This is a genomic window from Massilia sp. ST3, from assembly GCF_018119405.1.
Classification (GTDB): domain Bacteria; phylum Pseudomonadota; class Gammaproteobacteria; order Burkholderiales; family Burkholderiaceae_D; genus Telluria.
This window is the reverse complement of record NZ_JAGPWC010000026.1, coordinates 1-54,924: the sequence shown is the minus strand read 5'-3', so window position 1 is coordinate 54,924 and position 54,924 is coordinate 1. Positions and strand designations below refer to the sequence as shown.

The following is a 54,924-nucleotide window of genomic DNA, read 5'->3' as shown; positions in this document are numbered from 1 at the left end:
GGAAGGCGTGGTGAAGGCGGGCGAGGACTGGGTCTACAGCGAGTTCGCCGAGCAGCCGCCGGAGGCAGCGGCGCCGGCCGAACCCGCCACGCTTCCGGACTGAGTCGCTAGGACCCGGCGGCGGGGTCGTGGCCGGCGCGCGGGGCCGCCGCGCCCAGGATGCGGTCCAGGGCTTCGATGTCGATCGGCTTGACGAAGTGGTGGTCGAAGCCGGCCGCGTAGGCGCGCTCGATATCCTCGGCCTGGCCGTAGCCGGTCAGGGCCACCAGCACGGAATGGGCGGCGGGGCCGGCGCGCAGGCGGCGCGCCAGTTCGTAGCCGTCCATGCCGGGCAGGCCGATGTCCAGGATGTACACGGCGAAGGACTCCGCCGCGCTGCGTTCGAGGGCGGCGTGCGCGTCCGCCACCATCGCGACGCTGTGTCCCTTGGCTTCGAGCAGGGTGGCCAGCGCGCGCGCGGCATCGAGGTTGTCGTCGACGATCATCAGGCGCACGGGCGCCGCCGGCCTGGACGCCTCGGGCGCGGCGTCGCCGTTCGGACCGGTGTCCGCCGCGTGCAGGGGCAGGAACAGCGTGAACCGCGCGCCCTTGCCCAGCCCCTCGCTGTGCGCTTCCACGCGGCCGCCGTGCAGGGCCATGATGCTGCGCACCAGCGCCAGGCCGAGCCCCAGCCCGCCCTGGGCGCGCTCCGAGCTGCGCTTGGCCTGGCGGAACAGGTCGAACACATGCGGCAGCAGCTCGCGGTCGATGCCCATGCCGTTGTCCGTCACCTCGATCACCGCTTCGCCGCCGCGCAGCTGCGCAGCCAGCGTGATGGCGCCGCTCGCGGGCGTGTACTTGGCCGCGTTGTTCAGCAGGTTGCTGATCACCTGGATCAGGCGCACGCGGTCGCCGCGGATGCGGGCGTGCGGGCAGTGCACCTGGATGTCCAGCGCATGGCCGCGGGACTGGATCAGGGGCTGGGCCTGCTCGACGGCGCTGGCCACGATCGGCCCGATCTCGACCTCGTCCTGCTCGATCGCGACCAGGCCGCGGGTTACGCGCGAGACGTCGAGCAGGTCGTTGATCAGCGACTTGAGGTGGTCGACCTGGCGCACGATGACTTCGCCGGCGCGACGCACGGCGCGCTCGTTATGGATCTGCAGTCCGAGCGTCTGGGCCGCGGCGGAGATCGGCGCCAGCGGATTGCGCAGCTCGTGCGCCAGCATCGCCAGGAACTCGTCCTTGGCATGGTTCTGGTTTTCCGCCTCGCGCCGCGCATCGCGCTCGCTGGCGAGCAGGGTTTCGCGCTCGCGTTCCAGGGCCTGGCGCGCCTCGTTCTGGTGCGCCAGCTCGACCCCGGCGTCGCGCAGGGCGCGCTGCAGCAAGTCGGCTTCCAGCACGCCGGAGCCGACCGGCGTGGGAATGCCTCCGGTCTCGAGCGTCTTCGCCGCCGCCAGGGTCAGCTGGTAGGAGCCCGTGATGCGCCGCGCGAACAGCACGATGCCGGCCCCGGCGCAGCCCAGGGCGACCAGCAGCACCAGGGCCGCGAACCAGGTCGCGTTGCGCGCCGGGCTGTTGATCTCGTCGCGCGGCGCCGCGATCGCCACCGTCCAGGCGGCGCGCGAAGTGTGGGTGAAGCTGTTGTAGGCCATGAAGCCGTCGCGCGTGCGGTTCACGATGCGGCCGCTGAACTGGCGCTGCGCGGCCTCGAGCAGCTCGGGACGTACGCGCGTGCCGACGAACTCGTGTTCGCGCGTGCTGCGCGCGATGCTGACGCCGTCGGCGCCGAACAGGCCCACCACCCAGGTGGCGGGCAGGTCCTTGCGCTGCAGGAGACCGGTGAAGTGGGTGTTGTGGAAGGTCTGCGAGATCAGGAAGGCGCGGCCGCTTGCGGTAACGATGGGGATGTGGACCGACACCACCCGCGACTTGCCCGCCCGTCCTTCGCGCAGGTTGGAGACGCTCGGCTTGCGGCGCGCGATCGCGTCCAGCACCCAGGGGTTGGGGCCGTCGTCGGCCGGCTGGCCGAAGGGGTGGTGGGTATGCAGCAGCATGCGCCCGCCGGCGTCGTAGAGCACGCCCCAGGAGTCCGGCGAGGTGATGGTCTTGCGCATCAGCGCATACAGGGTGCGGAAATCCTCGCTGTTCATCGCCTCGGTCTGGGAGATGACGCGCAGGGCGCCTTCGGCGCTGGCCAGCTCCTGGTCGATCGACAGCGCGACCGAGCGCGTTTTCTCGGCCACCGCCTGCAGGCGCGCTTCCTTCTCGTCCTCGAGCAGCATGGACAGGCCCCACGCGGACATGGCGAGGAAAGGAACGAGGACGATCAGGATGATCGCAGTGAGGTAGCTACGCGTTTTCATCAGGGGAAAGGGCTGCCCGCACTTCGCCGCATCCGGATGGTTGCGTACGCGAAACCGGGCAATTCTAGCAGGATGGGGGCCGCAAGGCTTGCACCGCAGGCCGGGCGGGAACGGCGCTTCAGGCCAGCAGCGCCACCGCCTTGACCTGGGCCCAGACCCGGGCGCCGGGCGCGATCGCGAGCTCGCGGCGCGAGCGTTCGCTGATGCGCGCCAGCAGAGCCGTCTCTCCGCTCCGCAGGCGCACCAGTACCTGGCCTGCGGGACCGGCGCATGCTACTTCGCGCACCTCGGCCGGCAGGATGTTGGCGATGCTGGTGGCGCGCGGCCGTTCCAGCGCAAGGCTGACGTCGCGCGCCTGGATGCGGCAGCGCACCCGGCTGCCGGGCGCGCCGACGCCTCCGCGCCGCGCCGCGTACAGCGTCCCGCCCGGGAAGGACAGGCGCGCCATGCCGTCCTCGTCCTGGCCTTCGAGCACGGCCTCGACCACCACGCCGGCATCCTCGTCGAAGGCGCCCGCCAGGTCGATGCGGGCCAGCAGTTCGCCCAGCGGGCCGCTGGCGGTCACGCGGCCGGCGTCCAGCAGCACCAGGTAGTCGGCCAGGCGCGCCACCTCGTCCGCCGCATGGCTGACGTAGATGATGGGCAGGGCCAGCTCGTCGTGCAGGCGTTCGAGGTAGGGAAGGATCTCGAGCTTGCGCTTGAGGTCGAGCGCGGCCAGCGGTTCGTCCATCAGGAGCAGGCGCGGCGCGGCGAGCAGGGTGCGCGCGATCGCCACCCTCTGGCGCTCGCCGCCGGAGAGGCGCGCGGGGTCCTGGCCGAGCAGGGGCGCGATGCCGAGCAGTTCGGCGATGGCGTCCAGCGAGGGCTGGCGGTTCGCGGCGCGGCGCTCCATCCGCCCGGCGCGCCGCTGCCCGAACTCCAGGTTGCCGCGCACGCTCAGGTGCGGGAACAGGCTGGCTTCCTGGAACACATAGCCGACCGCGCGCTGCCAGGTGGGCACGAAGACGCCCTTTGACTCGTCCTGCCAGACCTCGTCCCCGAGCGCCATGGCGCCGCCCGGCGCGCGCTCGAGGCCCGCGATGGCGCGCAGCAGGGTGGTCTTGCCCGAGCCGGAATGGCCGAACAGGGCGCTCACGCCCTGCGCGGGCAAGCTCAGGTCGACGTCGAGCGCGAAGCTTCCGCGGTCGATGTGGAAGCGGGCGTGGATGCTCACCGGCGCACCCCGCGCATCGATTGCGGATACAGGGTGTACAGGGCCAGCAGCACCAGGAAGCTGAACACCAGCATGCCGCCCGCCAGCCAGTGGGCCTGGGCATACTCCATTGCCTCGACGTGGTCGTAGATCTGCACCGAGACCACGCGCGTGCGGTCCGGGATGTTCCCGCCGATCATCAGCACCACGCCGAACTCGCCGATGGTGTGGGCGAAGCCGAGGATGGCGCCGGTCACGAAACCGGGCCGGGCCAGCGGCATCACCACCGACCAGAAGGTATCCCAGGGGCCGGCGCGCAGGGTGGCCGCCACCTCCAGCGGACGCTCGCCGATGGCCTCGAAGGCGTTCTGCAGCGGCTGCACCACGAAGGGCATCGAGTACAGCACCGAGGCGATCACCAGGCCGGGGAAGGTAAAAGCCAGGGTGCCCAGGCCGAACAGGCCGCCGAGCCGGCCCAGCGGGCCGTCGGGACCCATCGCCAGCAGCAGGTAGAAGCCCAGCACGGTGGGCGGCAGCACCAGGGGCAGGGCGACGACGGCGACCACCGCGTTCTTCAGGCGCGAGCGGGTGCGCGCCAGCCACCAGGCCAGCGGCGTGCCGAGCAGCAGCAGCAAGAGGGTGACCAGGGTGGCCAGCTTCAGTGTCAGCCAGACCGCGGCGAGATCGGCAGCCTGCATCAGGTCTCGTAGCCGTAGGAGCGGATCAGGGCCTGCACCTCGGCCGAGCGCAGGTAGGCGAGCAGCGCCCTGGCGGCCGGGTTGGCGCGGCCCTTGGCGAGCAGCACCGCGTCCTGGCGGATCGGTTCGTGCAGGCGGGCGGGCACGATCCACCCGGAGCCGGCCGTGAACCTGCCGTCGCGCCAGACCTGGGACAGGGCGACGAAGCCGAGTTCCGCGTTGCCGGTGCTGGCGAACTGGTAGGCCTGGGCGATGCTTTCGCCCTGGACGATGCGCGGCTGGACGGCCGCGCGCAGGCCGAGCCGGTCGAGCACCGTGATCGCCGCGGCGCCGTAGGGCGCGGTCTTGGGATTGGCGATGGCCAGGTGGCGGAAGTCCGGCGACTCGAGCACCTCGCCGCGCCCGTCCACCAGCTTGGCCTGCGCCGACCACAGCACCAGGCGGCCGACGGCGTAGGTGTAGCGGGTGCCGGCCACCGCCTGGCCTTCGTTTTCCAGCCTGGCCGGGGTCTCGTCGTCTGCCGCCAGCAGCACTTCGAAGGGCGCGCCGTTGCGCACCTGGGCGTAGAACTTGCCGGTGGCGCCAAAGGCCAGCAGGGCCTTGTGGCCGGTGTCCTGTTCGAACCGGGCGGCGATGGCCTGCATCGGCGCGGTGAAGTTCGCCGCAACCGCGACCTGAACTTCGCCGGCGTGGGCGGCCAGGGTGCAGGCGAAACCGGCGAGCAGGCAGGCAAGGTGTTTCATGGATTCGAAGCTGGGCTGGACGCGATCGTGAATGGCATAGGCGGCAGTGTATAACGGATGGGCCGGAAACGCGTCGTCCCCGCGCAGGCGGGGACCCAAGCTTGCGAGCGTTTCGATGACGCCGGCAGAACTTGGGTCCCCGCCTGCGCGGGGACGACGGTGGTGCCAATAGGCTTACTTGTCAGTGACGGTGAACTCGCCGAAGCTCTTGAGCTGTTCGCCCACGGCCTTGGCGTCGCCCACCACGACGATCGACTGGTTCTCCGGCGCGAAGTACTTCTTCGACACGGTGCGCACCTGTTCCGGCGTGACCTTCTGGATCAGCGGCACGTACTGGCCGAGGAACTCGGCCGGCAGGCCCACCAGCCAGTTCGCGGCCAGGGTGGTCGCAACGCCGCGCTGCAGCTGGTTGGTCAGCAGGTAGCCGCCCGCCATGTAGCGCTTGTTCATGTCCATTTCCTTGGCCGGGACCAGCTCGGCGCCGATGCGCTTGTACTCGCTGAAGTATTCGTTCAGCGACGCCGCCGTCACCTCGTTGCGTACTTCGGCGCCGCCCACGATCGCGCCGCCGGCGCGGTTCATGCGCGCGCCCGCCGAGGCGCCGTAGGTATAGCCCTTTTCCTCGCGCAGGTTGGTGTTGATGCGGCTCGAGAAGCCGCCGCCCAGGATGGTGCTGGCCAGGCGCAGCGGGATCTGGTCCTCGGCGCTGGCAGCGATGCCCGGGCTGCCCAGACGCAGCGCCGACTGCACGCTGCCGTCGCGCTGCACCAGCACGCGGGCCGGCTTGGCCGTCACCGGCGCGGCGGCCGTCTCTGGCAGCGCCGCGCCGCTCGCCTTCCAGTCGCCGAAGGCCTGCTGCGCAAGTTTCATGGCTTCGGCGTCGGTGATGCGGCCGGCCACGACCAGGAGGGCGCGGTCCGGGCGGAAGCGCTTGGCGTGTTCGGCGCGCAGCATCTCCTGGTTCACCGCATTGATCGACTCCACGGTCGGCGTGGTGCGGGCGTAGGGATGGTCGCCGTACACGGCCTTGTTGATGGCGCGCTCGGCGCGGAAGGCCGGCTGGGTCTCGGACACGCGCAGCGACTGCAGCGCATTGGCCTTGGCCAGCTGGATCTCGCCTTCGGGGAAAGACGGAGTACGCGCCACTTCCGCCAGCAGCTGCATCATCGCGCCGGCGTGCGAGGTGAGGGCGTTGGCCTGGATCACGATGCCGTCCGAGGCCGGGCTGGCGCCGACTTCGCCGCCCATGCCCTGGGCCGCTTCGGCGATGGCGCGCGAATCGCGCTTGGCGGTGCCTTCGTTGAGCATGCTGGCCAGCATGCCGGCGAAGGCCTGGTTGGCGGGCGCGTCGGCGGCATAGCCGGCGCCGCGGATCGCCAGCACGTAGTCCACGCGCGGCAGGCCCTTGCGCGGCACGACCCAGACGGTCAGGCCGTTGGCCAGGGTTTTCTTGGTGATCTTCGGCACCGGGATCGGCTTGTCGGCGCCGTAGGCCGGCATGTCCGACTTGGCGGCCGCCGGTGCGGCGGTTTCGGCGAATGCGGCCTCCGGCGCGAAGGCGAGCGAGACGGCCAAGGAGATGGAAAGCACAGGCATCAGTTTCTTCATGATGCGCTCCTTATTTCGAGGCGCCGGCAGGCGCAGGGGTGGCTGGGGCGGTGGTTTGACCTGCTGCGGCCACCATGGCGGCCGGCTTGCGGTCGATGACGGTCCGGTTGGTCGGGACGATGTAGGTACGCACCGCGCGCTGGATGTCGCTTGATGTGACGCCTTCGATCCAGCCCGGGATCTTGTTGACCACGTTGGCGTCGCCCCACAGGGTCTGCAGCTTGGCCAGGGTGTCGGCGCGGTTGATGAAGCTTTCCAGCTTGTTGTTCCAGTCGGCGATCATGCGGGTCTTGACGCGCTTGAGGGTGGCGTCGTCCACGCCCTTCTCGGCGACCTTGGCGATTTCCTCGTCCATGGCCTTGAGCAGGGCATCGGCGCTGCTGTTCGGCTTGTACAGCGCGAACACGGTCAGCAGGGTCGGACCGTCGTATTCCCATGGGCTGGTCAGGCCGAACAGGGTGTCGACGTTGAGGGCGATTTCGCGGCCCTTCACCAGGCCCTGGTAGAACAGCGAAGCGTCGCCGCCGGCCAGCAGCTCGGCCAGCACGGCGATCGCCGCCTGATCCTTGCTGCCGCGCTCGGGCACCTTCCACGCGGCGGCGATCGCCGGCACCTGGGCCAGGGCGTCGCTCTGCACCACGCGCTTCTCGGCGGTGTTCAGCGGCTCGCTGAAGTCGCCCGGTTTCGGGGTCGGGCGGGCCGCGATCTTGCCGAAGTATTTCTCGGCCAGGGCGAAGCCCTGCTGCGGCGTGATGTCGCCGGCGATCGCCAGCACCGCGTTGTTGGGGCCATAGTAGTCGCGGTGGAAGGCGCGCACGTCTTCCAGGTTGGCGTTTTCCAGGTCTTCGAAGCTGCCGTAGCCATCGTGGTTGTTCTCCCATTTCTGGAAGGCCTGCTGGCTGATGTCGATCCACATGAAGCCGCCGTAGGGCTGGTTCTTCACGTTCACGCGGATCTCTTCCTTGACCACGTCCTGCTGGTTCTTCAGGGTCGCCGCGTTGAAATCGAGGGTCTTCATCCGGTCCGCTTCCAGCCACAGGATCGGCTCCAGCGCCGATGCCGGCGCGGTCTCGATGTAGTTGGTGAAGTCAGGACGGGTCGAGCCGTTGTTGCGGCCGCCGCCGGCGGTGATGGTGGTGTCGAACACGCCCTTCGGCGCGTTCGGCGTGCCCTGGAACATCAGGTGTTCGAACAGGTGGGCGAAGCCGGTGCGGTTCTTCGGCTCGAGGCGCATGCCCACATGATAAACCACCGAGACGCCGACCGTCGGCGAGCTGCGGTCTTCCGAGACGATGACGGTCAGGCCGTTATCGAGTTTCTTGACGTTGACCGGAAGCGTCCACTGGTCCGACTTGGCGGCGAACGCCGACAGCGAAACGGTGAGCCCGGCCAGCAAAACAGGTAATTGGCGCATGCGCATGGGTGACCTCGAAAATGAACTCTGAAAAGTGAGCTTTTTTGATGACAGCTTTGCGTGCCGTCAAGGTCCGCATCTTAGCGCAATGTCATGTCAATAAGTAATCTTTTTATTGCGCCAGCTCATGTGTTGTCGAAGTTTGCGCGAGGGACATCCGTCCGCCGGATCTGCGCTCTGTTCCGCGTTTTGTGCAGTTCGTCGCATCTGCCCGCAGCGGGGTGGGGGACCACGATATAGTTGCAACATGCTAAGGTATGCTGCCTGGAATGCCACGAGCGTCCCGGGGCCGGACAAGACTAGAAAGGATGTTGGATGAATCACCTGATCAAGCAGGGCGTGGCGCTGGCCACCCTGTGCGCCGCCTATGGTTTCGCGGGCGTGGCGAGCGCCGCGCCGGAAGTGGCCACGGAGACCCGCCCGATCGATGCGCGCGTAGTGCGCGTCAAGCTGGACGGGGTGGTCGACATGAAGATCCGCCAGGGCAGCAACGCCACCCTGGTGCTGACCGGCGATCCGCGCCTGCTGGGCAAGACCACGACGCTGCAGAGCGGCGACACCTTGAATATCGATACCGAGACGCGCGGCGTGAGCCTGAACATCGGCCGTGGCTCGGGCCTGCGCGCCGAGCTGGTACTGCCGAGCCTGCGCGAGGTGTCGTCCGAAAGCGTCGGCTCCACCGAAGTCAGCGGCTTCTCCGGTGAAGAACTCGAACTCACCCTCGATGGGGCCGGCTCGATGAATGTATCATCGAACTACCGCGTGATATCGGCCAACCTGGGCGGCGTGGGCAGCATGCGCGTGCACGGGATCAATAGCGAAAGCATCGACCTGAACCTGCGCGGCGCCGGCTTCGTCACCCTGTCGGGACGCAGCAAGCTGCTCAAGGCGGAGCTCGGCGGGCTGGGCGGCCTGGATGCCCAGCAATGTGCGGCGGAAACCGTGAACCTGGAGCTGTCCGGCCTGGGCAATGCCACCGTGAATGCGCAGGGCAACGCCAACCTGACCTTGTCGGGCATGGGCTCGGTGACGGTCTACGGCAAGCCGCAGAACCGCAAGGTCGAGGTCGAGGGGCTGGGCAAGGTGAGCTGGAAGTAAACAAGAACAACATAACGGGAGTCCTGAGACCAGGACCAAGGGTACGTAGAGATCCTGACTCCATGCACGAGACATGAAAAAAATAATCGTAGCGTTCGCAGTCGCGTTCGGCCTGCACCTGAGTGCCCAGGCCGGTTTCGCGGAAGGGGCGAGCGCGTATAACGCCCGCAACTACGCGCTGGCGCTGAAGGAGATCAGTCCGCTTGCCAAAGCCGGCAACGCGGACGCCCAGCATTTGCTGGGCCTGATGTATTACATGGGACGCGGCGTCGCGCGCGACTACAAGCAGGCTTTCTCCTGGCACCACAAGGCCGCGCTGCAAGGCAAGGCCGACGCGCAGTACGTGGTGGGCGCCATGTACTACACCGGCAATTCCGTGCCGCAGGACCAGAAGCATGCCGTCACCTGGTTCCGGCGGGCGGCGGAGCAGGGACATGCCGAGGCCCAGCATGCGCTGGGGCTGATGTACCGCTACCACCAGGCCGGCATGCCGCAGGACATGGTGCTGGCCTATATGCTGTGGAACCTGGCGGCGGCCAGCGGCAACCGCAACGCGGTCGACCAGCGCGCCGCGATCTCGCGCCAGATGACGCAGGAGCAGATCGAGGAGGCGCAGTCGCTGTCGCGCACCTGGCGGCCGGGGACGCCGTTGCCGACGGCGTCGCGGACGGGGGACGGGTCCTGAGGCGGCAAGAGCCGCCGGCGGCAGCGGCCGATGGCCGCGTGTTGAGCTAGCGTCCTATCCCGATGCCGATGCCGACGCCCGAGCCACCCCAGCGGCCCCAGCTGCCGAAGATGGACGTCGAGACGCCCTCGTACCTGCCGTCCTTCGCGGCCAGCTGAAGCACGCAGTTTCTCCAGGGGTCGGAATTCGCGGCGTAGCCGAGCTGGACGCAGGCCGGCCCGAACTCGGCCATCATGCGGTCCATCTCAGCTTGTTGCTTTAGTGCCTTTTCTTGCGGTGTCATACACCCGAGCAAGCAAAATGCGCTTGCTGCCGTCAGCATCATGGCGCGCATAGCGTTCTCCTTAAGCAAGTGATCAGCCAGGCGCACGCCTGGCCTTGTTGCAGCGATCATACCTCTCAATGGATTTCGCCTTCGTCTCCTGCCGTGCCGCGGTGGCCGGCGCCGGCTTCAGGACTTGTACTTCACGCCGCAGCCATACGGACGCGTGACGGCCTGCTTGACCTCCTCGCCCTTCAGCACGGACTCCATCGCAGTCTTGAACAGCGGCTCGGCCCTGGCGATGTCGTCGACCTTGGCCGAGGGGATGCTGTCGATCCCGCCCGCGTAGCGCAGCACCCCCTTGGTATCGATCACGTACATATGCGGCGTGGTGCGCGCATCGTAGGCCTTGCCGATGCCGCCTTGCGGGTCGAGCAGGACCGCGGCCGGGGCGGCCTTGCGGCTGGCGGTCAATTCGTCGGCCCTGGCGCCGTCGACACTTCCCTGCTCGCCAGGGGCCGAGGAAATCACGCTCAGCCACACCACGCCCGCCTGCCTGGCCTGCTGCTGCAGGTTCTGCATGTTCGACGAGCCGTAGTGCTTCTTCACGTAGGGGCACTCATGGTTGGTCCATTCCAGCACCACGACCTTGCCCTTGAGATCGGCCAGCTTGTGCTGCTTCCCCTTGCTGTCGACCGCCGTGAAATCCGGCGCCGGCTGCCCGACCGCGGGCGCCGCCATGGCCGGCAGGGCAGGAAGACCCGCGCCGAGCAGAGTGGTGGCCAGGATGGCGGTGCGCAGCGCGGCGCGGCGTGAAAGACGGTTCATGTGATCCCCTTTATCGAAGTGAATGGTGGAAAAACCCGGACTACTGCGTGAGCGTTTGCGTTACGATCGACTCGGTCAGGACCGGCGGCAGCACCACTGCGTCCTTTCCGGCCGGATAAAACACATAGAAGGGCAGGCCGTCGCGCTGGAAGGAGCGCAGGAAGGCCGTGATCGCGGGATCGCGATTGGTCCAGTCGCCCTTCATGTAGACCACCTGGCGCGCCCGCATCGCGTCCTTCACGGCGGCTGTCGACAGGGTCGTGCGTTCGTTGACCAGGCAGGTAATGCACCAGGCGGCGGTCATGTTGACGAAGACCGGCTTGCCTTCGGCGCGCAGGCTGGCGAGCCGCTCGGCGCTGTAGGCTTCGAACTGTGCGGACTGCCGGGACGGCGCAGCCTGCGGCGCCGCATCCTGCAAGCCCGGCGCCAGGGCGGCCAGCGCGGCCACGCCGGCCAGCGCCGCGCCGCGTGGCCACCACGGCTTGCCGGCGCCTTGCTGGCCCAGCCCCACCAGCCAGGCCGCCAGGCCGACCAGCACGCTGCCGGCCAGCGCCAGGCGCAGGCCGGATTCGCCCGCCTGCTGGGCCAGCACCCACAGCAGCCAGGCCGCCGTCGCATACATCGGGAAGGCCATCGCCTGGCGCAGCCTCAGCATCCACATGCCTGGCCGGGGCAGGCGCCGGGCCACTGCAGGGAACAGGCCCAGCAGCAGGAAGGGCAGGGCCAGGCCGAGGCCCATCATCGCGAACACCAGCAGGCTGACGCCGGCCGGCGCCGCCAGCGCCGAACCGATCGCCGCGCCCATGAAGGGAGCGGTGCAGGGCGTCGCCACCACCACGGCCAGCAAGCCGGTGAAGAAGCTGCCGGCGTGTCCCTTGCGGTCCGCCAGCTGCTGGCCGGCGCCGGCCAGCGATCCGCCGACCTCGAACACGCCGGACAGGTTCAGTCCGATCGCCAGCATCAGCCAGCACATCGCGGCCACGAACAGGGGCGACTGGAACTGGAAGCCCCAGCCGACTGCCTGCCCACCCGCGCGCACCGCCAGCAGGGCCAGGGCCAGGGCCATGAAGGCGGCCAGGACCCCCAGGGTATAGAACACGCCGGACAGGCGCACGGCGCGGCGGTCGCCGCCGGACATGCCGGCCACGGCCGTGGCCTTGATCGCCAGCACGGGGAAGACGCAAGGCATCAGGTTCAGGATCACGCCGCCGAGAAAGGCGAAGGCGGCCATCTGCCAGAGCGGCAGGGCGGAAGCGGGCGGCGCCTGCGGTCCCGATTCCGTGTCCGGACCTGCAGCCGATCCTGCGGCCGGCTGCATCGCGAACCAGCGCTTCTGGCCACCGCCATCGGTCACCATCAGGACGCCCGCCGCCGCGCCGGGGGCAGGACTCTGGCCCTTGGGCAAGGTCAAACTCAGGGCGTCCTGCTTGACCTCGAGGGACTGGGCGGCGGCGTGGTCGACCACGCCCCAGGTATCGGGGAAGTACAGGGCGGCGCGCACGGTTTGCGCGGAAATGCCGGGGCCGCTGATGCGCAATTGCAGACCCGATGTCCCGGCGCCCAGCGCGGCCTTCCATGGCGCCGGCTGCGGCTTGCGCGCATCGGCAATGCCGAAGGCGGCAAGAATGGCCGCCTTTGCCGGGCGCGCGGCCGCCTCGACCGGCAGGACCAGGCGGAAGCTGCCGTCCTCCGGAATGCATTCCTTTTCGCAGACCACCCAGTCGGCGTTCGCCGCGATGACGACCTGGCTGCCGGGCCGCGCATCGCGCGGGATGGACAGGCGCATGGGGAAGACGATCTCGTTCTCGTAACCGTAGCTGGCCACCGGACCGACGAGGAAGCGGTCGGGACCCGGCCAGTCGATGGGGCCGACGTCGACCCCGGGCGGGGTCTCGAAGGCGATGTTCGGCGGCGAACCCGCGTCGCCCGGATTCTTCCAGTAGGTATGCCAGTGCGGCGCCAGGCGCTGGCGCAGGCCTACGCGCAGGGTCTGTCCCGGGCTGACGGCGGCATGGTCGCTGACCAGGGACACCGTGGCGCGCGGGCTTTGCCGCAGATTGCTCTCCTCGGCCGCGGCCGGCGCCGACTTGAGGACGGCAAGCATGAGTGCCATGGCCAATGCTTGCCAGAACTTACGGGCGGGCGGGACAAGGTAGCGCATGCGGAGACGGATCCTCAGGTTGGCAGGCGATCGGATCCAGTGTACGCGCAGTATTGTTGACAGATCAAACAGTATGTTGCTGTATTTACATCTCAAGAGCGCGCACCAGTGGTCCCAGCGACGCAGTGGCCCCGCGTGCCGTACAATTGCGCTTTTTTCAATATGGAGCCAGCCATGCGCGCCATCGAAATCACCCAGCCTGGCAAGCCGGAGGTCCTCCAGCTGTGCGAGCGTCCGCTGCCCCAGCTCAAGGGAGGCGAAGTCCTGATCAAGGTGCACGCCGCCGGCATCAACCGCCCGGACGTGCTGCAGCGCCTGGGCCACTACCCGGTGCCGCCAGGCGCCTCCGATTTGCCGGGCCTGGAGGTGGCCGGCGAGATCGTCGATGGCGAGCTGGGCGACAGCGGTTTCAGGAAAGGCGACCTGGTCTGCGCGCTGGTGCAGGGTGGCGGCTATGCCGAATACTGCACGGCGCCGCTCGAGCAGTGCCTGCCGCTGCCGCCGGGCTTGAGCCCGCTGGAAGCGGCCACCTTGCCGGAAACCTTCTTCACCGTCTGGAGCAACGTCTTCGACCGCGCCCGCCTGGCCGAGGGCGAGACCCTGCTGGTGCAGGGCGGCGGCTCGGGCATCGGGGTGACGGCCATCCAGCTGGCCACCGCCCTGGGCCACCGCGTGTTCGCGACGGCCGGCTCGGACGACAAGTGCCGCGCCTGCGAGCAACTCGGCGCCGAGCGCGGCATCAATTACCGGTCCGAAGACTTTGCTGCCGTGGTCAAGGAACTCACGGCTGGGCGCGGTGTCGACGTGATACTCGACATGGTGGCCGGCGACTACGTGGCGCGTGAAATCGATTGCCTGGCCGACGACGGCCGCATCGTCGTGATCGCGCTGCTGGGCGGCGCCAAGGCCAATGTGGACATGGGGCAGGTGCTGCGCCGCCGCCTGACGATCACCGGCTCGACCCTGCGTCCGCGCCCGGTGGCCTTCAAGGCGGCGATCGCGCGCGCGCTGCGCGAACGGGTCTGGCCGCTGTTCGGCGAAGGCAAGCTCAAGCCGGTGATCTACCGCAGCTTCCCGCTCGAGCAGGCCGCCGAGGCCCATGCGCTGATGGAGTCGAGCGCCCACGTCGGCAAGATTGTCTTGCAAGTGTTGTAAGGCCGCACTTGCATTTGGGTGGCGGTGCAGGGCCGGGCTTACCAGCTCAGCCATTGTTTGACCGCCATATGATCGACCGCTAAAATAGCGGGTTATTTGACTGTGGGGTAGTATGCGTCCCAAACTCGTCGTAGGTAACTGGAAGATGAACGGCAGCCGCGAAGCGAACGCCGCGCTGCTCACCGGTATTCTCGCAGGCCTCGAAGGCAGCGCCGCCGCATGCGCGGTCTGCGTGCCGTCTCCCTATCTCTTCCAGTGCGAACAACTGCTTCAGGGCAGCAAGCTCGCCTGGGGCGCCCAGGACGTCTCGACCCAGCCGGGCGGCGCCTTCACCGGAGAGGTGGCGGCGTCGATGCTGCTCGATTTCCATTGCCGCTATGTGATCGTCGGCCACTCCGAGCGCCGCGCCTACCATGGCGAGTCGAACGCGCTGGTGGCGCGCAAGGCGCAGGCGGCGCTGGACGCCGGCCTGACCCCGATCGTCTGCGTCGGCGAGACCCTGGGCGAGCGCGAGGCAGGGGAGACCAATGCCGTGGTCGGCGCCCAGCTGGACGCCGTGCTGGAACTGCTGGGCAAGGACGCGATCGCCAAGATCGTCGTCGCCTACGAGCCGGTCTGGGCGATCGGCACCGGCAAGACCGCGACCCCGGCCATGGCGCAGGAAGTCCATGCCCAGTTGCGCACCCAGCTGCGTGCCTGCAACGCCGTGGCGGCGGAATCCATCGCCATCCTTTACGGCGGCAGCATGAAGCCGGACAATGCCGCAGACCTGATGGCCCAGGCCGACATCGACGGCGGCCTGATCGGCGGCGCCGCCCTGAAGGCGGAAGATTTCCTGGCAATCATCCGCGCAGCCAGCTAAGTACCCGATGCACCGAATTTGAAACGCCGTAGTAGAAGTTAAACCTGTCCTTGGAAATGGAATTGCAATGAACACCTTGTTCAATCTGATTATTGTCGTGCAGGTCATCTCGGCCCTGGCCATCATCGGCCTGGTGCTGGTCCAGCACGGCAAGGGCGCCGACATGGGCGCGGCCTTCGGCTCGGGCGCCTCCGGCAGCCTGTTCGGCGCCTCGGGCTCGTCGAACTTCCTGTCGAAGTCGACCGCCGTGGCCGCCGCCGTGTTCTTCGCCTCGACCCTGGCCCTGGCCTACAACAGCAACAGCCGCAGCACCGGTCCGGACGAAGGCGTGATGGGCCGCGTGACCGTGCCGTCGAGCCAGGCGCCTGCCACCGGCGTGCCGGCGAATGCGGGCGCGAATGTGCCGGCGACCGCGCCGGCCCCGGCTGCACCGGCCGCTCCGGCTGCCGATGTGCCGAGCCTGCCGGCGAACCAGGCTGCTCCGGCGGCTCCGGCTACGAAGTAATCGGTAGGGTGGACGGCTTTGCCGTCCACGCGGTGATAGACGGCGTCTGCTTTGCGCGCACGGGCCGGCAAACGTGATTTGAGCGCGTGGACGGGAGACCCGTCCACCCTACGAAGATGAGCCGTGCCATTCCCCGCAAGCGGTAGCGAAGCGCCCAAACCATCATGTCAGCTCGACATTGGTTTGGTGAATAAAAGGCTGGCGTGCGCGCCAGTTTGCAAATAGCGGTAGAATGCGGCCTCGCGGGAGATCCTCCCCGCGCAAGGCACGCGGCGATGAATGGCCGGCACCGGCCCTCGACTGTGGTGACTGCTCCGGCATGCGAATGACGGGCATCTTCCAAAAGTTGAGAAATTGCGAAATATCCTTGTAGTAGCGCAATTTGTGCATTGAAAAAATGTAGTAAAGCAGGGTAAAATACTGGTCTCCAGCCGACGTGGTGAAATTGGTAGACACGCTATCTTGAGGGGGTAGTGGCGCAAGCTGTGCGAGTTCGAGTCTCGCCGTCGGCACCAAGATATGAAGAGCCAGCAAGGGCGATGAGCAACCGCTCTCCTGCCTGAGCTGGCTTTTTTGCGAGGATCAGTCGTACGATCCTGGTGGCAACCATCGAGGACTCAGAAACACCTTATCACTTAGGTGATTCGAGTCGTCCAGCCAGGTTCGCGCGACTCGGCGCTGCATCCCCCGCAGTGTTTCATTAACCGATCGTTCAAATAGGCTTCATCGTGAACCTCGAAAATTATTTCCCCGTTCTTCTCTTTATCCTGATTGGCGTTGGCGTCGGTGTCGCCCCGCAGGTGCTCGGCCGTCTGCTCGGTCCGCACCGTCCCGATGCCGCCAAGCTGTCCCCGTATGAATGCGGCTTCGAAGCCTTCGAAGACGCGCGCATGAAGTTCGACGTCCGGTACTACCTGGTCGCGATCCTGTTTATTTTGTTTGATCTGGAAACGGCATTCTTCTTCCCATGGGGCGTCTCGATGCGCGAACTGGGCTGGACCGGTTTCGTCACGATGATGGTGTTCATCGCCGAATTCGTCGTCGGTTTCTGGTACATCTGGAAGAAAGGTGCCCTTGATTGGGAATAAGCCATGGCAATTGAAGGCGTATTAAACGAAGGTTTCATTACCACCACAGCCGATAAGCTGATCAACTGGGCGCGCACGGGATCGATGTTCCCGATGACGTTCGGCCTGGCATGCTGCGCGGTCGAGATGATGCATGTGGGCGCTGCCCGCTACGATCTCGACCGCTTTGGCATTGTGTTCCGCCCATCGCCGCGCCAGTCGGACGTCATGATCGTCGCCGGCACGCTGTGCAACAAGATGGCTCCCGCACTGCGCAAGGTCTACGACCAGATGGCCGAGCCGCGCTGGGTCATCTCGATGGGTTCCTGCGCCAACGGCGGCGGCTACTACCACTACTCGTACTCGGTGGTGCGCGGCTGCGACCGCATCGTCCCCGTCGACGTCTACGTGCCGGGCTGTCCGCCGACCGCGGAAGCGCTCCTGTACGGCATCATGCAGCTGCAAAACAAGATCAAGCGCACCAATACCATCGCGCGCTAAAAACAGCGATTTACCATGACGACAAAACTCGAAACCCTCGAACTCGCCCTGAAAAATGCACTGGGCGAGGGCGCCGCAATCAGTTCGGCGCTGGGTGAAGTGACTGTGGTGGTCAAGGCCGCCGACTACATCAAGTCGATGCAGGCCCTGCGCGACGACCCGAGCCTGCGCTTCGAAGAACTGATCGACCTGTGCGGCGTCGACTACTCGCAATACGGCGAGGGCACCTGGGACGGCCTGCGCTTCGCGGTCGTGACCCACCTGCTCTCGATCGAACACAACTGGCGCGTGCGCGTGCGCGTGTTCTGCCCGGACGACGACATGCCGCTGGTGGAATCGGTCACCGGCATCTGGCGCGCCGCCAACTGGTACGAGCGCGAAGCCTTCGACCTGTACGGCATCCTGTTCGACGGCCACGGCGACCTGCGCCGCATCCTGACCGACTACGGCTTCATCGGCCACCCGTTCCGCAAGGACTTCCCGATCTCGGGCTATGTCGAGATGCGCTACGACCCTGAACAGAAACGCGTGATCTACCAACCCGTGACGATCGAGCCGCGCGAGAACATCCCGCGCGTGATCCGCGAAGAAACCTACGGGACGAAATAATGGCTGAGCTTAAGAATTACACCCTGAACTTTGGTCCGCAGCACCCGGCAGCGCACGGGGTGCTGCGCCTGGTGCTGGAACTCGACGGCGAAGTGATCCAGCGCGCCGACCCGCACATCGGCCTGCTGCACCGCGCGACCGAGAAGCTGGCGGAAACCCGCACCTACCTGCAGTCGGTTCCCTACATGGACCGCCTGGACTACGTCTCGATGATGTGCAACGAGCACGGCTACGTGCTGGCGGTCGAAAAGCTGCTGGGCATCGAAGCGCCGCTGCGCGCGCAGTACATCCGCGTGATGTTCGACGAGATCACCCGTATCCTGAACCACCTGATGTGGCTGGGCGCGCACGCGCTCGACATCGGCGCCATGGGTCCCTTCCTGTACGCCTTCCGCGACCGTGAAGACCTGTTCGACGTCTACGAGGCGGTGTCGGGCGCGCGCATGCACGCGGCCTACTACCGCCCGGGCGGCGTCTACCGCGACCTGCCGGACCGCATGCCGCAGCACCGCGAATCGCCGATCCGCTCGAAGAAGGCGATCGACGAACTGAACCGCGATCGCCAAGGTTCGGTGCTCGACTTCATCGATGCGTTCACCAAGCGTTTCGACGGCTATGTCGACGAATACGAGACCCTGCTGACCGATAACCGCATCTGGAAGCAGCGCACGGTCGGCATCGGCGTGGTCTCGCCGGAAGACGCGAAAGCCATGGGCTTCACCGGCGCCATGCTGCGCGGCTCGGGCATCGCCTGGGACCTGCGCAAGCAGCAGCCGTATGCCGTCTACGACAAGATGGACTTCGACATCCCGGTCGGCACCAACGGCGACTCCTACGACCGCTACCTGGTGCGCATCGAAGAGATGCGCCAGTCGAACCGCATCATCAAGCAGTGCGTGAAGTGGCTGGCCGCGAACCAGGGCCCGGTGATGATCGACAACAACAAGATCGCACCGCCGAGCCGCATGGACATGAAGTCCAACATGGAATCGCTGATCCACCACTTCAAGCTGTTCACCGAAGGCTTCCACGTGCCGGAAGGCGAGGCCTATGCGGCGGTCGAGCACCCGAAGGGCGAGTTCGGCATCTACATCGTTTCGGACGGTGCCAACAAGCCCTACCGCCTGAAGATCCGTACCCCGGACTATGCCCACCTGCAGAGCCTGGACGAAATGGCGCGCGGCCACATGATCGCCGACGCCGTCACCATCATCGGCACGCAGGACATCGTGTTCGGCAGTATCGACAGGTAAGAAGGACGCAAGATTATGCTATCGCAGGAAACCTACAAGAAGATCGATCGTGAGCTGGCCAAGTACCCAGCCGATCAACGCCAGTCGGCCGTGATGGCCTCGCTGGCCCACGCCCAGGTCGAACTGGGCTGGCTGTCGCCCGAGACCATGCAGGAAATCGCCGACTACATCGGCATGCCGGCCATCGCCGTGCAGGAAGTGGCGACCTTCTACAACATGTACAACATCAAGCCGGTCGGCAAGCACAAGATCACCGTGTGCACCAACCTGCCATGCGCGCTGTCGGGCGGCGAACGCGCCGGCCAGCGCCTGAAGGACAAGCTGGGCATCGATTACCGCGACACCACCGCTGACGGCCAGTTCACCCTGATCGAAGGCGAGTGCATGGGCGCGTGCGGCGACGCACCGGTCATGCTGGTGAATAACCATCGCATGTGCTCGTTCATGAGCGACGAGAAGATCGACGCCCTGGTAGAGGAACTCAAGAAATGACCAGCCTGCACGACCGTCACATCAATCCCCTGATCCTGAAGGATCTGAACGGCGACAACTGGCGCCTGGCCGACTACGTCAAGCGTGGCGGCTATTCGGCGCTGCGCCGCATCATCGAAGAGAAGATCGCGCCGGAAGCCATCATCGCCGACCTGAAGACCTCCGGCCTGCGCGGCCGCGGCGGTGCGGGCTTCCCGACCGGCCTGAAGTGGAGCTTCATGCCGCGCCAGTTCCCGGGCCAGAAATACCTCGTCTGCAATACCGACGAAGGCGAACCGGGCACGTTCAAGGACCGCGACATCATCCGCTACAACCCGCACGCGCTGATCGAAGGCATGGCCATCGGCGCCTACGCGATGGGCATCACCGTGGGCTACAACTACATCCACGGCGAGATCTTCCAGGAATACCTGCGCTTCGAGGAAGCGCTGGAAGAGGCGCGCGCCGCCGGCTTCCTGGGCGACAAGATCATGGGTTCGGAATTCTCGTTCCAGCTACACGCCCACCACGGCTACGGCGCCTACATCTGCGGCGAAGAAACCGCGCTGCTCGAGTCGCTCGAAGGCAAGAAGGGCCAGCCGCGCTTCAAGCCGCCGTTCCCGGCCTCGTTCGGCCTGTACGGCAAGCCGACCACGATCAACAACACCGAGACCTTCGCGGCCGTTCCCTTCATCCTGAACATGGGTGCCGAGAACTACATGGGCCTCGGCAAGCCGAACAACGGCGGCACCAAGATCTTCTCGATCTCGGGCGACGTCGAGCGTCCAGGCAACTACGAAGTCCCGCTGGGCACCCCGTTCGCCAAGCTGATGGAGCTGGCCGGCGGCATGCGCGGCGGCAAGAAGATCAAGGCGGTCATTCCAGGCGGTTCCTCGGCCCCGGTGATCCGCGGCGAAGTCATGATGGACACCGACCTCGACTACGATTCGATCGCCAAGGCCGGCTCGATGCTGGGCTCGGGCGCCGTGATCGTCATGGACGAGACCCGCTGCATGGTCAAGTCCCTGCTGCGCCTCTCGTATTTCTATTACGAAGAGTCCTGCGGCCAGTGCACCCCGTGCCGTGAAGGCACCGGCTGGATGTACCGCATGGTCCACCGCATCGAGCACGGCAAGGGCCGTCCGGAAGACATGGACCTGCTGAACAACATCGCCTTCAACATCAAGGGCCGCACCATCTGCGCCCTGGGCGACGCCGCGGCGATGCCGGTCGAAGCGATGATCAAGAACTTCCGCGAGGAATTCGAATATCACATCGAGCACAAGCACTGCCTCGTGCCCGCATACCTTTAAACCAGGTCAGGTAACGATCAAATGGTTGAAATTGAATTAGACGGCAAGAAAGTCGAAGTCGCACCAGGTTCCATGGTGATGGACGCCGCAAACAAACTCGGGACCTATATCCCGCACTTCTGCTATCACAAGAAATTGTCGATCGCAGCGAACTGCCGCATGTGCCTGGTCGAAGTGGAGAAGGCGCCGAAGCCGATGCCTGCCTGCGCGACCCCGGTCTCGCCGGGCATGATCGTGCGCACCCACAGCGACAAGGCGGTGCAGGCGCAGAAGTCGGTGATGGAGTTCCTCCTCATTAACCACCCGCTGGATTGCCCGATCTGCGACCAGGGCGGCGAATGCCAGCTGCAAGACCTGGCCGTCGGCTACGGCAAGAGCGGCTCGCGCTACGAAGAAGAGAAGCGCGTGGTGGCCCCGAAAGAGGCCGGCCCGCTGATCTCGATGGAAGAGATGTCGCGCTGCATCCAGTGCACCCGTTGCGTGCGCTTCGGCCAGGAAGTGGCCGGCGTGATGGAGTTCGGCATGGTCGGCCGCGGCGAGCATTCGGAAATCACCACCTTCGTCGGCAAGACCGTCGACTCCGAAGTGTCGGGCAACATGATCGACCTGTGCCCGGTCGGCGCGCTGACCTCCAAGCCGTTCCGCTACACCGCGCGTCCGTGGGAACTGCAGCGCCGCAAGTCGGTCTCGCCGCACGATTCGCTGGGCTCGAACCTGATCGTCCAGGTCAAGGGCGGCAAGGTCATGCGCGTGCTGCCGCTGGAAAACGAAGCCATCAACGAATGCTGGATCTCGGACAAGGACCGCTTCTCGTACGAGGCGCTGGACAATGCCGACCGCCTGGTCAACCCGATGATCAAGCAGGGCGGCGTATGGCAGGAAACCGACTGGCAGACCGCGCTGGAATACGTGGCCCACGGCCTGCGTAACATCCGCCACGAGCACGGCGCCGACAGCATCGCCGCCGTCGCCACCGCCAGCTCGACCCTGGAAGAGCTTTACCTGCTGAACAAGGCCGTGCGCGGCATCGGTTCGGACAACATCGACTTCCGCCTGCGCCAGAGCGACTTCGCCCTGACCGGCCAGGTCACCCCGTGGCTGGGCATGCCGATCGCCGCACTGAGCAAGCTCAAGCGCGCCCTGGTCATCGGCTCGAACCTGCGCCAGGACCATCCGCTGGTCGCCACCCGCCTGCGCGCCGCCACCAAGGCCGGCGCCAAGCTGTCGCTGGTGGGCGCGTCGGACACCGACCTCCTGATGCCGGTCGCGAACAAGCTGATCGCCGGTCCGGCCGACTGGCTGGCGGCCCTGTCCGAAGTGGTCGTGGCGGTTGCCGCGGCCAAGGGCGTGGCTGCACCAGCCGGCTTTGACGGCATCGAAGCCGGCAACGCCGCCAAGGGCATCGCCGCCTCGCTGGTCGTCTCCGGCGACATCGAGCTGCCGGGCGCCGTCCTGCTGGGCAATGCCGCGGGCAACCACCCGCAAGCCTCGAAGATCCACGCCGCGGCGCAATGGATTGCCGAAGCGACCGGCTGCAGCTTCGGCTACCTGGTCGAAGGCGCCAACACCGTGGGCGGCTACCTGGTGGGCGCGACTTCCGGCAAGAACGAAGCCGTGTTCGCAGCGCCGAAGAAAGCCTACGTGCTGCTGCACGCCGAGCCGGAACTGGATGCGGCCAACCCGCAGCAGGCCCTGGCAAGCCTGCAGGGCGCCGAGATGGTCGTGGTCATGTCGCCGTTCAAGCACGGCATGGACTACGCCGACGTGCTGCTGCCGGTCTCGCCGTTCACCGAGACCGCCGGCACCTTCGTGAACTGCGAAGGCCGCGCACAGAGCTTCAACGGCACCGTTCGTCCGCTGGGCGAGACCCGTCCGGCCTGGAAAGTGCTGCGCGTGCTGGGCAACCTGCTGGGCCTGACCGGCTTCGACTACGAGACCTCGGAAGCGATCCGCGACGAAGCGCTGGGCAAGGGCAACACCGACCTGTCCGCCAAGCTGGGCAACGCCGCCAGGCTGGCGCCTAGCGCCGGCACCTACGCCGGCGCCGGCCAGCTCGAGCGCGTCACCGACGTGCCGGTCTACTTCACCGACGCGCTGGCGCGCCGTTCCGAGCCGCTGCAGCGCACCGCAGCCTCGAACGCCGCGCTGGTCACGCTGTCGAAAGCCGTCGCCGAACAGATCGGCGTGAAGGCGGGCGACACCGTCAAGGTAACCCAGGGTTCCGGCAGCGCCGTCCTGGTGGCCGACGTGGATGCACGCCTGCCGTCGAACGCCGTGCGCGTCGCCGCCGGCCACCGCGCGGTCGCCACGCTGGGCGCCATGTTCGGTGCTATCCAAGTTGAAAAAGCAGGGGAGGGCAAGTAATGGCAACGCCCGGTTATATCGATAGTTTCTATGAATTTGGCGCTGCCAGCCCGATCGCGCCCGTGTGGCCGCTGATCTGGACCGTCCTGAAAATCGTGGTGGTGCTGCTGCCGCTGATGGGCCTGGTCGCCTACCTGACCCTGTGGGAGCGCAAGCTGATCGGCTGGATCCAGATCCGCGTGGGCCCGAACCGCGTAGGTCCGGGCGGCCTGCTGCAGCCGATCGCCGACGCGCTCAAGCTGCTGCTCAAGGAAATCGTCATCCCGACGAAAGCCACCCGCAGCCTGTTCGTGATCGGTCCGATCATGACCATCATGCCGGCCCTGGCCGCCTGGTCGGTCGTGCCTTTCGGCCCGCAAGCGGCGCTGGCCAACGTCAACGCCGGCTTGCTGCTGCTGCTCGCGATCACCTCGATGGAAGTCTACGGCATCATCATCGCCGGCTGGGCCTCGAACTCGAAGTACTCCTTCATGGGTGCGATGCGCGCCTCGGCCCAGATGATTTCCTACGAAATCCCGATGGGCTTCGTGATGGTCGTGGTGCTGATGGTGTCGGGCAGCCTGAACTTCTCGGACATCGTGGCCGGGCAGGGCGTGGGCATGTTCGCCGACATGGGCGTGACTTTCCTGTCGTGGAACTGGCTGCCGCTGCTGCCGCTGTTCGTCATCTACTTCGTGTCCGGCCTGGCCGAATGCAACCGCCACCCGTTCGACGTGGTGGAAGGCGAGTCGGAGATCGTCGCCGGCCACATGGTCGAGTACTCGGGCATGTCCTACGCGATGTTCATGCTGGCCGAATACGCCAACATGATCCTGATCGCGACCCTGGCCTCGATCATGTTCCTGGGCGGCTGGCAAGCGCCGTTCGGCTTCCTGGAATTCGGCCCGGTCGGCGGCTTCTTCTGGCTGTTCGCGAAGATGTTCGCGCTGGTCTCGATGATGATCTGGGTCCGCGGCACCTTCCCGCGCTACCGCTATGACCAGATCATGCGCCTGGGCTGGAAAGTCTTCATCCCGCTGACCCTGATCTGGCTCGTCCTGGTGGCTGCCGTGATGCAGACGCCCTGGAACATTTGGAAGTAAGGAAGCAGAAATCAAATGAATCGAGTTAAAGAAATCCTCGGCAGCCTGATGCTGTCCGAACTCTTCAAGGGCCTGGCCCTGACCGGCAAGTACGCGCTGTCGCGCAAGATCACGGTCCAGTACCCGGAAGAGAAGACCCCGATGTCGAACCGCTTCCGGGGCCTGCACGCCCTGCGCCGCTACCCCAACGGGGAAGAGCGCTGCATCGCCTGCAAACTGTGCGAAGCGGTCTGCCCGGCAATGGCGATCACGATCGAATCGGCGCAGCGCGACGACGGCACCCGCCGCACCACGCGCTACGACATCGACCTCACCAAGTGCATCTTCTGCGGCTTCTGCGAAGAGTCCTGCCCGGTCGACTCGATCGTGGAAACCCACGTGCTGGAATACCACGGCGAAAAGCGCGGCGATCTCTACTACACCAAAGAGATGCTGCTGGCCGTGGGCGACCGCTACGAAGCCGATATCGCCGCCGCCCGCGAGGCGGACGCGCGCTATCGCTAATGCACGCTAACAATAAGAGGCTCCTGGGTTAGTCATGGAATTTACAACTGCTTTGTTCTACGTGTTCGCGGCCGTGATGGTGCTGGCCAGCCTGCGCGTCATCACCGCCAAGAACCCGGTCCACGCCGCGCTGTTCCTGGTGCTCGCGTTCTTCAACGCCGCCGGCATCTGGCTGCTGCTGAAGGCCGAGTTCCTCGCCATCGTGCTGGTGCTGGTCTATGTCGGCGCCGTCATGGTGCTGTTCCTCTTCGTCGTCATGATGCTCGACATTAATATCGACCGCATGCGCGAAGGCTTCTGGGGTCACCTGCCGCTCGCTTCCGGCATCGGTGCCCTGATCGTGCTCGAGATGGCAGCCGTCCTGTGGCGCGGTTTCCTCGACTTCGAGCAGTCGCCAGCCGCGGCTGCCGCCAACATCGGCGGCACCAAGGAACTGGGCCTCTTGATCTACACCAAGTACATCTACGGCTTCGAGATCGCCGCCGTGATCCTGCTGGTGGCGATCATCGCCGCAGTCGCCCTGACCCTGCGCAAGCGCAAGGACACCAAAGCAATCGACCCGGGCCTCGCGGTTCGCGTCAAGCGTAACGACCGCCTGCGCATCGTCAAGGTGGAAGCGGTCAACCAGCGCGCCATCGATGCTGCCAACGCCGAGAAGGCCGCCGCTGCCGCCGCCGCTGCTGCACCCAAGGAGGCACAATGACTTTGTCGCTCGCACACTACCTGGTCCTGGGCGCGATCCTGTTCGCGATCTCGGTGATCGGTATTTTCCTGAACCGGAAGAACATCATCATCCTGCTGATGGCCATCGAACTGATGCTGCTGGCGGTGAACCTCAACTTCGTCGCGTTCTCCCATTACCTGGGCGACGCGGCGGGGCAGATCTTCGTGTTCTTCATCCTGACCGTCGCGGCCGCCGAATCGGCGATCGGCCTGGCGATCCTGGTGGTCCTGTTCCGTAACCTGGACACGATCAACGTGGAAGACCTCGACAGCCTGAAGGGCTGACGGTCTCGCTTGATAAACAATAACGAATAAGGTTCAACATGGCGGGGCAAATTCTCAACCCTAATCTCTTACTGGCGGTGCCCCTGGCGCCGCTCGCGGGCTCGGCGATCGCCGGCCTGCTGGGCACCAAGTTCTTCGGCAACGTGGTCGGCCGCAAGGTGTCGCATACCGCGACCATCCTCGGCGTGGCGATCGCGCTGGTCATCTCCGTGATGACCCTGATGGACGTGCTGGACGGCGCGACCTTCAACGGCGATATCTACACCTGGATGACGGTCGGCACGCTCAAGATGGCGGTCGGCTTCCAGATCGATACGCTGTCGGCGATGATGATGTGCGTGGTGACCTCGGTGTCGCTGATGGTCCACATCTACACGATCGGCTACATGGCCGAGGACGAAGGCTACAACCGCTTCTTCTCGTACATCTCGCTGTTCACCTTCTCGATGCTGATGCTGGTCATGTCCAACAACTTCCTCCAGCTGTTCTTCGGCTGGGAAGCGGTGGGCCTGGTCTCGTATCTCCTGATCGGCTTCTGGTACACCCGTCCGACCGCGATCTTCGCGAACATGAAGGCCTTCCTGGTCAACCGCGTGGGCGACTTCGGCTTCATCCTGGGCATCGGCCTCCTGCTGGCGGCCTCGGGCACCATGCAGTACAACGAAGTCTTCGCGCAAGCCGACAAGCTGGCCGGCATGACCGTGCCTGGCCTGGGTTGGCCGCTCCTGACCGCCGCCTGCATCTGCCTGTTCATCGGCGCGATGGGTAAATCGGCGCAGTTCCCGCTGCACGTCTGGCTGCCGGACTCGATGGAAGGCCCGACCCCGATCTCGGCGCTGATCCACGCCGCGACCATGGTTACCGCCGGCATCTTCATGGTGTCGCGCATGTCGCCGCTGTTCGAGCTGTCGGACGCCGCGCTGTCCTTCGTGATCGTGATCGGCGCCATCACCGCGCTGTTCATGGGCTTCCTGGGCATCATCCAGAACGACATCAAGCGCGTTGTGGCTTATTCCACGCTTTCTCAGCTGGGCTACATGACCGTCGCGCTGGGCGCCTCGGCCTACTCGGTAGCCGTGTTCCACCTGATGACCCACGCCTTCTTCAAGGCGCTGCTGTTCCTAGGCGCGGGTTCGGTCATCATCGGCATGCACCACGACCAGGACATGCGCAACATGGGCGGCCTGCGCAAGTACATGCCGATCACCTGGATCACCTCGCTGCTCGGCTCGCTGGCCCTGATCGGCACCCCGTTCTTCGCCGGTTTCTACTCGAAGGACTCGATCATCGAAGCGGTGCACGCCTCGAACATCCCGGGCGCGGGCTTCGCCTACTTCGCGGTGCTGGCCGGGGTCTTCGTGACCGCCTTCTACTCGTTCCGCATGTACTTCATGGTCTTCCATGGCGAATCGCGCTGGAACAATCCGCAGCCGCACAGCGAAGGCCACGACTCGGATGCGCACCATGAAGAAGACGAGCATGGCGACGACCATCACCACCACGGCCTGCAGCCGGGCGACAAGCCGCACGAGTCGCCGTGGGTCGTGACCCTGCCGCTGGTCCTGCTGGCGATCCCGTCGGTCATCATCGGCTACATCGCGATCGGCCCGATGCTGCATGGCGACTTCTTCAACAACGTGATCTTCGTCGGCGAGAACCACCCGGCGATGGAAACCCTGCGCGAAGAGTTCCACGGCGCCGCCGGCATGGCGATCCATGGCCTGCAGACCGCACCGTTCTGGCTGGCCCTGGCCGGCGTGGCGCTGGCTTACTACTGCTACATGATCAACCCGCGCGTGCCGGCCTGGTTCTATGCCAAGTTCAAGCCGCTGCACACCCTGCTGGACAACAAGTACTACATGGACAAGTTCAACCAGTTCGTGTTCGCCGGCGGCGCGCGCGCCGTGGGCGGCGGCCTGTGGAAAGTGGGCGACCGCGGCCTGATCGACGGCCTGATCGTCAACGGCTCGGCCAAGCTGGTGGGCTGGTTCTCGGGCATCACCCGTACCGCCCAGACCGGCTACATCTACCACTACGCGTTCGTCATGATCGCGGGCGTGGTTGGAGCCCTGCTGTACTTCTTCCCGTTCTGGCGCGGTTAATCAGAGGCAGAGAAAACAAACATGATGCAGTCAACGATTTCTACATTTCCACCGTACCTGAGCCTGGCGATCTGGCTTCCGATCGTCTTCGGCCTGATCGTACTGGCCGTCGGCCGCGACAAGAATGCGGGCCTGGTCCGCATGCTGTCGCTGGTCGGCGCCGTGGTCAGCTTCCTGCCGACCCTGCCGCTGATCGCCAACTTCGACAATGCCGCCCACGGCATGCAGTTCTATGAAGCGGCCGCCTGGATCGAACGCTTCAATGTGTTCTACAAGCTGGGCGTGGACGGCCTGTCGCTGTGGTTCGTCCCGCTGACCGCCTTCATCACCATCATCGTGGTGCTGGCGGCATGGCAGGTGATCGAGGAGCGCGTGGCCCAGTACATGGGTTCCTTCCTGATCCTGTCGGGCCTGATGATCGGCGTGTTCTGCGCCATGGACGGCCTGCTGTTCTACTTCTTCTTCGAAGCCACCCTGATCCCGATGTACATCATCATCGGCGTGTTCGGCGGCCCGAACCGTGTGTACGCGGCATTCAAGTTCTTCCTGTACACCTTCTTCGGCTCGCTGCTGACCCTGGTCGCGATCATCTACCTGTACAACCTGTCGGGTTCCTTCGACATCCTCGAGTGGCACCGCCTGCCGCTGACGATGAACGAGCAGGTGCTGATCTTCATCGCCTTCTTCATGGCCTTCGCCGTGAAGGTTCCGATGTGGCCGGTGCACACCTGGCTGCCGGACGCCCACGTGGAAGCGCCGACCGGCGGTTCCGTGGTGCTGGCCGCGATCATGCTGAAGCTGGGCGCCTACGGTTTCCTGCGTTTCTCCCTGCCGATCACCCCGGACGCCTCGCACTACCTGGCCCCGGTCGTCATCGTGCTGTCCCTGATCGCCGTGATCTACATCGGCCTGGTGGCTCTGGTCCAGAAGGACATGAAGAAACTGGTGGCTTACTCGTCGATCGCCCACATGGGCTTCGTCACCCTGGGCTTCTTCATGTTCAACGACCTGGGCGTGCAGGGCGGTCTGATGCAGTCGATCTCGCACGGCTTCGTGTCGGGCGCGATGTTCCTCTGCATCGGCGTGCTCTACGACCGCGTCCACTCGCGTGAAATCGCGGATTATGGTGGCGTGGTCAACACGATGCCGAAGTTCGCCGCCTTCGCCGTGCTGTTCTCGATGGCCAACGCCGGCCTGCCGGCCACCTCGGGCTTCATCGGCGAGTTCATGGTCATCCTGGGCGCCGTCGAGTTCAACTTCTGGACCGGCCTGCTGGCTGGCACCGCCCTGATCCTGGGCGCGGCCTACTCGCTGTGGATGGTCAAGCGCGTCATCTTCGGTTCCATCGTCCACAAGCACGTGGCCGAGCTGACCGACCTGAACGGCCGCGAGTTCGCCATCCTGGGCGTCCTGGCCATCGCCACCCTGTGGATGGGCCTGTACCCGGCCCCGATCGCCGAAACCCTGCAGACCTCGGTCACCGACCTGCTGCAGCACGTTGCAGTCAGCAAGCTGCCTTAATATCGCCATGAACGAAATGACTACGACTTTGCAAGCGGCGACCGACGTCAACCTGGCGCCGGTCTATGCTGAAATCTTCCTCTTGATCGCGGCGTCCGCGATCCTGCTGATCGACATGTTCCTGAAGGAGGGCAAGCGCACCCTGACCTACGCGCTGACCCTCCTGAGCATCGCCGGCTGCGCCGTGCTGACCATGGCCGACTTCAACGCCGGCGCGACCGTGTACACCTTCAATGGCATGTACGTGGCCGACCCGATGTCGAACCTGCTCAAGCTGTTCACCTACCTGGCCACCGCCATGACCCTTGTGTATTCGCGCCAGTACGCGGGCGACCGCAGCATGATGTCGGGTAACCTGGGCGGCGAGTTCTACGTGCTCGCGCTGTTCTCGATGCTGGGCCAGATGATCATGATCTCGGGTAACAGCATGCTCTCGCTCTACCTGGGCCTGGAACTGATGTCGCTCTCGCTGTACGCCCTCGTGGCCCTGCGCCGCGACCACGCCGTGTCGACCGAAGCCGCGATGAAGTACTTCATCCTGGGCGCGCTCGCATCGGGCTTCCTGCTGTACGGCATCTCGATGATCTACGGCGCCACCGGTTCGCTGGACATCACCGCCATCGGTCAACTCACCGCGAACGCGGAAGCAGGCAACCGCACCATCCTGGTGTTCGGCCTGGTGTTCCTGGTGGCCGGCCTGGCCTTCAAGCTGGGCGTGGTGCCTTTCCACATGTGGGTGCCGGACGTCTACCAGGGTTCGCCGACCGCCGTGACCCTGCTGCTGGGCGGCGCACCGAAGCTGGCGACCTTCGCCATGGCGATCCGCGTGCTGGTCGAGGCGCTGCCCTCGGTGGCCTTCGACTGGCAGCAGATGCTGATGGTCCTGGCCGTGCTGTCGCTGGCCTTCGGTAACCTGACCGCGATCGCCCAGACCAACATCAAGCGCATGCTGGCCTACTCGACCATCGCGCAGATGGGCTTCGTCCTGCTCGCCATGGTGGTGGGCGTGGTCGACGGCAACACCGAGAACGCCGCCAGCGCCTACAGCGCCGCGATGTACTACGCCATCACCTACGTCCTGACCACGGTCGGCAGCTTCGGCCTGATCATGATGCTGGCGCGCGCCGGCCATGAAGCCGAGCACATCGTCGACTTCAAGGGCCTGGGCAAGCGTTCGCCGTGGTTCGCGATCGTCATGACCATCCTGATGTTCTCGCTGGCGGGCGTGCCGCCGATGGTCGGCTTCATGGCCAAGTGGGCCGTGCTGCAGGCCGTCGCCAACGCCGGCATGGTGTGGCTGGCCGTCGTCGCGGTGATGTTCTCGCTGATCGGCGCCTTCTACTACCTGCGCATCGTCAAGACCATCTGGTTCGACGAAGCGGTGGACACCAACGCGATCCACACCCCGGCCGACATGCGCGCCGTGATGTCGCTCAACGGCATCGCCGTGGTCGTGCTGGGTATCGTTCCGGGCTGGCTGCTGGCGGTGTGCTACACCACCATGCAGGCGACCCTCGCAAAATAAGCTGGTGGACGTTTCACTGGCAGTCTGGCTGGTGGTCGCCCTGAGTGTGGCGGCCGCCAACCTGCCTTTCCTCACCGAGCGCGTGTTCGGTTTCATTCCCCTGAAATCCACGCCCGGTGGCGGAGCGCACAACAAACGCTTCCCGCTGCGCCTGCTCGAGTTAATTGTCTTATACTTCCTTGTCGGCGCGGTAGCCCGGCTGCTGGAATCCCGGATCGGTGGCGCCTTCGCGCAGAACTGGGAATTCTATGCGGTGACCGGATGCCTGTTCCTCGTGCTGGCGTTTCCCGGATTTGTCTGGCGTTACCTGCGCAAGCGTCGCGCTTGAACGGCCTGCGGGCCGTTTTTTCGTTGGCGTTCAACGCGCGTTTGCATGTGGGTTTCGTTGCGCGATCGGGATACGCCGGTTGAACGCGTCGGCGGCAAAGCCGCCAATCCTACTGGAGTCTGCATGACCGTGGAATTGAAAGAAACCCGCCTCGACGGCGGCGTCGTCTACGATGGTCCCTTCCTGAAAGTCGAACGCGACCGCATCCGCCTGCCGAACGGTGCGGAAAGCCATCGCGAATTCATCCGCCACCCCGGTGCCGTCGTGATCCTGCCGCTGCTGCCCGACGGCCGCGTGCTGCTCGAGCGCCAGTTCCGCTATCCGAATTCCCAGGTCTTCATTGAATTCCCGGCCGGGAAGATCGACCCGGGCGAGGACCACCTGGACTGCGCCAAGCGCGAGCTGGAAGAGGAAACCGGCTACACGGCGGCCAAGTGGCGCTTCGTCTGCACCATCCACAACGCGATCGCCTATTCGGACGAGCACCTCGAACTGTTCCTGGCCGAAGACCTGACCGCCGGCGAGCAGAAGCTCGACGAGGGCGAATTCCTCGAGACCTTCACGGCCACGGTTCCCGAACTGCTGGGCATGGTCCAGCGCGGCGAGATCACCGACGTCAAGACGATCATCGGGACCTTCTGGCTGGAAAAGATCCTCTCGGGCAGCTGGACGCCGGCTTGAAGCGATGAAGCCGCTGCCTGCGCTCCTGCTGACCTGCTCGCTGGTGGCGCAGGAAGCGGCGGCGCAGGCGCGTACGCCCTTGCAGGCCCGCTGCGAGGACACGCTCGAGCGCGCGGTGTCGGTGGTCGTCAGCCGCCAGCAGGGCTACCGCATCGACCACACCCGCTCCTACCATGACCTGACACGCCTGAAGGGCGGGGCGCGCGCCAACGCCTGGGTGCTCGGCCTGACCCATACCGAGTCGCGGGTCGGCATCAAGGTAGGCGGGCGCATGCTGAGCGATCCCGCCAGCGGCTACGAATGCATCGCGGCCCGTGTCGAGGTCAGCCTGACCTACCTGCCGATCGTCGTCTACATCGGACGCGAGTTTCCCGCGGGTTCCTGCGCCTACCAGGAGGTGCTGGCGCACGAGATGCGTCACCTCAACACCTACCTCGACTACCTGCCCAAGGCCGAGGCCAGGGTGCGCGCCGCGCTGGCCCAGCGCTTCGAAGCCAAGCCCCTGTATGCGCGCCTGGGCCAGGCGCAATCCCTGCTCCAGCGCGAGATCGACAGCGGCTGGATGGCCTATATTAAAAGCGAGATGGCGCGTGTCGAAAGCCTTCAGGCGGCGATCGATTCGCCGCAGGAATACGCCCGCCTCGGCAAGGTTTGCGCAGGTGAGGTACAGTCTCTGATTAAACAGGCAAGACGAAGCAAGACCTAATGACGAACACAGCAATTCAGCGCCAGGACCCACGCTACGTGGCCCTGATTCCGGCGGCCGGGGTCGGCGCGCGCATGGCCGCCGGCAGCCCCAAGCAGTACCTGCCGATCAACGGCAAGCCCATGCTGCGCCACACGCTCGACGCCTTCCTGTCCAGCCCCCTGATCGCCCACACCTATGTCGTGGTCAGCCTCGGCGACGCCTACATCGACGGCATCCTGCCGGAGCAGGGCGTGACTGTGCTGCGCTGCGGCGGCGCGACCCGCATGGAGTCGATCCGCAACGGCCTGCGCCAGCTGGGCGGCACGCTCACCGAGCACGACTGGGTGCTGGTCCATGACGCGGCCCGCCCGGGCCTGAACGCCGGGCTGATCGCGCGCCTCATCCAAGAGACGGGCGACGATCCGGTCGGCGGCCTGCTGGCCCTGCCGGTGGTCGACACCGTGAAGCGCAGCGTGGCCGGGGAGGTCACGACCGTGCCGCGCGACAGCCTGTGGCTGGCCCAGACCCCGCAGATGTTCCGCCACCGCCTGCTGCTGCGCGCACTCGACGCGGCCACCGACCCGGAAGCGATCACCGATGACGCCAGTGCGGTTGAAGCGCTCGGACTGGCCCCCAAGTTAGTGGAAGGACATCCCTGCAACCTGAAGGTGACGCTGCCGGCCGACATCCGGATCGCCGAGATGTACCTGGCGGCGTCGCAACCGACTGAGAAGAACTGAGAAGATATGGCACTCGCATCCTACAATCCCACTCCGCCTTTCCGCATCGGAACCGGCTACGACTGCCACGCGCTGGTCGAAGGGCGCAAGCTCATCGTCGGCGGCGTGACGATTCCCCACCGCCTGGGCCTGCTCGGCCACTCGGACGCCGACGTGCTGCTGCACGCGATCATCGACGCCATGCTGGGCGCGGCCGCGCTGGGCGATATCGGCAAGCACTTCCCCGATACCGACCCCATGTTCGCGGGCGCCGATTCGCGCACCCTGCTGCGCGAGGTGGCCCACCGCGTGCTGAACGCCGGCTACACCATCGGCAACATCGACGCGACCATCATCGCGCAGGCGCCCAAGATGGCGCCGCACATCCCCCAGATGGTGTCGCGCATCGCCGAGGACGTGGGGGTGTCGCCGCAGCAGGTCAACATCAAGGCCAAGACCAATGAGAAGCTCGGCTTCCTGGGGCGGGAAGAGGGCATGGCGGCGGAGGCGGTGGCGCTCTTGATTCGGGCGGAATGATGCCTTCGGTGCAATTGCGTGTAATTGCACTATAATTCGTAGGATAGACGGCTTTCTCGTCCACGCGGCGATTGTTAACGGCTCCGATCTCGGCCTCGATGATCTTGCCGCCAACGATCACCGCGTGGACGTTCGTAACTCGGACCATTGGCCCAAGTGACCCCGCCCACCCTACGTTTAGGCTTTCGCAGGAGACAGCATGACGAGCACCGCCCAACCCGAGATGACCCCGCGCGCCGCCTGGGCCCTGATCCTGGCCGCCAGCGCCATCCTGATGATCACCATGGGCGCGCGCCTGACTACCGGCCTGTTCCTGTCTCCCATCAATACCGCCACCGGCCTCGGCATCGCCTCGATCAGCTTCGCCATGGCCGTCGCCCAGCTCCTGTGGGGCGCTTCGCAACCCATCTTCGGCGCCGTCGCCGACAAGTACGGCCCCGGCCGCGTGCTGGTGCTGGGCGGCGTGATGCTGGCCGTGGGCACGGCCGCCACGCCCTTCATGAGCAGCGAGTGGGGCCTGATCTTCAGCATGGGCGTGCTGTCGGCCGCGGGCGCCGGCGCGGGCAGCTTCTCGATCCTGATCGGCGCCACCGCCCAGCGCCTGCCGGCCTCGCGCCGCGCCTTCGCCTCGGGCTTCATCAATGCCGGCGGCTCCTTCGGCCAGTTCGTGTTCGCCCCGCTGATGCAGGCCATCATCGCCGGCGCCGGCTGGGTCTGGGCCATGCTGACCATGGCCGCCGCCACCTTGCTGACCATTCCCCTGTCCTGGCCGCTGCGCCGCAAGAAGGCGACGGCATCGCCCACCATCAGCAGCACGGCCATTCCGCTGCCCGCTGCGATCTCGCTCACCGAACAGCTGCGCCAGGCCATGCGCGACCGCAGCTACCTGTGCCTGCACGCGGGTTTCTTCACCTGCGGCTTCCACATCGCCTTCCTGGTCACCCACCTGCCGGGCGAGGTTGCCCTGTGCGGCCTGCCGGCCGGCGTCTCGGCCACCGCGCTGGCCCTGATCGGCCTGTTCAACATCCTGGGCAGCCTGCTGGCCGGCGCGCTCTCGTCGCGCTACCGCATGAAGCACCTGCTGGCCATCATCTACGGCAGCCGCGCCCTGATCATCGTCGCCTACCTCATGGCGCCCAAGACCGCCTGGACCTTCTACATCATGGCCGCGGCGCTGGGCTTCACCTGGCTGGCCACGGTGCCGCCGACCGCCGGGCTGGTGGGCAAGCTGTTCGGCATGCGCTACCTGGCGACCCTGTTCGGCCTCACCCTGCTGTCGCACCAGATCGGCGGCTTCTTCGGCGCCTGGCTGGGTGGCCTGTCCTTCGTGCACAGCGGCGACTACACCTGGATGTGGTACGCCGACATCCTGCTGGCCCTGGCCGCCGCCCTGGTCAACCTGCCGATCCGCGAGGCGGCGCCGCGGCAGGCGGCCGGCCTCGCCCCGGCGCAAGGCTGAGCATGGCGCGCGAGGCCTGGGCCTACCGCGACGTGGCGGTCGAGTCGGTGCTGGATCCGCGCAGCGGCCGCCTGCGCATCCGTCCCGTGCCGGGCCAGGCCTACGCGACCAGCCTGCGCGTGCAGTGTGCGCGCGCGCTCACCGATCCGGAGCGCTACCCGGCGGGGACGCGCTTCCTGCTGTCGGCCAAGCTGACCGACCGCCAGGGCGGCGAACCCTTCCTGTATGCCTGGCACGGCGACCCGGTGCGGGTGCTGGACAAGCGCGAAGCCGCCGTCTTCCTCGAGCAGTACCGCCGCCTGCGCCTGTGAACCCGATCCGGCGGCAACGCGCCGCCGCAAAAATGCTTATCATCATGGCTCCACCACCGCACACACGGAAAGGAGCACCATGGCAACCAGGAATATCGCCGTCATCGTCGGCAGCCTGCGCAAGGAGTCGTTCAGCCGCAAGGTCGCCAACACCCTGATCGAGCTGGCCCCCGCATCGCTGCAGATGGAGATCGTCGAACTGCGCGACCTGCCGATGTATAACGAGGACGACGAAACGGCCGACCCGCCGGCCGCCTTCACGGCCTTCCGCGAACGCATCCGCCAGGCCGACGGCGTCCTGTTCTGCACCCCCGAATACAACCGCTCCATTCCCGGCGTCCTGAAGAACGCCATCGATGTCGGCTCGCGCCCCTACGGCAAGGCCGCCTGGACCGGCAAGCCCTGCGCCATCGTCAGCGTCTCGCCCGGCGCGCTGGGCGCCTTCGGCGCCAACCACCACCTGCGCCAGACCCTGCCTTTCCTGCAGATGCCGGCCTTGCCGGCCGAGGCCTACCTGGGCGGCATCGCGGCCAAGTTCGACGGCGCCCGCATGACGGACGACTCGACCCGCGCCTTCCTGCAGGCCTATGTCGACAACTTCGCCGCCTGGGTGGAACGCCATGCAGCCCGCTGAGGGCCACGCCATTCCGGTGCGCGGGCTCGACCACATCGTGCTGCGCGTGACCGACCTGGATCGCATGGTCGGCTTCTACGGCCAGGTGCTGGGCTGCCCGGTCGAGCGCCGCCAGGACGAGATCGGCCTGGTCCAGCTGCGCGCCGGCAGCGCCCTGATCGACCTGGTGCCGGTGACGGGCAAGCTGGGCCGCATGGGCGGGGCCGCGCCGGGTCCTGAGGGGCGCAACCTCGATCACCTGTGCCTGCGCGTCGAGCCTTTCAGCGAGGCCGCGATCCGCGCCCACCTGGCGGCGCACGGCGTCGATGCCGGTCCGGTCGAGCCGCGCTACGGCGCCGAAGGCGAGGGCCCTTCGATCTACCTGCAGGACCCCGAGGGCAACACGGTGGAGCTCAAGGGGCCGCCTTACCAATGAGCCCGCTGGGGACGCCGGCGCCCTCGGACCTGCCCGACGTGCTGGGCAGGCCCGCCGGCGGCTGGCGGCGCACGATGTTCGACGTCATCTTCGGCGTCGACACACCGGCAGGACGGCGCTTCGACATCGCCTTGGTGTGCGCCATCCTGCTCAGCATCCTGGTGGTGGTGCTGGACAGCGTGCCCGCGATCGGCAAGCGCTATGCGGGCCCGATGGCGGGGCTGGAATGGGCCTTCACCCTGCTGTTCACGGTCGAGTACCTGGCGCGCCTGGCCTGCGTCCGGCGCCCGCTGCGCTACGCCACCAGCTTCTACGGCGTGATCGACCTGATGTCGGTGCTGCCGACCTATTTCTCGCTGCTGGTGCCGGGCAGCGAACTGCTGATCGACATCCGCATCCTGCGCCTGCTGCGCGTGTTCCGCATCTTCAAGCTCACGCTCTACATCGAGGAATACACGCGCCTGGGCGAAGCCCTGGCGGCGAGCCGGCGCAAGATCCTGGTGTTCCTGTCGGTGGTGCTGATGCTGATCCTGATCCTCGGCACCGTGATGTACGTGGTCGAGGGGCCGGAGAACGGCTTCACCAGCATTCCGCTGTCGATGTACTGGGCCACGGTGACGATGACCACGGTCGGCTACGGCGACATCGCGCCCCAGACCACGCTGGGACGGACCATCGCCTCTTTCATGATGCTGCTGGGCTGGGGCATCCTGGCGGTGCCGACCGGCATCGTGACGGCCGAGATGACGGCGCGCCGCACCGACCGCCGCGGCGGCGAGGAAAGGCCGCGCCAGCCGGCGCGGGACTGCCCGGCTTGCGGCAGCGCGGGACATGAAGCGGCGGCCCGCTACTGCAAGGATTGCGGAGCGCAGCTGGAAGCCGGCTGAGGATGGGTTACCCCGGGGACGACCTCGGACTCGTTTGGCATACGTCAAGCTCCGCTCCGGGCGCGGGGCTAGCCTATCAGGCTCGTGCCGAATCGCCGGCGCCATGGACGCCGCCGGCACCCGTCCAACTACCATTTCAGCGAGGAACCGCATGTACCCATTTCCGCAATCCGTGACCCCGGCTGTGCGCAGTCACCTGGACGCGCACGCCGCCTTCGTCAACGAGATGTCGAAGTCCCTGTTCCGTTCCTTCCAGAACATGTGCGACCTGAATATCCAGCTGGCCCAAACCCTGCTCGAGGAAACCACCCTGGCCAGCCAGCAGGTGCTGAGCGCCGACCGCCAGACCGAGCTGCTCAGCGCCGCCGCGGCGCGCGCCCAGCCGACCACCGAGAAGCTGCGTGCCTACCAGCAGCACATCGCGCGCCTGGCGGCCGAATCCCAGGTCGAGCTGGCGCGCGTGACCGAGCAGCACGTGCAGAACACCAGCCGTACGGCGCGCGCCCTGGTGGACGAAGTGGCGCGCTCCACCGCCGAGGAAGCCGAGCGCGGCATCCGCTCGCAGCAGGACGCGATGCGCAGCATGGCCGACCCCTTCGCCCGTCCCAGCGGCGAGGCCCAGCGGGCGATGAGCGGCAACGGCGGCGACAAGGCCGCGCCGCCGCCCCAGGCCGGAAAGGAGCCGCGTTCGTCCGGCAGCACTGCCCACTAGGCGGCGCGTTCCGGCGCCGCTTGTGCTGGCGCTGCGGCGTCCTGTCCCTTGCGCGCACCGGCATGGGCGCGCAGGGGCGCCAGGCCGAAGAGCGGGCGCAGCATCCGCACGCGCCGCACCGCCTCGAACAGGGCGAAGCAGCCGCCGATGGTCAGTACCGCCAGCACCAGCGCTTCCAGGCCCGGCGCCAGGCGCAGCGGCTTGAAGGCGTGCGCCAGCACCACGATCAGGGTCTGGTGGGCGATGTACACGGGGAACACCGCCTCCGTGAGATAGCGCCGCGCCGGGCCGTCGCGGTCGAGGTGGCGGCGTGCGAAGCCGCAGGCCGCGACGATGGCGCTCCAGGTGCACAGCGTATAAACGCAACGCATGACGGGCGAGAAACTGCTGACGAAGACGGCGCTGACGGCTTCCTCCGGCGTGGCGTTCCATAGGACGATCGCGGCCCAGCTCGCCAGCGCCAGCCCGAGCGCCTGCCAGCGCAGCGCCGTCATGCCCTCCCAGAAGCGCGGCGCGTGCGCCATCAAGGCGCCGAGCAGGAAGGGGCCGAAGTAGGCGGCATGGTTGTACCAGTCGTCGACCAGGCCGTGGGTGGTCGGGAAGCGGCCGGCAAGCAGGATGCGCACCAGGCCCAATGCCAGGGCCGGCAGGACCAGCAGTCTCCAGCCGCCGAGCAGCTTGCCGGCGCGGGTGGCCAGGGCCGCGATCCGTCCCGGCGGCAGCAGTGCGGCCAGCAGGCCCAGCAGCATGGTATAGACCCACAGGTAGGCGACGAACCACAGGTGGTTCCAGGTCGGCAGGTCGAGGCAGTCCTCGCGGCAAAAGCCCCCGTAGGCGCTGTAGTAGAGGCGCATGAAGGAGAAGAAACCGTCGCCGTAGCCGAGCTTCTCGACCACCTCCAGATAGGGCTGGGGCGGCACGATCACGGCCATGCCGAACAGCAGCGGCGCCAGCAGGCGCAGGCTGCGCTGGCGCAGGAAGGATGCCGTCCCGAGGCGCCCGATAAGGAAGCGCGACGCGGCGCCGGCGACGAAGAACAGCAGGGTCAGGCGCCAGGGCGAGGAGAGCATCATGAAGGGCTCGGCCGCGTCCGAGGCGAAGGGGCTCTTCACATGCCAGTCCCAGCTCACGTAGTACATGCCGATGTGGTAGGCGATCAGGACGAAGAAGGCGAGGATGCGCACCCAGTCGAGGAAGTAGAGGCGCGCCGCCGGCTGGTGGGGGAGAGTTTGCATGGTCCGCTCACGAAGTGGAGATGGGGCCAGCTTGCCGCCGCGCGTGCGTACGGGCCAGCGGAAAGGGGCAAAGCGGGAGTGGGGCGGGGCGAACCGGAGGGCCGCATGCTTGCAGGCTTGGGCTGGGCATCATGCGCCGCCTGGACGCGGCGGCGGCGGAGCCGCCGACCCTACGGCTGGAGCTTTTCCACCAGCTCGGCGCGGTATTGGCGGCTGCAGGGCACCCTCGCGCCGCTGCGCAGCACGATCTCGCCGTCGCCCTTGTCGAGCGGCACGATCCTGTCGATGCAGCTCAGGCGCACCGCCGCGCGCCGGTGGCAGCGCACGAAGCCCGGACCGAGCCGTTCCAGCAGCCCGGCCAGGGTCTGGCGCAGCAGCGGCGCGCCCTGGGCCGTGTGCAGCGCCACGTAATTGTCCGCCGTCTCGAGCCACTCGATGTCGGCCACCGGCACCACCCGTGTCGCGCCACGCTCGCTCACCAGCAGCTGGCGCGGTGGCGCCGAGGGCAGGGGCGATGCATGTCCCGCCGCCAGGCGCGCGCGCAGGCGTTCCAGCGCCCTGTGCAGGCGCGCCTGGTCGAAGGGCTTGAGCAGGTAGTCGACCGCCTCGGCGTCGAAGGCGCGCAAGGCGTACTCGTCGTAGGCGGTCACGAACACCACCAGCGGCGCCGGCGCCGGCAGCGAGGCTGCCACGTCGATGCCCGACAGTTCCGGCATCTCGATGTCGAGCAGCAGCGCATCGGGCGCGAATGCGCTGATTCGCTGCAAGGCCTCGATGCCGTCGCCCGCTTCCTCGACCGCCTCGATGCCCGCTTCGAGCGCCAGCATGCGGCGCAGCCGGTCGCGCGCCGGGCGTTCGTCGTCGACGATCAGGAGCCGCATGGCAGCCGCATTTCCGCCCGCACCCCGGCCGGCTCCAGCTGGATCAGATCCAGGGCGGCCCGGCCCTCGTGCAACGCCACCAGGCGCGTGCGCAGGTTGGCCAGGGCGATGCCGGGCGCGCCGTTGGCGTCGAGCCGTCCCGCATCGTCGTCGACGCGCAGGACCAGCAAGCCGTCGCGGCAGGCCGCGCTGACGGCGATGCGGGTCGGGGCGCGGCGCCGTTCGACGGTGTGCTTGAAGACGTTTTCCACCAGCGGCTGCAGGCTGACCGCGGGCAGCGCCACGCCGAGCGCCTCGTCGGGAATATCCCACGACAAGCTCACCCGGCCTTCGAAGCGCTCCGCCATCACGCCCGCGTAGCCGCGCGCCAGGCGCAGTTCGTCGGCCAGGCTGGCTTGGGGCCGTTCGCCCAGGGCCAGGGTGGCGCGCAGTACCTCGGCCAGTTGCACCAGGGTGGCGTCGGCGCGCGCGACGTCCTGGTGCATCAGCGACGAAATGGTGTTGAGGGCATTGAACAGGAAGTGGGGCTGCATCTGGCGCGTCAGGCGTTCGAGCTGGGCTTCGCGCAGCAGGGCCTGGGCCTGCTGCGCGCGCACCCGTTCGCCGAGCAGCTGGCGGTAGGAGAGCAGGCCGAAGCCGATCGCCGTGAACAGGCAGACGAACACCGTGATCTTCAAGGCTTCGTAGACGAAGACCTCGCCCCAGGGCTCGTGCTCGTAGCTGGCGCCCGCCAGTGCGTACACCGTGTGGCGGATGCCGAACACCACCGGCACGAAGGCGATCCAGTACAGCGGCAGCCAGCGCGCCTGGACCAGGGCCCAGCGCCAGGGCGTGGCGATCAGGCCGTCGTGGCGCGCCGTGAAGCGGCGCTGCAGCAGCAGCAGGGAAGTGGCCACCAGGGCCGAGGAGGTCTCCCACAGGATCGGCTGCCAGATCGCCTGGCCGCCGTCGCGCCGGTAGTCCTCGACCGCGACCAGCACCATCAGGAGCCAGAACAGGCTCCAGGCGAGGATGGCGGCAATGGTGCTGCGGTTTGGGAGCATGGCGGCGGCGTGGATGAGCAATGGCCGATGATCGGCGATCAGCCGCCGCTTGTCAAAGCGACGTACGTTAGTACGTCGTCCCCGCGCAGGCGGGGAGCCAAGCAATCTAGTACCTTCCGTACGTCACCCTCGCGCAGGCGGGGGCCCAAGTTTGCCGGCGCATCGATAGCGCTGGCAAAACTTGGATTCCAGCCTGCGCCGGAATGACGGTGAATGCGCGGGCCGCCGACGGCATTCGGCTTCGTCCCGAACTCACTCCGGCGAGAAGCTATACCGCCCGACCTGCCCATCCCTGCCGATTGCCAGACTGGCGACCATCGTGTCGCCTCCATGGTTCAACCGGTAGCGGAAGTCCCGGCCTTGCGCGACAGCAGTTCGAGCGAGCGTAGCGCGCCATTTCATGCGCGCCACATCCCGGCGGTCTCCGCCCACACGGCAGCCTAGCTGCTGTTGCGTCTGTTCAAGGGCAAGATCGCCTCCGTGACGCATTGCTCGGGCGTGAGCTTGCGGCGCTGTGCCGGTTGCGTGAGCGTACGCTCGATCACCGGCTCGGGCACCTGCTTGTGCTCCATGTAGCGTCGTGCGACGAGCGCGTCGCGCACAAACAGAATGTTCAGCCCGCGTGCCACGGCATTCGCCGTGGCCTGGTCGGAGCGTCGCTGGCGCGGTTCGGACATGTCTCCAATCTCCCTTGAACCATCTGATGCATCTTTTTTTATCAAGGACAGCACTATACGCGCTCATGCGGGCTCGCGCTACGCATGCGGAAAGGCAACTCAGCCGTCGTCGCCCGGCCTGCGCTTGCGTTCGGCGTCGATCTCGGCGCGCATCGCCTTGACCTGGCCGATGAACTCGGCCACCGGCGCGTCGGGGCTGGCGCGCATCTCGGGCGGCAGCAGCACCGACATGTAGAGCTCGTCAGCCACGCGGCCGTGGCGCTGCTGGTTACCGACCAGCACCAGGCCGGAGGCCAGCATGGCCAGCGCCGCGCACATGGCGCGCAGGCGGCGCCGCAGCTGGGGCTTGACGGTGGCCAGGTGAAAATAGATGACGCCGGCCACCGTGAGCACCGCCGCATGCGAACCGTAGCGCGTCAGCCATTCCCACGAATACGCGTAGGCCAGCACGCTTTCCAGCAGCCGAAAACCCAGCAGGGCCGCCATGCCGCAGCCAAAGATGAACATGTGCCTTCCCAGGCGCGCGTGGCGCCCGAACACGCGGTTGTTGAAGGCCCACAGGCCGCTCCACAGCAGGCCGATGCCGACGCCGGCTGCGAGCGCCTGCACATAGCGTTCCAGCTCGAAGGCGCCGCGGTCGGTCAGCCAGGCCGCCAGCAGCGCCACCATGCCGGTCAGCAGGGCGCCGGCGGCGCCCGGCAGCAGGCCTTCCCAGCCGTGCATGGTGCGGTCGCGCAGCTCGGGCGGCACCGGGTAGTCGGCGCCGCGCACGCGCAGGCTGGTGTGCCCCATGCGCACCACGGTGTCGCCGTCGAGCCCGAGCTCCGTGACGCGGCGGCCCTTGTGCACGATGCCGTTGCGGGTGCCGAGGTCGCGCAGCAGCAGCTTGCCGTCCTCGCCCGCCTCGATCAGGACGTGGTGGGGCGCGGTGTAGTCGTCGTCGACGATGAAGTCGTTGTCGTAGGCGCGCCCGACCCGGATCGGCAGCGCGGCCACGCGGTAGCGGTGCAGCACCTCGCCGTTGCGGGCCAACATCTCGATGGTCCAGGGCCCGTTCATCGGCGGCCGCTGCGCCCGAAGGCGCCCAGGAAGGCCTGCGTCACGCGCAAGCCGTTTTCATACGACACGCCGGCCACGTCGACCCGGCTTTGCAGGCTGGCCTGGGCGGCGTCGGTGCTGGCGGTGAGCAGGGTGAAGTTGTACAGGCCCTCGAATTTGCGGTAGCCGCGCACGCAGGTGACGGCGCGCAGGGGCAGTGAGCGGGTGTGCACGAAGCGTTCCGTGCAGAAGGGCTTGGTCAGGCGCGGGTCGCCCAGGTTGCCGAAGCCTTCGACCCCGAACAGGTCCCCGGCCAGCGCCGCGAAGCGCAGCGGCTCCATGCTGCCCGAACGAATGTAGCGGTGGCTCACCGCCACCGAGCCGGTTTGCTGCGAGTCCGACACGAACACCGCCGACTGCATTACGCAGTTCATGGCGTCGACGCTGAAGGCGGCTGCCGCCTTGACCGTCGAGCGCCCCCAGCAGCGCACCTGGCCCGATTCGCGCACCGGCACCAGGTAGGGCCCCATGCCCTTGAGCGTGAGTGGCTCGTCCAGCAGGCGGTCGACCATGCCGCCCTGGTGCACCAGCAGCTGCTGGGCGATCAGCGGGTTGAAATCCCTGGGCGGCGCGGGCTGGGCGGCCACCTTGCGCAGCAGCTCCTGGGCATGCTTGACGGGCACCAGGAAGCTGACCGATTCGCCGTCCAGGCGCCGCGCCACGTTGATGCCGGCCACGGTGCCGCTGGCGGTGATGGTCGGGCCGCCGCTCATGCCGGAGTTGATCGGACCGCTGAAGATCAGGCGGTCGTAGAAGCTGCGCTGCAGGACGCCGTTGTACGAGCCTTCCGAGATCGCGAAGCCGAGGTCGAGCGGATTGCCGAGCGCGTACAGGTACTGGCCCTGGCTCAGCTTGACGGGGCGCTCCGGCACCTTGAAGAAGCCGCTGCCGTTGCGGTTGACGCGCACCACGGCCAGGTCGTGCAGGACGTCGACCGCCATCAGCTCCACCGGGCCGGTGTTGCCGTCGGTGTCGATGTATTCGGCGGTGTAGACGTCCGGGTCGAGCGCCATCTGCGACACCACGTGGTAGTTGGTGACCGCCAGGTTGTTGGTCCCGACCAGGAAGCCCGAGCCCACGGTCGACTGGGTGCGGCCGTTCTTGAGCAGCATGCGGATCTGCAGCAGGTCGGCGCGCGCGGAGGCGTACAGGTCCTGGGCGGCGGACGAGGGCGGCGGCAACGGCTCCAGGGCCTCGACTTCGCCGGGGTCGGGCGCGGGCGGCGTGGCGGCGGGCGGCAGCGCCTGCGCGGCCTGGCCGGCGGCCTGCTGCGCTACCTGGTTCGCGGGTCGGGAGGCGGCGGGCGGCGCACTTGGCGCGGTCGCCGCGCTCAGCCCGATACAGGACAGTAGAAGAGCGATGACAACCCGTTTCATGCAATCTCTTGATGGCAAGACGAAGGACTCCATCTTGCCACCAGATCAACGGCGAGTGCGCGCGTTACGCGCCCGGCGGAAGGCTCAGGCCGCGTCGGACGCGGTGAGCGGCGTCATCATGTGGCCCAGCTTGGCCTGCTTGGTGTTCAGGTAGCTGTTGTTGAAGGCGTTGCGGTTGACCAGCAGCGGCACGCGCTCGGCCACCTCGATGCCGAGGCGGGTGAGGGCGTCGATCTTGCGCGGGTTGTTGGTCATCAGGCGCACCGCCTTGATGCCGAACTGCTCCAGCATCGGACGGCACAGCTCGTAGTTGCGGGCGTCGGCGTGGAAGCCCAGCTGCAGGTTGGCTTCGACGGTGTCGGCGCCGGCTTCCTGCAAGCGGTAGGCGCGGATCTTGTTGACCAGGCCGATGCCGCGCCCTTCCTGGCGCAGGTAGAGCAGGATGCCGCGGCCTTCCTCGGCGATGCGCTGCAGCGCGCCCTCGAGCTGGGCGCCGCAGTCGCAGCGCTGCGAGAACATCACGTCGCCGGTCAGGCATTCGGAATGCACGCGCGCCAGCACCGGTTCGCCGGTCGACAGGTCGCCCAGAGCCATCGCCAGGTGCTCCTTGCCGGTCGCCGGCTCGACCCAGGCGTGCAGCGTGAACTGGGCCCAGGGCGTGGGCAGGGTGCACGAGGTGGCGTAGTCGAGGAGGGCGGGGGCGGCGGTGGCTTGCATGACGGTGTTTCCCAATCGGTGGCGTGATTCCATGTAACACGCAAGTTTACCGGAAATCGGCTGTGGCCGTGCGGAATGGGGGACGTTCACCGGCGCCGGCCGGCGCCCGCCTACCCGCGCCGGGTAGGCGCGTTCGCCACTGGCGGCCGTGCCTGCACGGGTGTGTTACCCTGTGGATTCCATTTTTTATGTGCGCCATGGCAACTTTTCGCTCCCTGATCGACCCTCTGAAGCCGCGCGGCCTGGGAGCGTGGCTGGCGCTGGCGTTTTCCACCCTCACCGTGGTGCTGACCCTGCTGCTGGTCGAGGTGGTGGAGAGCGCCTCCACCGAGCAGGTCAAGAACAGCATCGGCCACGGCCTGGGCGAGATGGCGATGCAGACCGCCGACAAGCTCGACCGCGGCATGTACGAGCGCTACCGCGAGGTCGGCCTGATGGCGCGCCGCCGCGACCTGGTCGATCCGGGCACCACCCAGGCAGAGCGCCGCAAGGTGCTGGCCGATATGCAGGAAACCTACTGGTACTACGAATGGATCGGCATGGCCGGCCTGGACGGCAAGGTGCTGGTCGAGGCGCGCGGCCTGCTGGAAGGCGCCAACGTGGCGCAGCGTCCCTGGTTCCGCGATGCGCTCAAGGGCATCCACGTAGGCGACGTGCACGAGGCCGTGCTGCTGGCCAAGCTGCTGCCGGCGCAGGACGGCGAACCGCGCCGCTTCGTCGACGTCGCCTTTCCCTATGCCGACGCGCAGGGCCGGCCGGCGGGCGTGCTGGGCGTGCACCTGTCCTGGCAATGGGCGCGCGACGTCGAACGCTCGATCATCGCGCCGGTGCAGATGCGCGGCAAGGTGCAGGCCCTGATCGTCAGCGCCGAGGGCGTGGTGCTGCTCGGGCCCGAGGACCTGCAGGGCAAGACCATCGACCAGCCCAGCCTGCGCGAAGCGCGCCAGCGGCGCACCGGCTACCTGGTCGAGGAATGGCCGGACGGCCGCTCCTACCTGGTCGGCTACGGCGCCACGCGCGGGCGCGGCATCTATCCGGGCCTGGGGTGGAACGTGCTGGTGCGCCAGGACATCGGCGATGCTTACCAGCCGGTACGGCGCCTGCGCGAGCGTGCGCTGTGGAGCGGCGCCGCGCTGGCGGTGCTGTTCTCGGTGGCCGGCGTGCTGGTGGCGCGCCGCATCACCCGTCCGCTCGGCGAACTGGCCGATTCGGCCGACCGCCTGCGCCGCGGCGATACCACGGCGCTGGTGCCGAGCCGGGACGGCTACGACGAGGTGCGCAAGCTGTCCGGCGCCCTGAACGCGCTGGTGAACAACCTGGTGCAGCGCCGCGCCGAGCTGCAGGACCTGAACGCGACCCTGGAACGGCGCGTGGAGGAACGCACGCGCGACCTGGAGCGCGCCCTGGCAGCGGTGCGCGCCAGCGAACAGCGCATCGTCGCCATCGTCGACGCCGCCCAGGACGCCTTCGTCGCGGTCGACCAGCGCGGCATGATCGTCGACTGGAACAAGGCCGCCGAGCGCATGTTCGGCTGGCGCCGCCACGAAGCCGTGGGCTGGCCGCTGGCCGAGCTGGTGGTGCCGGAGCGCCACCGGGCCAGCGTCGGCAAGGCCTTGCATGCTTTCCGCCAGACCGGCCAGCTCGGCGTATTGGGGCGGCGCCTGGAGCGCACCGTGATGAACCGCCAGGGCGCCGAATTCACCATCGAGATGACGGCCGGGCTGGCGGGCGAGGGCGAGGACGCCTTCTTCAGCGTCTTCCTGCACGATATCTCGGAGCGCAAGAAGATCGAGCGCCTGAAGAACGAATTCATCTCGACCGTCTCGCACGAGCTGCGCACGCCGCTCACCTCGATCCGCGCCTCGCTGTCCATGCTCGACGAAGGCATGGCGGGCGAGCTGGCGCCCGACGTGGCGGGCCTGATCCGCATCGCCAGCCAGAGCGCGGAGCGGCTGGTGCGCATGGTGAACGACCTGCTCGACATCCAGAAAATGGAATCCGGCATGATGGAATACCGGCGCGCCGCCCAGCCGCTGCTGCCGCTGGCCGAGCACGCGCTTGCCTCGATGCAGGGCCAGGCGCGCGAGGCCGGCGTGCTGCTGCGCCTGGACCGCCCGCAGGGCGCGGAGCAGATCCGCTCCGAGGTCGACCACGACCGCATGGTCCAGGTGCTGGTGAACCTGCTGTCGAACGCGATCAAGTTCACGCCGCACGGCAAGGCCGTGACCCTTGGCCTGTCCCAGCTGCAGGGCCGGGCGCGCCTGACGGTGACGGACGAGGGGCCGGGGATACCGCCCGAGTTCCGGGACAGGGTGTTCGAGCGCTTTGCACAGGCCGATTCGGCGGATACGCGGCCCAAGGGCGGGACGGGGCTGGGGCTGAGCATCAGCAAGGCGATCGTCGACGAGCATGGGGGGACGATCGTGTTCGAGACCGAGATGGGGAAGGGGACGCGGTTCGTGGTGGAGTTGCCGGTGGCGGCGCACCACCCCGCTTGAACTAGGCCCTACCCTCAAAACCGTCATCCCCGCCTGCGCGGGGACGACGGTTTTTGGGCTGCGGGCAGACTGTTACTGCACTTCACCGCCACTCATGCAATGCCATCCCCCCAAACCCCTTCCACGCCCCGAACACCGCCTCCAGCTTCGGCAGCAAGCGCCTCAACGCTTCCTTGTCCCCATGAAACGTCGTCGCCGACCCATCGATGCGCCGTGTCCCGGCCAGGGTGAAGGCCTGCGCCTTCGGATGCGCCGCCGGCTGCCGCAGCAGCACCAGCACCGGCAGCCCGTCCAGCTCCACCAGCAGCATGTCCCCCGCCGCACCCGGCGCCGCGCGCCGGTAGCGGCGCTGGGTCTCGGCCCCTATCGGCCCCGCCTCCAGCGCGATGCGCACCTGCTTGCCGTGCGCCTCGGCCCAGTCCAGGAAAGGCACGGCGAAGCGGTAGATCTGCCCCGGGTCGGTGCGGTAGTCCATCACCGACAAGGCGTCGGCCGATTGCGCCAGTTCGCGCAGCAGCTCGGTCTTGCTGTCCCACCAGAACGGCACGACGAACTCCAGCCGCATCGTCCCCGCCGCCTGGCGCAGCCGGGCCGCCAGTTCCAGGTAGCGGCGGTCGCGCTGGGCGGGCGGCAGCACGTGCGCCGGAATCAGGTAGGGCTCGACGTCGAACTGCATGCCCTTCAGGCGCGCCGCCGGTTCGGCCTGGGCGTTGTAGTCGGCATAAGCGCGGGCGCGGGCGGCGGTGGGCGCCTGCTGCTCCGGCATCACCATGTGCGGGTCGCCCTCGACCGCCGTGATCGCGATCCCTCGCGCACCGGCCGCCTTGATGAAGGCGGCCAGCGCCTCCGGCTCGGCCACCCGGCCTTCCGCCAGCGGCACGGTGATGAAGATCTCGCCGATCCGCTCGCCGGCCGCCCAGTCGAGCATGGCCTGGCCGCGTTCGCGCCACTCGGTGCGGCTCCAGATCCAGGTCGAGCGCGGCGCGGGGTGGGCGGCGGCCGGTTCCAGGGTCAAGGCGTCGAGCGACAGGCTGGCCGCCTGCTGCGGACACAGCACGGTGAAGTGGCGCCAGGCGCCGCGCTCCAGACCGGGCGGCAGCGCCAGGCGCCCGCCGGCCGGCAGGCTGCCCATGTCGAGCGCCCCTTCGCGCGCGGCGCGCGCCTCGTCCGCCGCCTGCCACAGGAAGGCTCCGCTGCCTGAAAATGTCGCCTGCAGCGCCGCTTCGGCGCGCGGCAGGTACCAGGGGCCGCGCAGCAGCACCCCGGCCGGCTTGGCGCCGGCCTTGCAGGCGATGCGCAGGCGGCCATCCTGCAGCGTCGCCGTCACCCTTTCCTCCACGCCGAAGCTGCGCAGCTGCATCGCGGCCAGCAGGTTCTCGCCGAAGGGCATCGGCGCCGGCGGATCCGGCTCCGGCCTGGACGCGATCAGGGTGTGCTCGCTGACGTCGAGCGCACCCTTGCTGTCGTCGCCCTGCAGCAGGATGGTCTGCTCCGGCTTCGCATCGCGCGGCAGCGGATACACGGCTTCGATCCGGGCCGTGTCCAGGCCCAGCGCCAGCTTGCGGCAGCCGGGCAGCGAGGCGGCCTCGCTGACCAGCACGCGCAGGCGCGCCCCGTCGGGCGCGGTGACGCCGGCGCCGATCGCCGCTTGCGGCGCCTTGTCGAGGGGGCACAGGTAGAGCGAGGCAGCGTGGGCCGGTGCGGTCATGAGGAGCAGGGGAAGAAGATAGCGGGACATGGTTCACTTGGGCGCGTTGCTTTGCCAGGTTCCTTTGCGTTTCATGGTGCCCCAGGTCGATTCCTTCTGCACCAGCCAGCGCCACAGGCCGGTCAGGCGCCAGACCGAGTTGAGCTGGCGGTAGCCGAAGTTCTCGAGGATCACGACCAGGCCGAGGGCCAGCAGCTGCTTGCCGCGCGGGTAAATGTGGAAGGACATCTCTTCCAGCAGCAGGCCCGAGGCCGACAGCAGGATGCCCAGGCCCACCGCGACGAACAGGAAGGCGCCGAAGGCCTGCCACGACACCATGCCGGTGAAGAAGGCCCACACCATGAACACGTAGCCGCCCAGTTCCACCAGGGGCCCCAGCCACTCGAACAGCAGCATGAAGGGGAAGGCGACCCAGCCCGGCACGCCGCCGTTGCGCGAGAAAGGCAGGCCCCAGTTGGCGTTCAGGCTTTCGGCCAGGCCGCGCTGCCAGCGGATGCGCTGGTTCTTGAGGGTGCGGTAGTCTTCCGGCGCCTCGGTCCAGCAGACCGGGTCGGGGACGAACTCGATGCGGTAGGGCTGGCGCCGCTCGCGCAGCAGGCGGTGCATGCGCACGACCAGCTCCATGTCCTCGCCGATGGTGTCGCGGCGGTAGCCGCCGGCCAGCACCACGGCGTCCTTGCGGAACACGCCGAAGGCGCCCGAGATGATCAGCATGCCGTTCATCGACGACCAGCCGAGGCGCCCGAACAGGAAGGCGCGCAGGTACTCGACCACCTGGAACAGGGCCCAGATGTTCTTCGGCAGGCCAACCTGGGTCAGGAAGCCGCCGCTGACCTGGCAGCCGTTGGCCACGCGCACGGTGCCGCCGGCGGCCACCACGGTAGGATCGCGCAGGAAGGGCTCGGTGACCTTGGCCAGGCTGTCGCGCTGCAGGATCGAGTCGGCGTCCACGCCGCAGAACAGCGGGTAGCGCGAGATGTTGATGCCGGCGTTGAGCGAGTCGGCCTTGCCGCCATTGAACTTGTCGATCACGCGCACGTTCGGGTAGCGCGTGGAGCGGTAGACCTGGCGCACTTCCTGGGTCGGGATCTGGCGCCGGTAGGCCTCGGGAAAGGGCAGCAGGGCGAACTCGCGCTTCAGTACGTCCAGGGTGCCGTCCTTCGAGCCGTCGTTGATGATGACGATCTCGAATTCGGCGTAGCTCAGCTGCAGCATCGAGCGGATCGAGGCGGCGATGGTCGCTTCCTCGTTGTAGGCCGGGACCAGGATGCTGATCGGCGGCTCCAGGCCCGAGTAGGCGCGCGGCAGCTCGGCCATGAACAGTTCCTGGCCCTTGCGCCGCAGCGCCCGCAACGAAAACACATTGAGCGTCAGGTAGCCCACGTTCAGCGCGATGAAATAGCAGAACACGAACCAGGTGATGAACTCGACCAGCAGGCTCCCGAAGCTCATGCGGTCTCCTCCTCGGCCAGCACCTGCTGCAGCATGTCGGCGGCGAAGCGGTCGGTGAGCGAGTCGCGCAGCTGTTCCAGGTCGGCGCGCGAGAGCGCCGGCAGCTCGCGCAGGGCCTGGGCCGCGCGGTAGCGCACCCACCATTGCGGGTCGGCGAGCAGGGCACGCAGGCGCTCGGCGTCCTCGCGGGCGCCGATGCGGCCCAGCGCGCGCGCCGCCTGCACCCGCACCTGCCAGTCCTCGTGGGTGAGCAGGGCGCGCACCTCCGCGATGGTCTCGGGCGTGATCACGCTGCGCAGGCCGGCGATCACGACCGGCACCGCGCTGCTGCGCAGGGAGCCGGCCAGCACCGGGCCGGGCAGCGGCACGCGCAGCGCCTCGGCGATGCGCAGGGCGCGCGGCAGGCGTTCGGCGGGCAGGGTGGGCAGCACGCGCCCCAGCACCGCCGCGGTCGGCGCCGCGGCCTGCTGCAGGATGCCGGCGACGTGCGACAGCGCCCAGTCCTCGCGTTCGATGAACAGCGGCGTCAGGTACTCGGCGGCGGCCTCGGGATCGACCCGCACCAGGGCCCACAGGGCCGTTAGGGACAGCGCGCTGTCGCTCAGTTCCGCCAGCGGCAGCAGCTGCGGCCAGGCTTCGCGGTCGCGCAGGTGGCCCAGCACCAGCACCGCCAGCAGTCGTTCCTGGCGCGCGCCGCGCGCCAGGAAGGCGCGCGCCAGGCGGTCGGCCCCCAGTTCGCGCGCCAGCGCGTTCAGGGCGTCGGTGGCTTCGCCGCGCAGCGAGCCCTGCAGGTGCACCCACAGGCGCAGGAAGGGCAGGCGCTCGCCCGGCTCCAGCACCGGCAGGCTCGGATGTTCGCCGACGATGGCCTGGTTCAGCAGCGGACGCCAGCGCGCCAGCACCCGCGCCTCGCGCCGCTCGCGGCGGCGCAGGGACAGGCGCATCAGCAGGATCTGGATGCTCAGCAGGAGCGTGAGCGCGAGCGCGACGGCGCCCGTCCAGACCGCGACGGTGACGAAGGTGTCAGGCGACTGGGCGATCGCCAATGGGGCCTCGGTGAGGTGACGTCATGCCGCGGGCCTCAGGAAGCGGCGCACGCGCGCCAGGAGTTCGTTCGGCTGGAAGGGCTTGATCACGAAATCGTTGGCGCCGGCATCGAGGGCGCGTACCGTGTCGCGTTCGGTGTTCTTGGCGGTCAGCATGAGGATGGGGACGGCGGCCCAGTCGGCGCGCTCGCGCGCCAGGCGCACGACTTCGAAGCCGTCGATATAGGGCAGCATCACGTCGAGCAGGACAAGGTCAGGCGCGGCCGTGGCCGTCGCGATATGCTCGCTGGCGGCACGCCCGTCCGCAAGATGCGTGACCCGGTAGCCCTGGCGCTCGAGCATGAAGCGCAGGACCTGGGCGATGTGGTCGTCGTCCTCGACGACCAGTACCAGCGGCGTGGAAGCGGTATCGTTCGGCATCGGTAGTGGCGAGTGGTGTTGCCCGGATTATATAGCGGCAAACCCGGTCGTGATGTTCCCTCCAGTATAGACGAGGGACACGCTGACCCGCTTCCGCCTGCTAGGGACGCGTGCGCAGCGGATAGAGCAGGTCGCGCAGGTCGTTGTGGTCGAGTTCGTACATCAGGGCCAGCAGCTGGCCCAGCTCGCCCTTGGGAAAGCCTTCGCGGGCGAACCAGCCCAGGTAATGCCCGGGCAGGTCGGCGATCTTGCGTCCTTTGTATTTGCCATAGGGCATCTCCCGGACCAGGAGCAGTGTCAGGTGTTCGGAATTCATCGTGCGATACTTTAGCAAACACGGAGCACGCAAACAAAAAAGAACCCATGGCATCTAAGCGACAGGGAGGGGAGATCATGACAGACGAATTCAACCTGCAACGTTTCGTCGATGCGCAGGCTCCGGTCTACGAGCAGGTCGTGGCCGAGCTGCGCGCGGGACGCAAGCGCAGCCACTGGATGTGGTTCATCTTTCCGCAGATCGCGGGCCTGGGGCAGAGCGAGATGTCGCAGCGCTACGCCATCCGCTCGACCGACGAGGCGGCGGCCTACCTGGCCCATTCGCTGCTGGGCGGACGCATGAACGAGTGCGCGGGCATCGTGGCGGCGCTCGACACCGATGTCGTCGAGGACGTGTTTCCGCCGCCGGACGACCTCAAGTTCCATTCGTCGATGACCTTGTTCGCCGACGTGGCGCCGGACGTGGCGGTGTTCCAGGCGTGTATCGACAAGTATTTCGATGGGGCGCCGGATCGGAATACGCTGGCGCGCTTGTGAGGGCTTGTACGCGGGCTGCAAACTGCCCTTTTATTGTTAGCCCAAGACCGTCACCCCGGCGAAGGCCGGGGTGACGTGCTTATGCCGCGGGATTGCCGTGTCACGCCTGCGCATACTGCTTCTCCAGCACCTCCTTGCGCCCCCGCTCGGCAATATGCACGATCACCGTCTGCGACAGCACCAAGGTCGGATGACGCGCCCGGTGCTTGGCGAACCAGAACACCTCGTCCAGTTCCTCTTCCTCGTGCGAGGTGGTCATCACCAGCTTCTCGTCGGGAATGTCTTCGTAGTCGAAGGCCTCGAGGTTGGCGTCGTCGACCGATTCGGCCCAGTCCTCGCAATACTGGCCCCAGGCCAGCACGTAGCGGCAGGAGGACGCGGCCAGCCAGCGGCTGGCTTCCCAGCGCCACATCTCCTCGCAGACTTCGTCGATCACGAGCACGGCGAGGAAGGGCGGGAACTGCCCGAGCGGGGGCAGCTCCTCGTTGGGACGGACATGGAGATAGGTAAGGGTCGGTTTTTGCATGGCGGTGATTGGACGCGTGGACCCCGCCATTATCCCAGATGCGGGCCTTGCGCAGCCCGTGACGCGCCGTCGCCGCCTTGTTGCGTATAATCGCCCTTGAATCTCCCAACATTTTCCAGAAAACAACAATTCATGGCTTCATCCTCCGACAACATCAGCATGGCGGTGTTCTGCGACTTCGAGAACGTCGCCCTGGGCGTTCGCGACGCGAACTACGAAAAATTCGACATCAAGCCCGTGCTGGAGCGCCTCCTGCTCAAGGGCAGCATCGTGGTCAAGAAAGCCTATTGCGACTGGGACCGCTACAAGGGCTTCAAGTCGACCATGCACGAAGCGAACTTCGAGCTGATCGAGATCCCGCACGTGCGCCAGTCGGGCAAGAATTCGGCGGACATCCGCCTGGTGGTCGACGCGCTCGACCTGTGCTACACCAAGTCGCACGTCAATACCTTCGTCATCATCAGCGGCGACTCCGACTTTTCGCCGCTGGTCTCCAAGCTGCGCGAGAACGCCAAGCAGGTGATCGGCGTGGGCGTGAAGCAGTCGACCTCGGACCTCCTGGTGGCCAACTGCGACGAATTCATCTTCTACGACGACCTGGTGCGCGAGCAGCGCCGTACGGCGGCCAAGCGCAAGGAAGAGCAAGACGCGCGCCGGGGCCAGCCGCAGAACAAGCGCCCGAGCGACGACCGCCGCAAGGAAGAACTGGACGCGCGCAAGGTGCAGGCGCTGGAGATGGTGGTCGAGACCTTCGACGCCCTGGTGACCGAGCGCGGCGATACCGGCAAGATCTGGGCCTCGCTGCTGAAGGACACCCTCAAGCGCCGCCGCCCGGACTTCAACGAGACCTATTTCGGCTTCCGCACCTTCGGCAACCTGCTCGAGGAAGCGCAGACGCGCGGCCTGTTCGAGTTCGGCCGCGACGAGAAGTCGGGTACCTATGTCTACCGCAGCGCCCATGCGCCGGTCCTGGTGCCGGCTGCGGAACCGGTTCTTGACGCGGCGCCGGAAGCCTACGCCGCCGAGCAGGCCGAGGCCGCCGAGCCGCGCAGCGAGGCCGCCGCCGAGGCGCCGCAGGAAGAAACGGTGCGCGAACCGCGCCGCCGCGGCCGTGGCGGCCGCAAGCAGGGCAGCCGTGGCGAGCAGGCGCCTGCCGCGCCCGAGGTCCAGCCGGACGCCGAGGCGGC

57 protein-coding genes and 1 tRNA gene (1 of these 58 only partly in view) are annotated in these 54,924 nt (G+C 67.2%); 35 read left to right on the top strand and 23 right to left on the bottom strand.

The window, feature by feature from the left end; translation table 11 throughout:
• On the top strand, positions 1–103 hold the final stretch of the coding sequence (locus tag KBW98_RS11315) for a penicillin-binding protein 1A (RefSeq protein WP_373888928.1). Its footprint begins 2,204 nt before the window's first position; the window shows 103 of its 2,307 coding nt (coding positions 2,205–2,307); the start codon falls outside the window, past its left edge; it ends in the stop codon at positions 101–103.
• 4 nt (positions 104–107) lie between these two features.
• Here KBW98_RS11315 and KBW98_RS11310 read toward each other — a convergent pair whose 3' ends face one another.
• From KBW98_RS11310 to KBW98_RS11285, 6 genes are all read right to left on the bottom strand, one after another.
• Complete coding sequence (locus KBW98_RS11310) at positions 108–2,345, bottom strand: ATP-binding protein (protein ID WP_211520237.1); 2,238 nt, start codon at positions 2,343–2,345, stop codon at positions 108–110.
• A gap of 118 nt (positions 2,346–2,463) precedes the next feature.
• A complete protein-coding gene (gene modC / locus KBW98_RS11305) occupies positions 2,464–3,558 on the bottom strand; it encodes a molybdenum ABC transporter ATP-binding protein (protein ID WP_373888927.1) in 1,095 nt (364 codons plus the stop codon).
• Positions 3,555–4,235 carry a molybdate ABC transporter permease subunit gene (modB, locus tag KBW98_RS11300; RefSeq protein ID WP_211520236.1) on the bottom strand — a complete coding sequence of 227 codons (681 nt, stop codon included), beginning with the start codon at positions 4,233–4,235 and terminating at the stop codon, positions 3,555–3,557. Before modB ends, modC begins: the two co-directional genes overlap by 4 nt.
• The gene (gene modA, locus KBW98_RS11295) at positions 4,235–4,978 is read right to left on the bottom strand and encodes a molybdate ABC transporter substrate-binding protein (protein WP_211520235.1); all 744 of its coding nucleotides are present in this window, start codon (positions 4,976–4,978) and stop codon (positions 4,235–4,237) included. The genes modB and modA overlap by 1 nt, the downstream gene beginning before the upstream one ends.
• 174 nt (positions 4,979–5,152) lie before the next feature.
• Positions 5,153–6,586 (bottom strand): pitrilysin family protein, encoded by a 1,434-nt coding sequence (locus KBW98_RS11290; protein WP_211520234.1) that lies wholly within the window; start codon positions 6,584–6,586, stop codon positions 5,153–5,155.
• A 10-nt stretch (positions 6,587–6,596) separates the two neighbouring features.
• Entirely contained in the window at positions 6,597–8,006 is a 1,410-nt protein-coding gene (locus KBW98_RS11285) for a pitrilysin family protein (RefSeq protein ID WP_211520233.1), read from the bottom strand.
• A gap of 309 nt (positions 8,007–8,315) precedes the next feature.
• On the opposite strand from KBW98_RS11285, the gene KBW98_RS11280 reads away from it, so the two are divergent.
• Positions 8,316–9,098 (top strand): GIN domain-containing protein, encoded by a 783-nt coding sequence (locus KBW98_RS11280; RefSeq protein ID WP_211520232.1) that lies wholly within the window; start codon positions 8,316–8,318, stop codon positions 9,096–9,098.
• A 73-nt stretch (positions 9,099–9,171) separates the two neighbouring features.
• The gene (locus KBW98_RS11275; RefSeq protein ID WP_211520231.1) at positions 9,172–9,783 is read left to right on the top strand and encodes a tetratricopeptide repeat protein; all 612 of its coding nucleotides are present in this window, start codon (positions 9,172–9,174) and stop codon (positions 9,781–9,783) included.
• Positions 9,784–9,829: 46 nt separating this feature from the next.
• On the opposite strand, the gene KBW98_RS11270 is transcribed toward KBW98_RS11275, so the two are convergent.
• From KBW98_RS11270 to KBW98_RS23940, 3 genes are all read right to left on the bottom strand, one after another.
• Complete coding sequence (locus KBW98_RS11270; RefSeq protein ID WP_211520230.1) at positions 9,830–10,027, bottom strand: hypothetical protein; 198 nt, start codon at positions 10,025–10,027, stop codon at positions 9,830–9,832.
• A gap of 207 nt (positions 10,028–10,234) precedes the next feature.
• Entirely contained in the window at positions 10,235–10,873 is a 639-nt protein-coding gene (locus KBW98_RS11265; protein WP_211520229.1) for a redoxin domain-containing protein, read from the bottom strand.
• A gap of 40 nt (positions 10,874–10,913) precedes the next feature.
• Positions 10,914–12,986, bottom strand: coding sequence for a protein-disulfide reductase DsbD (locus KBW98_RS23940; RefSeq protein WP_267876134.1), 2,073 nt, complete (start codon positions 12,984–12,986; stop codon positions 10,914–10,916).
• Positions 12,987–13,208: 222 nt separating this feature from the next.
• Here KBW98_RS23940 and KBW98_RS11255 point away from each other — a divergent pair, with 222 nt between their 5' ends.
• From KBW98_RS11255 to secG, 3 genes are all read left to right on the top strand, one after another.
• Complete coding sequence (locus tag KBW98_RS11255) at positions 13,209–14,189, top strand: NAD(P)H-quinone oxidoreductase (RefSeq protein WP_211520227.1); 981 nt, start codon at positions 13,209–13,211, stop codon at positions 14,187–14,189.
• A 112-nt stretch (positions 14,190–14,301) separates the two neighbouring features.
• Complete coding sequence (tpiA, locus tag KBW98_RS11250) at positions 14,302–15,051, top strand: triose-phosphate isomerase (RefSeq protein WP_211520226.1); 750 nt, start codon at positions 14,302–14,304, stop codon at positions 15,049–15,051.
• A 67-nt stretch (positions 15,052–15,118) separates the two neighbouring features.
• Positions 15,119–15,556 (top strand): preprotein translocase subunit SecG, encoded by a 438-nt coding sequence (gene secG, locus KBW98_RS11245; RefSeq protein WP_211520225.1) that lies wholly within the window; start codon positions 15,119–15,121, stop codon positions 15,554–15,556.
• A 162-nt stretch (positions 15,557–15,718) separates the two neighbouring features.
• Here the strand turns inward: secG and KBW98_RS11240 are convergent, their stop codons facing one another.
• Positions 15,719–16,012 carry a hypothetical protein gene (locus KBW98_RS11240; protein WP_211520224.1) on the bottom strand — a complete coding sequence of 98 codons (294 nt, stop codon included), beginning with the start codon at positions 16,010–16,012 and terminating at the stop codon, positions 15,719–15,721.
• Here KBW98_RS11240 and KBW98_RS11235 point away from each other — a divergent pair.
• From KBW98_RS11235 to phaP, 26 genes are all read left to right on the top strand, one after another.
• Positions 15,987–16,071 (top strand) — tRNA-Leu (locus KBW98_RS11235). The genes KBW98_RS11240 and KBW98_RS11235 overlap by 26 nt on opposite strands.
• A gap of 213 nt (positions 16,072–16,284) precedes the next feature.
• Entirely contained in the window at positions 16,285–16,644 is a 360-nt protein-coding gene (locus KBW98_RS11230) for an NADH-quinone oxidoreductase subunit A (protein ID WP_026354735.1), read from the top strand.
• A gap of 3 nt (positions 16,645–16,647) precedes the next feature.
• Entirely contained in the window at positions 16,648–17,124 is a 477-nt protein-coding gene (locus KBW98_RS11225; RefSeq protein WP_020654624.1) for an NADH-quinone oxidoreductase subunit B family protein, read from the top strand.
• A 15-nt stretch (positions 17,125–17,139) separates the two neighbouring features.
• Positions 17,140–17,733 (top strand): NADH-quinone oxidoreductase subunit C, encoded by a 594-nt coding sequence (locus tag KBW98_RS11220; RefSeq protein WP_211520223.1) that lies wholly within the window; start codon positions 17,140–17,142, stop codon positions 17,731–17,733.
• Positions 17,733–18,986 (top strand): NADH-quinone oxidoreductase subunit D, encoded by a 1,254-nt coding sequence (locus tag KBW98_RS11215; protein WP_211520222.1) that lies wholly within the window; start codon positions 17,733–17,735, stop codon positions 18,984–18,986. Before KBW98_RS11220 ends, KBW98_RS11215 begins: the two co-directional genes overlap by 1 nt.
• A gap of 15 nt (positions 18,987–19,001) precedes the next feature.
• Positions 19,002–19,478: an NADH-quinone oxidoreductase subunit NuoE gene (nuoE, locus tag KBW98_RS11210; RefSeq protein WP_211520221.1), complete on the top strand. Its 477-nt coding sequence runs from the start codon at positions 19,002–19,004 to the stop codon at positions 19,476–19,478.
• A complete protein-coding gene (nuoF, locus tag KBW98_RS11205) occupies positions 19,475–20,770 on the top strand; it encodes an NADH-quinone oxidoreductase subunit NuoF (protein WP_211520220.1) in 1,296 nt (431 codons plus the stop codon). The genes nuoE and nuoF overlap by 4 nt, the downstream gene beginning before the upstream one ends.
• A 21-nt stretch (positions 20,771–20,791) precedes the next feature.
• Positions 20,792–23,134, top strand: coding sequence for an NADH-quinone oxidoreductase subunit NuoG (nuoG, locus tag KBW98_RS11200; RefSeq protein WP_211520219.1), 2,343 nt, complete (start codon positions 20,792–20,794; stop codon positions 23,132–23,134).
• Complete coding sequence (gene nuoH, locus KBW98_RS11195; protein WP_211520218.1) at positions 23,134–24,216, top strand: NADH-quinone oxidoreductase subunit NuoH; 1,083 nt, start codon at positions 23,134–23,136, stop codon at positions 24,214–24,216. The genes nuoG and nuoH overlap by 1 nt, the downstream gene beginning before the upstream one ends.
• A gap of 15 nt (positions 24,217–24,231) precedes the next feature.
• Positions 24,232–24,720: an NADH-quinone oxidoreductase subunit NuoI gene (gene nuoI, locus KBW98_RS11190; RefSeq protein WP_211520217.1), complete on the top strand. Its 489-nt coding sequence runs from the start codon at positions 24,232–24,234 to the stop codon at positions 24,718–24,720.
• Between the two features lie 34 nt (positions 24,721–24,754).
• On the top strand, positions 24,755–25,423 hold the full coding sequence (locus tag KBW98_RS11185; RefSeq protein ID WP_211520216.1) for an NADH-quinone oxidoreductase subunit J: 669 nt from the start codon (positions 24,755–24,757) through the stop codon (positions 25,421–25,423).
• Positions 25,420–25,728, top strand: a complete 309-nt coding sequence (gene nuoK, locus KBW98_RS11180) for an NADH-quinone oxidoreductase subunit NuoK (protein ID WP_211520215.1) — start codon at positions 25,420–25,422, stop codon at positions 25,726–25,728. The genes KBW98_RS11185 and nuoK overlap by 4 nt, the downstream gene beginning before the upstream one ends.
• Before the next feature lie 38 nt (positions 25,729–25,766).
• Positions 25,767–27,830, top strand: coding sequence for an NADH-quinone oxidoreductase subunit L (nuoL, locus tag KBW98_RS11175; RefSeq protein WP_211520214.1), 2,064 nt, complete (start codon positions 25,767–25,769; stop codon positions 27,828–27,830).
• Between the two features lie 21 nt (positions 27,831–27,851).
• Positions 27,852–29,351 carry an NADH-quinone oxidoreductase subunit M gene (locus KBW98_RS11170; protein WP_211520213.1) on the top strand — a complete coding sequence of 500 codons (1,500 nt, stop codon included), beginning with the start codon at positions 27,852–27,854 and terminating at the stop codon, positions 29,349–29,351.
• Positions 29,352–29,367: 16 nt separating this feature from the next.
• Positions 29,368–30,876, top strand: a complete 1,509-nt coding sequence (gene nuoN, locus KBW98_RS11165; protein ID WP_211520248.1) for an NADH-quinone oxidoreductase subunit NuoN — start codon at positions 29,368–29,370, stop codon at positions 30,874–30,876.
• Positions 30,877–30,880: 4 nt separating this feature from the next.
• A complete protein-coding gene (locus tag KBW98_RS11160) occupies positions 30,881–31,204 on the top strand; it encodes a DUF2818 family protein (RefSeq protein ID WP_211520212.1) in 324 nt (107 codons plus the stop codon).
• 123 nt (positions 31,205–31,327) lie between these two features.
• Positions 31,328–31,885 carry an NUDIX domain-containing protein gene (locus KBW98_RS11155; protein ID WP_211520211.1) on the top strand — a complete coding sequence of 186 codons (558 nt, stop codon included), beginning with the start codon at positions 31,328–31,330 and terminating at the stop codon, positions 31,883–31,885.
• A 4-nt stretch (positions 31,886–31,889) separates the two neighbouring features.
• A complete protein-coding gene (locus tag KBW98_RS11150; protein ID WP_211520210.1) occupies positions 31,890–32,591 on the top strand; it encodes a hypothetical protein in 702 nt (233 codons plus the stop codon).
• A complete protein-coding gene (gene ispD / locus KBW98_RS11145; protein WP_211520209.1) occupies positions 32,591–33,313 on the top strand; it encodes a 2-C-methyl-D-erythritol 4-phosphate cytidylyltransferase in 723 nt (240 codons plus the stop codon). Before KBW98_RS11150 ends, ispD begins: the two co-directional genes overlap by 1 nt.
• 6 nt (positions 33,314–33,319) lie before the next feature.
• The gene (gene ispF / locus KBW98_RS11140) at positions 33,320–33,829 is read left to right on the top strand and encodes a 2-C-methyl-D-erythritol 2,4-cyclodiphosphate synthase (RefSeq protein ID WP_211520208.1); all 510 of its coding nucleotides are present in this window, start codon (positions 33,320–33,322) and stop codon (positions 33,827–33,829) included.
• Positions 33,830–34,028: 199 nt separating this feature from the next.
• On the top strand, positions 34,029–35,288 hold the full coding sequence (locus KBW98_RS11135; protein WP_229429124.1) for an MFS transporter: 1,260 nt from the start codon (positions 34,029–34,031) through the stop codon (positions 35,286–35,288).
• A gap of 2 nt (positions 35,289–35,290) precedes the next feature.
• Positions 35,291–35,599 (top strand): hypothetical protein, encoded by a 309-nt coding sequence (locus KBW98_RS11130; RefSeq protein ID WP_211520207.1) that lies wholly within the window; start codon positions 35,291–35,293, stop codon positions 35,597–35,599.
• 79 nt (positions 35,600–35,678) lie between these two features.
• On the top strand, positions 35,679–36,233 hold the full coding sequence (locus KBW98_RS11125; protein ID WP_211520206.1) for an NADPH-dependent FMN reductase: 555 nt from the start codon (positions 35,679–35,681) through the stop codon (positions 36,231–36,233).
• Positions 36,220–36,648: a VOC family protein gene (locus KBW98_RS11120; RefSeq protein ID WP_211520205.1), complete on the top strand. Its 429-nt coding sequence runs from the start codon at positions 36,220–36,222 to the stop codon at positions 36,646–36,648. Before KBW98_RS11125 ends, KBW98_RS11120 begins: the two co-directional genes overlap by 14 nt.
• A complete protein-coding gene (locus KBW98_RS11115) occupies positions 36,645–37,535 on the top strand; it encodes an ion transporter (protein ID WP_211520204.1) in 891 nt (296 codons plus the stop codon). The genes KBW98_RS11120 and KBW98_RS11115 overlap by 4 nt, the downstream gene beginning before the upstream one ends.
• Before the next feature lie 151 nt (positions 37,536–37,686).
• Positions 37,687–38,247, top strand: a complete 561-nt coding sequence (gene phaP / locus KBW98_RS11110) for a TIGR01841 family phasin (protein ID WP_211520203.1) — start codon at positions 37,687–37,689, stop codon at positions 38,245–38,247.
• Here the strand turns inward: phaP and KBW98_RS11105 are convergent.
• From KBW98_RS11105 to ribA, 7 genes are all read right to left on the bottom strand, one after another.
• Positions 38,244–39,482, bottom strand: a complete 1,239-nt coding sequence (locus tag KBW98_RS11105; RefSeq protein WP_211520202.1) for an acyltransferase family protein — start codon at positions 39,480–39,482, stop codon at positions 38,244–38,246. The two genes, phaP and KBW98_RS11105, sit on opposite strands and share 4 nt — an antisense overlap.
• A gap of 170 nt (positions 39,483–39,652) precedes the next feature.
• Complete coding sequence (locus KBW98_RS11100; RefSeq protein WP_211520201.1) at positions 39,653–40,363, bottom strand: LytTR family DNA-binding domain-containing protein; 711 nt, start codon at positions 40,361–40,363, stop codon at positions 39,653–39,655.
• Positions 40,351–41,406, bottom strand: a complete 1,056-nt coding sequence (locus KBW98_RS11095; RefSeq protein ID WP_211520200.1) for a sensor histidine kinase — start codon at positions 41,404–41,406, stop codon at positions 40,351–40,353. The genes KBW98_RS11100 and KBW98_RS11095 overlap by 13 nt, the downstream gene beginning before the upstream one ends.
• A 440-nt stretch (positions 41,407–41,846) precedes the next feature.
• Positions 41,847–42,083 (bottom strand): hypothetical protein, encoded by a 237-nt coding sequence (locus KBW98_RS11090; RefSeq protein ID WP_211520199.1) that lies wholly within the window; start codon positions 42,081–42,083, stop codon positions 41,847–41,849.
• 99 nt (positions 42,084–42,182) lie between these two features.
• Positions 42,183–43,142: an FHA domain-containing protein gene (locus KBW98_RS11085; RefSeq protein ID WP_211520198.1), complete on the bottom strand. Its 960-nt coding sequence runs from the start codon at positions 43,140–43,142 to the stop codon at positions 42,183–42,185.
• Positions 43,139–44,557, bottom strand: a complete 1,419-nt coding sequence (locus KBW98_RS11080; protein WP_211520197.1) for a serine protease — start codon at positions 44,555–44,557, stop codon at positions 43,139–43,141. Before KBW98_RS11080 ends, KBW98_RS11085 begins: the two co-directional genes overlap by 4 nt.
• Positions 44,558–44,641: 84 nt before the next feature.
• Positions 44,642–45,274 (bottom strand): GTP cyclohydrolase II, encoded by a 633-nt coding sequence (gene ribA, locus KBW98_RS11075; protein WP_211520196.1) that lies wholly within the window; start codon positions 45,272–45,274, stop codon positions 44,642–44,644.
• A gap of 197 nt (positions 45,275–45,471) precedes the next feature.
• Here ribA and KBW98_RS11070 point away from each other — a divergent pair, with 197 nt between their 5' ends.
• Entirely contained in the window at positions 45,472–47,772 is a 2,301-nt protein-coding gene (locus KBW98_RS11070; RefSeq protein ID WP_211520195.1) for an ATP-binding protein, read from the top strand.
• A gap of 82 nt (positions 47,773–47,854) precedes the next feature.
• Here KBW98_RS11070 and KBW98_RS11065 read toward each other — a convergent pair whose 3' ends face one another.
• The 5 genes from KBW98_RS11065 to KBW98_RS11045 all read right to left on the bottom strand — a co-directional run bounded on the left by KBW98_RS11065 (position 47,855) and on the right by KBW98_RS11045 (position 52,714).
• Entirely contained in the window at positions 47,855–49,510 is a 1,656-nt protein-coding gene (locus KBW98_RS11065) for a hypothetical protein (RefSeq protein WP_211520194.1), read from the bottom strand.
• Between the two features lie 3 nt (positions 49,511–49,513).
• On the bottom strand, positions 49,514–50,932 hold the full coding sequence (locus tag KBW98_RS11060) for a glycosyltransferase (RefSeq protein WP_211520193.1): 1,419 nt from the start codon (positions 50,930–50,932) through the stop codon (positions 49,514–49,516).
• Positions 50,929–51,978, bottom strand: a complete 1,050-nt coding sequence (locus KBW98_RS11055) for a HEAT repeat domain-containing protein (RefSeq protein WP_211520192.1) — start codon at positions 51,976–51,978, stop codon at positions 50,929–50,931. The genes KBW98_RS11060 and KBW98_RS11055 overlap by 4 nt, the downstream gene beginning before the upstream one ends.
• A gap of 21 nt (positions 51,979–51,999) precedes the next feature.
• Positions 52,000–52,398: a response regulator transcription factor gene (locus tag KBW98_RS11050; RefSeq protein WP_211520191.1), complete on the bottom strand. Its 399-nt coding sequence runs from the start codon at positions 52,396–52,398 to the stop codon at positions 52,000–52,002.
• A gap of 100 nt (positions 52,399–52,498) precedes the next feature.
• The gene (locus KBW98_RS11045; protein ID WP_211520190.1) at positions 52,499–52,714 is read right to left on the bottom strand and encodes a DUF3820 family protein; all 216 of its coding nucleotides are present in this window, start codon (positions 52,712–52,714) and stop codon (positions 52,499–52,501) included.
• 77 nt (positions 52,715–52,791) lie between these two features.
• Between KBW98_RS11045 and KBW98_RS11040 the strand changes: the two genes are divergently transcribed.
• Positions 52,792–53,211: a DUF1810 domain-containing protein gene (locus KBW98_RS11040; RefSeq protein WP_211520189.1), complete on the top strand. Its 420-nt coding sequence runs from the start codon at positions 52,792–52,794 to the stop codon at positions 53,209–53,211.
• A gap of 100 nt (positions 53,212–53,311) precedes the next feature.
• Here KBW98_RS11040 and KBW98_RS11035 read toward each other — a convergent pair whose 3' ends face one another.
• Complete coding sequence (locus KBW98_RS11035; protein ID WP_211520188.1) at positions 53,312–53,737, bottom strand: hypothetical protein; 426 nt, start codon at positions 53,735–53,737, stop codon at positions 53,312–53,314.
• A gap of 132 nt (positions 53,738–53,869) precedes the next feature.
• On the opposite strand from KBW98_RS11035, the gene KBW98_RS11030 reads away from it, so the two are divergent.
• A partial coding sequence (locus tag KBW98_RS11030; protein ID WP_211520187.1) for an NYN domain-containing protein occupies positions 53,870–54,924 on the top strand: 1,055 nt, incomplete at its 3' end.

What these genes read in the sequence shown, in the direction of transcription:
- KBW98_RS11045 (WP_211520190.1), bottom strand. Translation starts at nt 52,714, where the DNA reads ATGAATTCCGAACACCTGACACTGCTCCTGGTCCGGGAGATGCCCTAT.
- tpiA (WP_211520226.1), top strand. Translation starts at nt 14,302, where the DNA reads ATGCGTCCCAAACTCGTCGTAGGTAACTGGAAGATGAACGGCAGCCGC.
- phaP (WP_211520203.1), top strand. Translation starts at nt 37,687, where the DNA reads ATGTACCCATTTCCGCAATCCGTGACCCCGGCTGTGCGCAGTCACCTG.
- KBW98_RS11170 (WP_211520213.1), top strand. Translation starts at nt 27,852, where the DNA reads ATGATGCAGTCAACGATTTCTACATTTCCACCGTACCTGAGCCTGGCG.
- KBW98_RS11090 (WP_211520199.1), bottom strand. Translation starts at nt 42,083, where the DNA reads ATGTCCGAACCGCGCCAGCGACGCTCCGACCAGGCCACGGCGAATGCC.
- KBW98_RS11270 (WP_211520230.1), bottom strand. Translation starts at nt 10,027, where the DNA reads ATGGACCGCATGATGGCCGAGTTCGGGCCGGCCTGCGTCCAGCTCGGC.
- KBW98_RS11215 (WP_211520222.1), top strand. Translation starts at nt 17,733, where the DNA reads ATGGCTGAGCTTAAGAATTACACCCTGAACTTTGGTCCGCAGCACCCG.
- modA (WP_211520235.1), bottom strand. Translation starts at nt 4,978, where the DNA reads ATGAAACACCTTGCCTGCCTGCTCGCCGGTTTCGCCTGCACCCTGGCC.
- KBW98_RS11255 (WP_211520227.1), top strand. Translation starts at nt 13,209, where the DNA reads ATGCGCGCCATCGAAATCACCCAGCCTGGCAAGCCGGAGGTCCTCCAG.
- KBW98_RS11080 (WP_211520197.1), bottom strand. Translation starts at nt 44,557, where the DNA reads ATGAAACGGGTTGTCATCGCTCTTCTACTGTCCTGTATCGGGCTGAGC.
- ispD (WP_211520209.1), top strand. Translation starts at nt 32,591, where the DNA reads ATGACGAACACAGCAATTCAGCGCCAGGACCCACGCTACGTGGCCCTG.
- KBW98_RS11040 (WP_211520189.1), top strand. Translation starts at nt 52,792, where the DNA reads ATGACAGACGAATTCAACCTGCAACGTTTCGTCGATGCGCAGGCTCCG.
- KBW98_RS11155 (WP_211520211.1), top strand. Translation starts at nt 31,328, where the DNA reads ATGACCGTGGAATTGAAAGAAACCCGCCTCGACGGCGGCGTCGTCTAC.
- KBW98_RS11100 (WP_211520201.1), bottom strand. Translation starts at nt 40,363, where the DNA reads ATGCGGCTCCTGATCGTCGACGACGAACGCCCGGCGCGCGACCGGCTG.
- KBW98_RS11275 (WP_211520231.1), top strand. Translation starts at nt 9,172, where the DNA reads ATGAAAAAAATAATCGTAGCGTTCGCAGTCGCGTTCGGCCTGCACCTG.
- nuoE (WP_211520221.1), top strand. Translation starts at nt 19,002, where the DNA reads ATGCTATCGCAGGAAACCTACAAGAAGATCGATCGTGAGCTGGCCAAG.
- KBW98_RS11050 (WP_211520191.1), bottom strand. Translation starts at nt 52,398, where the DNA reads ATGCCGAACGATACCGCTTCCACGCCGCTGGTACTGGTCGTCGAGGAC.
- ribA (WP_211520196.1), bottom strand. Translation starts at nt 45,274, where the DNA reads ATGCAAGCCACCGCCGCCCCCGCCCTCCTCGACTACGCCACCTCGTGC.
- KBW98_RS11070 (WP_211520195.1), top strand. Translation starts at nt 45,472, where the DNA reads ATGGCAACTTTTCGCTCCCTGATCGACCCTCTGAAGCCGCGCGGCCTG.
- KBW98_RS11130 (WP_211520207.1), top strand. Translation starts at nt 35,291, where the DNA reads ATGGCGCGCGAGGCCTGGGCCTACCGCGACGTGGCGGTCGAGTCGGTG.
- KBW98_RS11280 (WP_211520232.1), top strand. Translation starts at nt 8,316, where the DNA reads ATGAATCACCTGATCAAGCAGGGCGTGGCGCTGGCCACCCTGTGCGCC.
- KBW98_RS11125 (WP_211520206.1), top strand. Translation starts at nt 35,679, where the DNA reads ATGGCAACCAGGAATATCGCCGTCATCGTCGGCAGCCTGCGCAAGGAG.
- KBW98_RS11150 (WP_211520210.1), top strand. Translation starts at nt 31,890, where the DNA reads ATGAAGCCGCTGCCTGCGCTCCTGCTGACCTGCTCGCTGGTGGCGCAG.
- nuoH (WP_211520218.1), top strand. Translation starts at nt 23,134, where the DNA reads ATGGCAACGCCCGGTTATATCGATAGTTTCTATGAATTTGGCGCTGCC.
- KBW98_RS11060 (WP_211520193.1), bottom strand. Translation starts at nt 50,932, where the DNA reads ATGAGCTTCGGGAGCCTGCTGGTCGAGTTCATCACCTGGTTCGTGTTC.
- KBW98_RS23940 (WP_267876134.1), bottom strand. Translation starts at nt 12,986, where the DNA reads ATGGCACTCATGCTTGCCGTCCTCAAGTCGGCGCCGGCCGCGGCCGAG.
- KBW98_RS11290 (WP_211520234.1), bottom strand. Translation starts at nt 6,586, where the DNA reads ATGAAGAAACTGATGCCTGTGCTTTCCATCTCCTTGGCCGTCTCGCTC.
- nuoL (WP_211520214.1), top strand. Translation starts at nt 25,767, where the DNA reads ATGGCGGGGCAAATTCTCAACCCTAATCTCTTACTGGCGGTGCCCCTG.
- KBW98_RS11105 (WP_211520202.1), bottom strand. Translation starts at nt 39,482, where the DNA reads ATGCAAACTCTCCCCCACCAGCCGGCGGCGCGCCTCTACTTCCTCGAC.
- nuoF (WP_211520220.1), top strand. Translation starts at nt 19,475, where the DNA reads ATGACCAGCCTGCACGACCGTCACATCAATCCCCTGATCCTGAAGGAT.
- KBW98_RS11135 (WP_229429124.1), top strand. Translation starts at nt 34,029, where the DNA reads ATGACGAGCACCGCCCAACCCGAGATGACCCCGCGCGCCGCCTGGGCC.
- nuoK (WP_211520215.1), top strand. Translation starts at nt 25,420, where the DNA reads ATGACTTTGTCGCTCGCACACTACCTGGTCCTGGGCGCGATCCTGTTC.
- nuoG (WP_211520219.1), top strand. Translation starts at nt 20,792, where the DNA reads ATGGTTGAAATTGAATTAGACGGCAAGAAAGTCGAAGTCGCACCAGGT.
- KBW98_RS11035 (WP_211520188.1), bottom strand. Translation starts at nt 53,737, where the DNA reads ATGCAAAAACCGACCCTTACCTATCTCCATGTCCGTCCCAACGAGGAG.
- KBW98_RS11120 (WP_211520205.1), top strand. Translation starts at nt 36,220, where the DNA reads ATGCAGCCCGCTGAGGGCCACGCCATTCCGGTGCGCGGGCTCGACCAC.
- ispF (WP_211520208.1), top strand. Translation starts at nt 33,320, where the DNA reads ATGGCACTCGCATCCTACAATCCCACTCCGCCTTTCCGCATCGGAACC.
- secG (WP_211520225.1), top strand. Translation starts at nt 15,119, where the DNA reads ATGAACACCTTGTTCAATCTGATTATTGTCGTGCAGGTCATCTCGGCC.
- KBW98_RS11225 (WP_020654624.1), top strand. Translation starts at nt 16,648, where the DNA reads ATGGCAATTGAAGGCGTATTAAACGAAGGTTTCATTACCACCACAGCC.
- KBW98_RS11065 (WP_211520194.1), bottom strand. Translation starts at nt 49,510, where the DNA reads ATGTCCCGCTATCTTCTTCCCCTGCTCCTCATGACCGCACCGGCCCAC.
- nuoI (WP_211520217.1), top strand. Translation starts at nt 24,232, where the DNA reads ATGAATCGAGTTAAAGAAATCCTCGGCAGCCTGATGCTGTCCGAACTC.
- KBW98_RS11085 (WP_211520198.1), bottom strand. Translation starts at nt 43,142, where the DNA reads ATGAACGGGCCCTGGACCATCGAGATGTTGGCCCGCAACGGCGAGGTG.
- KBW98_RS11185 (WP_211520216.1), top strand. Translation starts at nt 24,755, where the DNA reads ATGGAATTTACAACTGCTTTGTTCTACGTGTTCGCGGCCGTGATGGTG.
- KBW98_RS11115 (WP_211520204.1), top strand. Translation starts at nt 36,645, where the DNA reads ATGAGCCCGCTGGGGACGCCGGCGCCCTCGGACCTGCCCGACGTGCTG.
- KBW98_RS11220 (WP_211520223.1), top strand. Translation starts at nt 17,140, where the DNA reads ATGACGACAAAACTCGAAACCCTCGAACTCGCCCTGAAAAATGCACTG.
- KBW98_RS11285 (WP_211520233.1), bottom strand. Translation starts at nt 8,006, where the DNA reads ATGCGCATGCGCCAATTACCTGTTTTGCTGGCCGGGCTCACCGTTTCG.
- modB (WP_211520236.1), bottom strand. Translation starts at nt 4,235, where the DNA reads ATGCAGGCTGCCGATCTCGCCGCGGTCTGGCTGACACTGAAGCTGGCC.
- KBW98_RS11265 (WP_211520229.1), bottom strand. Translation starts at nt 10,873, where the DNA reads ATGAACCGTCTTTCACGCCGCGCCGCGCTGCGCACCGCCATCCTGGCC.
- nuoN (WP_211520248.1), top strand. Translation starts at nt 29,368, where the DNA reads ATGACTACGACTTTGCAAGCGGCGACCGACGTCAACCTGGCGCCGGTC.
- KBW98_RS11095 (WP_211520200.1), bottom strand. Translation starts at nt 41,406, where the DNA reads ATGCTCCCAAACCGCAGCACCATTGCCGCCATCCTCGCCTGGAGCCTG.
- KBW98_RS11310 (WP_211520237.1), bottom strand. Translation starts at nt 2,345, where the DNA reads ATGAAAACGCGTAGCTACCTCACTGCGATCATCCTGATCGTCCTCGTT.